This window comes from Pseudomonas sp. CFBP 13710 (assembly GCF_014842235.1).
Classification (GTDB): Bacteria; Pseudomonadota; Gammaproteobacteria; order Pseudomonadales; family Pseudomonadaceae; genus Aquipseudomonas; species Aquipseudomonas baltica.
On sequence record NZ_JACYVJ010000002.1, the window covers coordinates 632,062 to 688,230 of the forward strand.

Here is a 56,169-nt window from a genome sequence, read left to right on the forward strand (position 1 = left end):
GATCGCAAGGTCGCCGAAGCCATGCGTGGCGAGGGTTACCCGACCGAGAACTTCGGTGTGCCACTGGCTGGCAGCCTGATCCCCTACATCGACAAGGAACTGCCGAATGGGCAGAGCCGTGAAGAGTGGAAAGCCCAGGCCGAGACGAACAAGATTCTGGGACGGTTCAAGAGCCCGATCCCGGTGGATGGTATCTGTGTGCGTATCGGTGCGATGCGCTGCCACAGCCAGGCGTTGACCATCAAGTTGAACAAGGACGTGCCGATGGCGGACATCGAAGGGCTGATCAGCCAGCACAACCCATGGGTCAAGCTGGTGCAGAACAGCCGCGAAGCGAGCATGCAGGAACTCACGCCTACACAGGTTACCGGCACGCTGAACATCCCGGTCGGGCGCCTGCGCAAGTTGAACATGGGCTCGCAGTACCTGGGCGCGTTCACCGTCGGCGACCAACTGCTGTGGGGCGCCGCCGAGCCGCTGCGTCGCATGCTGCGGATCCTGCTGGAGCGCTGATTCCTCTAGCGTGACCGCATCCACCGCCGACGCGGCTTGCGCCGCTGCTACAGGGGGTTAGATCTCTGTAGCAGCGGCGCGAGCCGCGTCCGGGTCCAACGGCGTTCGTCCAGGATCACCGCATCCACCGCCGACGCGGCTTGCGCCGCTGCTACGGGGGGTTAGATCTCTGTCGCAGCGGCGCGAGCCGCGTCCGGGTCCAACGCGTTCGTCCAGGATTACCGCATCCACCGCCGACGCGGCTTGCGCCGCTGCTACGGGGGGTTGGATCTCTGTAGCAGCGGCGCGAGCCGCGTCCGGATCCAACGCGTTCGTCCAGGATTGCCGCATCCACCGCCGACGCGGCTTGCGCCGCTGCTACGGGGTTGCGGTGGGGTGGTGTGCTTATTGGGCTGGGAAGGTTTCCAGCGCATGCTGCAGGCTGGCTTTCGACAATTCGCCGAGATGGCTGCCGAGCAGCTTTCCTTCGCTGCTGTAGAACAGCGTGGTCGGCAGCGCGACCGAACCCAGCGCGCGGCCCAGTTCGCCTTGGCGGTCGAATAGCACCTGAGTCAAATCCAGCCCCGTCGTCCCGGCGAAGCTCGCCACGATCTGCGCGGTTTCGCCATGGTTCACGAACAGAAAACGCACCTCAGGGTGAAGTTTCTGCATTTCCAGCAGCACAGGCATTTCTCGTCTGCAGGGTGGGCACCAGCTTGCCCAGAGGTTGATTATCATAGGTTTGCCACCGTAGCTGCGCAGCGCTACGGGTTGGCCTGTGGCGGTGTTCAAGGTGACCTCGGGCAACTGCGAGTGCCGCGCCTGCTGATACCCGTGGCTGCCGACGCTGGCGAGCGTCCAGAACAACAGGCCGCTGGCCAGGCTCCAGCCCAGCGTGCGGCGTATTAACGGGCGCCGCCAGGCACACACCAACGCCACCAGAGCACTCACCAGCAAGCCCGGCCACAGCAGGAAACCGCCATCGCGGATGTCTGGAATCTGCCAGAGATCCTGCCGATACTGCGCCCAATAGCGCAGCACGAAAGCCCCGCGCGCGACCACCAGGCACAGCAGGAACAGGCGAAATATCAGCGCTTCTGGATTGCTGCCAAACCCCTTGCGCGCCAGCTGCCAGCCCACGAGGCTGGCCAAGCCCAGCGCCAGCAATATCAGCAGGTGATGCAGGGAAAGGGCGAAAGGCCCTACGGCAAGGCTCAACATGACAACAGATCCTGATGAAGTGATCCGACAAGTATGGCTGCATCAAGGTTAACCGATGGTTAACCAGCTCCAGACCATTGTCACTGTGTGCACTCGATATCTCCCTGTAGGAGCGGTCCGTGGCCGCGAAAGGGCGGCACGGTATATCAGACAGACCGCAGCGCCAGCTTCGCGGCCGATGGCCGCTCCTACAGGGGGCGCTGTTCAGCGCATTGTAGGAGCGGTCCGTGGCCGCGAAGGGCCAGTGCAGTTCGCACAGATGCACCGCGGTGCGTTTTTCGCGGCCAATGACCGCTCCTACCCTGTATCAGGGGCATAATGTTGTGTTAATCACGGCCCGTCACTGTGCGGCCTTTATTCTTCGAGCGCTGTCATGCACGTATTGCTTTGCGAAGACGACGACCTGATCGCCAGCGGCATCGTCGCCGGGCTCAATGCCCAGGGGCTGAACGTCGACCGGGTGGCCACCGCCTCGGCCGCGCAGGCCATGCTGCAGGCAGCCAGCTTCGATGTGCTGGTGCTGGATCTGGGTCTGCCCGACGAAGACGGTATCAAACTGCTCCACCGCCTGCGCCAGCGTGGGGTGGCTCTGCCGGTGCTGGTATTGACCGCCCGCGACAGCGTCAGCGACCGGGTCGCCGGGTTGCAGGCAGGCGCCGACGACTACCTGCTCAAACCCTTCGACCTGCGCGAACTGTGCGCGCGGCTGCACACCCTGCAGCGCCGCGTGGCTGGCCGCACCTTGAACATGATCGAACATGGCCCGCTGCAGCATGATCCCAGCACCCGGCAGACCTGGCTGGCCGGCCAGGCCATTGACCTGTCCCGCCGCGAACAGGCGCTGTTGTACGCCCTGCTGCAGAACCGCGGCCGCGTCCTCTCCGGCGAACAGCTCAAGGACAGCGTCTACGGCTTCAGTGACGAAGTGGAAAGCAATGCATTGAACGTGCACATTCACCACCTGCGCCGAAAGCTGGGTAACGGCATCGTCGAAACCGTCCGCGGGCTGGGCTACCGCCTGGGCCCGGCCCACACCGAACCAAAAGAGGCCCCATGAGCCTGCGTCTGCGTTTGAGCCTGATCCTCGGCGCGGCCTTCGTGGTCATCTGGGCACTCGCCGCCACCTGGATGTTCCGCGATCTGCGCAGCCAGATGATGTTCTCTCTGGACCAGCGTCTGGTGGCCTCGGCACGCATGGTCGCCGGCATGGTAGACCGTTTGCCGCAACCGCTTGCGGCACAGGGCGAAGGCACCCGCTTCAGTGCCGACCAATGGAGCATTCCTGATGGCATCGCCTGCCAGATCAGCTCGTTGCGCGGCGAAATCCTTGCCCGCAGCCACAGCAATGCCGACCAGGTGCTGGACGATCAGCGCACCGGTTTTCACGATCAGGCCATCGATGGCGAGCACTGGCGCAGTTTTACCCTGGCCCGTGACGATGTGCGAATCACCACCGCCGACCGCGAACTGGAACGCGAAGCCTTGAACCGTTCGGTCATGCTGGCTGCCTCCGCGCCGGTGCTCATGGCCCTGCTCGGCAGCATCGCGATGCTCTGGCTGGGTATCGGCAAGGGCCTGGCGCCTCTCAACCGGATGTGCGAGGCGCTGCGCAAGCGCGATGTCGATGCCCTCGACCCGCTGGTGCTGAAGTCGCTGCCCAGCGAACTGCAGCCGTTGCTGGACACCCAGAACCAGCTGTTTCTGCGCATCGGACGCACCCTCGAGCGCGAGCGACAACTGACAGGCGATGCGGCGCATGAGTTGCGCAGCCCGCTGACCGCGATCAAGACCCACTTGCAGGTGGCCCGCATGACCACCGGCCTTGCCCATGAGCAGGCTCTGGCGCACGCCGAGGAAGGCGCCGACCGGCTGCAGCGCACGCTCGAGCAGTTGCTGCTGCTGGCGCGAGTCGAGGGCAGTCTGTCGTTCGATGATGGGGCACCGTGCAGTGCCGAACACGTGGCGCGCCTGGCCATCGGCGATGCCAGTCAGACGGATCGTTGGCGGGTCGAGTTGCACATGCCGCCGCAGTTGCCGTCGATTGCGTTGGGCATGCCGTCGACCCTCGCGGTACAGGCGCTGCGCAACTTGATCGACAATGCCCTGCGGCACAGCCCCGACCGGGCGCCGGTCTGGCTGACACTGGCCACCGAGCCTGGCTGGGTCTGCTTCACGGTGCGCGACTTCGGCCCTGGCATCGGTGCCGAAGATTTGCAACACCTTACCCAGCGTTTCTGGCGCAGCCGCGCCAGTGCCGGTTGCGGGCTGGGCCTGGCGATCGTTCAGGCCATCGCCCAACGTTGCGGGTGTAGCCTGGACTTCGACAGTGGCGAAGACGGCCTGCGCGCCAGTTTCAGGATTCCGGTCCGGCCGGTGTGAGCGGCAGTGGCTCAGCGCGCCGAGAGCGCGCTGGCCAGTTGCTGCGGGTCATTGAAGGTCTTGATGTCAACCACTACGCCATCCTTGAGTTCCAGCCACTGCACGGTTTCCCGATCACCGTTGTAGCGCGGCGCCACCCGGCCCTCTTCGTCCAGCAGGATGCGGTAGTTGAGTTTCTTCATGCCCGGGATGGCGATCCACTTGGCCACCGAAGGCATGTGCTCGATATCCGCGATGTAGGCCGCATGCCGTGATTCGAGAAATTCCTTGGGCCGCTTCTCCATTGCAGTCCCCATCAACTGGGCGGCGTCCATGCTGCGTGCGACGATGATCAACTGGGTCTGGTCGCTGAGCGAGTAGGGTTGTTCGAATTGGTCGAGCAGGGTCCACGGACCCAGGCGTTCACCGATCTCCGTGGCCTGGGCAGTAAGAGACAGCAAGCTGAGAAGTAATGCGCAGCAGTATTTCATTGCGGCAAGGTCCTGGGACAGTGGGGTTTACATTAGAGCGGATCGGCCACGTGGGTACAAAGGTTTAGCGGCACCATGGGTGACTTTTTCCGTGCTGATCGATCGAGCAAGGTGTTGCCTGTTCGCCGCGCCGTGGCACAATTGCGCATGTCCAGACCCCAATGCCCGCGCTGCCACCGCCCCCTGGCCCACTGCCTGTGCGCCCTGATCCCGAACCTGCCCAGCCATACGCGGGTGCTGATCCTGCAGCACCCCAGCGAGGTCGATCACGCCCTCAACACCGCGCGCCTGGCTGCGTTGGGCCTGCAGCAGTGCGAAATCAAAGTCGGCGAAATCTTCGAAGACCTGCCCCAGTGGCTGGCCCAGCCGGGATATCAGCCCTGCCTGCTGTTTCCCGGGGAACACAGCGAAGCATTGAGCGCCTACGAGCCCGCCGCCCAGCGCAGGCTGCTGGTGGTACCGGATGGTACCTGGCGCAAGGCACGCAAACTGCTGCACCTCAATCCGTTACTGGCCGCCTTGCCCGGGGTTCAGTTGGCAACCGCCGAGCCTTCGCGCTATCGCTTGCGCAAGGCACCCGGCCCCGGCGCATTATCGACCCTCGAAGCCATCACCCAGGCGCTGGAAGTGCTCGAATCACCGGCATCCTTTCAGGCTTTGCTCAAGCCCTTCGACGCGCTCATCGAAGGTCAGATCGCTGCCATGGGCGAAGAGGTCTATCGGCGCAACCATCAGCGCCATTGATGGATCGGCCAGCCGGCCTTTTCGGCATGCTCGCGCAGCACCGGGTCGGGGTTGACCGCATGAGGCGCCGGTACTTCCAGCAGCAGCGGCAGGTCGTTGCGTGAGTCCGAATAGAAGCTTGCGCCTTGCAGGGTTTCACCCTCGTCGTGCATCCATTCGCGCAGGCGCTTGATCTTGCCCTCGCGGTAGGTCAGTACGCCCACCGTATTGCCACTGTAGGTGCCGTGCTTGAGCTCGAGCTCGATGGCCAGCACATCGTCGACGCCCAGGCGCGCCGCGATGGGCCCGACCAGGTGAATGCCCGAGGCGGAAATGATCAGGATGCGGTCACCGGCCGCGCGGTGGGCGGCGATGGTGCGGGTGGCGTCGCTGAAAATGATCGGCTCGATGAAATCTTCCACCCACGGCTCGACCAGGTGTTCGACCTCTTCCGGCGTGCGCCCGAGCATGGGCTCCAGGCTGAACGCCATGTAGTCTTCCATGGCCAGCCGACCCTCGTTGTAGGCCTGCATCAGCTCGTGGTCGCGGCGCATGAAGGACTCGGGATCGACCCAGCCGAGGCGACCCATCTGTTCGCTCCAGAGCGAAGCACAGTCGCCGTGGATCAGGGTTTCGTCGAGATCGAAAATCGCTAGAGCCATGTGGAACCTCCCGTGGAAAGACGCTCAGGCTACCTCACAAAGTGCGTCTGGCCCAATCGTCAGGGACACCCTTTGGCCGTCGGGCAGCAGGTCGGCGGCGGTACGGTTGAGCACGTCCACCAGCAACTGCACGCCGTGGGCCTGCACCCGGTAGCGGATTACGTTGCCCAGCAGGCTATGGCTGCGGATCTCGCCGTCCAGGGCACCGTCAATCCCCAGTTCGATGGCTTCCGGGCGAATCGCCACGCGGGTGTGGATCGGCCGCTGCAGCAGGGCGCTGGCTTGGGCGGCATCGAGCAGGTTGTAATTGCCGATGAAACCGGCAGCGAACGCATCGACCGGCGCCGTGTACAGACTTTGCGCATCGCCGCTCTGGACGATGCGGCCCTTGTTCATCAGGAAGATGCGGTCGCTCATGGTCAACGCCTCTTCCTGGTCGTGGGTGACGAAAATCGTGGTCAGACCCAGTTCCCGCTGGATCTGCCGGATCTGCTCGCGCAGGTGCTTGCGGATACGTGCATCCAGGGCCGACAGGGGCTCGTCGAGCAGCAACAGGCGCGGGCGGGTGACCAGCGAGCGGGCCAGGGCGACCCGTTGGCACTGGCCGCCGGACAACTGATGGGGATAGCGCCCGGCAAACTCACCCAGCTCCACCAGCGCCAGGACCTCGGCCACGCGGCGTGAGCTTTCGGCGCCCTTGACCTTTTGCATGCGCAAGCCGAAGGCGACGTTCTGTTCCACGTTCATGTTGGGAAACAAGGCATAGCTCTGGAAGACCATGCCGATATCGCGCTTCTGCGGGCCAAGCGGAGCAAGGTTTTGGCCATCGAGCAGGATTGTGCCGGCATTGATCGGGGTCAGCCCGGCAATGGCGCGCAACAGGGTCGACTTGCCGCAGCCGGAGGGCCCGAGCAGGGTGATGAATTCGCCTCGCTCGACGGTGAAGCTGATATCGCTGAATACCTCGGTAGTGCCGTAGCGCTTATCCAGTCTTTCGACGCTGACGAAGCTCATATCAGTCTTTGTCCTTGTTCAAGCGATTGGCACCCCAGGTGAGCAGCAACACGAAAAGAAAATAGGAGATCACCAGCGCACTGTTGAAGTGGCCGCTGCTGTTGCGCATGTTGTTCAGGTAGACCTGCAGGGTTTCGTAGCGGGTGCCCACCAGCAGGTTGGCGAACACGAACTCGCCGAACAGGAACGAGAACGAGAGCAGCAGGGCGATCATCAGGCCTTTGCGCAGGTTGGGCAGCACCACCAGAACAGCCGCCTGGAACGTGCTGGCGCCCAACAGCTGCGCTGCGTCCATCAGGTCGCGCAGGTTGATCGCCTGCAGGTTGTTGGTGATGGCGCGGTACATGAACGGCAGGGCCACGGTGAAATAGCAGCCGATCAGGATCCAGGGTGTGCCGACCATGGCCAGCGGTCCCGAGCCGTACAGGTTCAACAGGCCTACCGAAGACACCACCGGGGGCACGGCAAAGGGCAGCAGGATGAGAATGTTCATCAGCGCATCCAGCCGCGGAAAGTGGTAGTGCACCACGAACAGCAGCGGCAGGATCACCAGCACCGACAGCACCAGCGCACCGACGCAGACCACCAGCGACTGGCCAAAGGCCTGGAGGAATCGCGGGTCGCCCCACAGCTGCAGGTACCACTTGAAGGTCAGCCCGCTGGGCAGGATCGATGCCGACCAGCTGGTGGCGACCGAGTACAGCAGGGTACCGGCCAACGGCAGCAGCAGAATCAGGAACAGCAGCCAGACCACGGCCCGGTGGTAGAGGCCGGGTGCGTCGAGTTCAGCGCGCGACATGGTAGCTCCTGCGCAACAGCCATTGATGGACAAGGGTGACCAGGGTCATCAGCCCCACCAGAATCATGGCCAGGGCGCTGGCCAGGTTGGGGTCCAGACTGATGTCGCCGGCCACCATGGCGGCGATGCGGATCGGCAGCACGTTGAAATTGCCGGTGGTCAGCGCGTACACCGTGGCGTAGGCACCCAGGGCATTGGCCAGCAGGATGACGAAGGTGCCCAGCAGCGCAGGGGTCAGCACCGGCAGGCCGATGTGGCGCCAGTAGGCCCAGCCGTTGGCCCCGAGCAGGGCAGCGGACTCGCGCCAGTCTTCGCGCAACGCGTCGAAAGCGGGGTAGAGCAGCAGTACGCCCAGCGGGATCTGGAAATAGGTGTAGGTGATGATCAGGCCAGTCTTGGAGTACAGGTTGAAATCGTCGATCAGGCCGCTTTGCTTGAGCATCATGGTAATCGCGCCATTGAAACCCAGCAGGATGATGAAGGCGAACGCCAGCGGTACGCCGGAAAAGTTGCTGGTCATGTTGGCGAAGGCGCTGACGAAATCCCGTAGCCGTGAGTCGACCCGTCGCAGTGAACTGGCGCCGATGACGGCGATGACGATGCCGAACAGGCTCGACCAGAAACTGATTTCCAGGCTGAACTGGATGGCCTGGCGATAGAACCGCGAGCCGAAGGCCTTGCTGAAGTTGTCCAGGCTCCAACCGGCGTCGGTCTGCACGCTGTGGATCGCCACCCAGGCCAGTGGAGCGATCTGGAAGACGAAAAAGAACAGGGCGAAGGGCACCAGCAGTAGCAGGGCCAGGGTTCTGCCGCGGGTGGGGGTGGTCACTGTTGCATGGCTCCGGGGTGTCAGGGATGTCGGCGTTGGCGGCTTCGCGGCCGCTGACCGCTCCTACAGATGTTGCGGGGTATCGGAGGTGATCGGTGTTGGCCTCTTCGCGGGCAGAGCCCCGCTCCCACAGGGATCGACGCTCCTGCTCATGTGGGAGCGGGCTCTGCCCGCGAAGAGGCCCTACCTGATGCACCGCGATCACTGCATTTCGAAGATCACCTGTTCCTGCCACTGCTGTGGCAGGGCCTTGGAGCTTGCTTCCCAGACGTCCGGATTCTTGATTGGCGTGACATGGCGATACTGCTCGGCTGGCAGCAGCTTGGCCGCGACATCATCCGGCAGCTTGATGTGGTCCGCACGGATCGGTCGGGCGTAGCCGCGTGCCAGGTTGATCTGCCCGGCATCGCTGAGGATGTACTCGCGGGCCAGCTTCGCGGCATTCGGGTGCTTGGCGTACTTGTTGATGATGGTGGTGTAGCCGGAAATCACCGACCCGTCCGAAGGGATCAGCACATCGAAGCGTTTCGGATCGATCTGGTCGCGATAGCTCAGGCCATTGAAGTCCCAGACCACACCCACTTCGATCTCGCCTTTTTCCAGGGTCTGGATGGTCGGGTTGGCCAGGGACAGGCGTTTCTGCTTGGCCAGTTCGGTGAACAGTTGCAGGCCCGGCGCCAGGTTGCTTTCATCGCCCTTGAAGGCGATCGCTGCCGCCAGCACGCCGTTGGCTGCCTGGGCTGCGGTGCTGACATCCCCAATGGCCACCTTGTACTTGCCGTTCTTCAGGTCCGCCCAGCTCTTTGGGGCATCTTCGGGTTTGACCAGCTGCTTGTTGACGATGAAAGCGATGGTGCCGGTGTAGGCCAGCATCCAGTGGCCATCGGCATCCTTGGCCCAATCGGGGATCTGCGCCCAGGTGGACGGCTTGTAGGCCTGGGTCACGCCCTGTTTGGTGGCGATGGGGCCGAACGCTGCACCGACATCGCCGATATCGGCACTGGCGTTGTCTTTCTCGGCGGCGAACTTGGCCACTTCTTGCGCCGAGCTCATGTCGGTGTCCATGTGCTTGAGGCCGTACTTGTTGGCCAGGTCGTCCCAGGTGCCCTTCCAGTTGGCCCAGGCGTCGGGCATGCCGACGCTGTTGACCATGCCTTCGGTCTTGGCCGCGGCTTCAAGGGTTTGCAGATCGGTATCTGCGGCCGAAGCCAGATTGCACAACGCGATGCTCGAACCTAACAGTGTGGCCAGGAAAAGCTTTTTCATCCGGTGCTCCTATGGGCGCCTATCGAAACGAGGGGACTGTCGACGACTGGATTGATCTGGATTCAGCAATACCCGAGCCAACGTAGGTGACGCTCATGACATTTTGACGTCGAGCACGTCGGCCACAGGCATGCCCAGGGCAGTCGTGCCCTTGGAGGCTAAGCGTAGACGAGATTTGCCGCTTCGATCGGTGCTCAGGAAAGGCAGTTGCAAGCGGACATGTACACAAGGGTATGCACGGACACGCTGTCGCGGGACAGCAGCAGAGCAGGACCGCGAGCCGGGCCCTGCAACCAAACGGATGCATCAGTGCATCAGTGGTTCACGGTAAAGGCGAGCATCGCCGAGAGCTGGCACATCGGTCGACCGCTTTCGGCATGCCACTGATTGAATGCCGCCTGGACCGCCGCCTGATCGCGTTTGGAACTGGGCACCTTGTCGACGATCTCCTGGGCGCTCAGCGCCGCTACCACGTCCCAACTGGGAATGAAGGTGTCCTTGCCCACCATGCGCAGGAAGCGTGGCGCCGACAACCCGCCCATCTGATTGCCATGCTTGGCGATGTACTGCCACAGCCCGGTGATGTCCTCTACCGGCCAATCGGCGATGAAGTCACCGAAACTGCCGTGTTCCATGGCCACGTCGAGAATCATCTGGGCGTTGCGCGGCACGCTCTTGAGTTTGCCGAAATGGCGGATGATGCGCGTGTCCTGCATCAGCCGTTCCAGGCGCTCGGCGCCCATCAGCACGATTTTCTCCGGATCGAAGCCGAAGAACACCTCTTCGAAGGCAGGCCATTTCGAGTCGACCAGGCTGTGCTTCAAGCCTGCGCGGAAGACCCTCAGGGCCATGGTGGACAGGTAGCGGTCGGCGCTGATCTTGCGCAGCTGCGCCGCAGACTTGGCCGTCGGCAAACGCGCTTCCAGCGCCTTCTGCGAGCCGAAGCGATTCAGGCAGTACTCGTTCAGCCACTTGTAGTCATGCATGGAACCGGTGTCCTCAACTGCTGGATGAATGCACGGGCAGGTCGCCTTCGCGCAGCCAGACCTCGTCGATGCGGTGGTCCGGTGCCTTGTGCAGAATCATCTGCGCCCGATCGCGGGTCACCAGGATGTTTTCCGTGAGGTTCTTCAGGTTGACCTCTTCCCACAAATAGTCGGCGCGCGCCTGTGCAGCGTCGCCCGATAGAGTGGTCAGGCTCATGAAGCGTTCCATGTACCAGTGACGAATGTCCGCAGTAGGCGCATCCAGGTAGATGGAAAAGTCGTGGGCGTGGTCCAGCTGCAGGATGTTCAGGCCTTCCAGAATGAGAATGTCGGGCTGGTCGATCAGGTGGAAGTGGGTGTCGATGTCCTTGAGCGCCTGTGAATAGACCGGCACCTGCAAACCGCGCACACCTTGCCTGAGGTCATGCAGAAACGCCTTCAGGTCGTCGGTGCGATAGCTTTCCGGGAAGCCCTTGCGGGGCATCAACTGGCGTTGTTCCAGAATCCGGTTGGGATACAGAAAACCATCGGTGCTGACCACCTCGACCCGCGGTGCTTGCGGCCAGCGCTCGAACCGCTCCTTGAGCAGCGTGGACAGGGTGCTCTTGCCCACGGCGACGCTGCCGGCGATGGCCACCACGAAGGTGTGCCGATGGCCCAGATAGTGCTGGTGGATGTGTTCACTGATCCAGGCCAGCGGCGACTCGTCGCCGAGGGCCGTGGCGGGGTACTTGGTGTAGGTGTGGATACTCAAGCGTGACCCGCCATCGTGCGATTCAACCTGCGATTCAACCCGAGATTCAACTTAGCCACGCGGTGTGCTCAACAGTTGTGCGGTCTGGCCCAGACGCTTGCCCAGCGCCCGGCAAAGGGTCTTTTCGTGCTCGTCGAGCAGGCGCTTGCCGTCGGCGCCGGCGTGGTGGCTGGCGCCATACGGGGTGCCGCCGCCCTGGGTTTCCACCAGTGCCGACTCGCTATAGGGCAGCCCGGTGACGAGCATGCCGTGGTGCAGCAAGGGCAGCAGCATGGACAGCAGGGTGGTTTCCTGGCCGCCGTGCAGGCTGGCAGTGGAGGTGAACACGCCGGCCGGCTTGCCGACCAGGTCGCCACTGAGCCACAGGCTGCTGGTACCGTCGAGGAAGTACTTGAGCGGCGCGGCCATGTTGCCGAAGCGCGTGGGGCTGCCGAGTGCCAGACCGGCGCAGTTCTTCAGGTCGTCGAGGCTGGCGTATACCGCGCCTTGCTCGGGAATTGACGGTGCGACGGCCTCGCACTCGGTGGAGATCGCCGGCACGCAGCGCAGACGTGCCTCAAGACCGCTGGCCTCGACGCCGCGGGCGATCTGTCGGGCCATCTCGGCGGTCGCGCCGTGGCGGCTGTAATAGAGCACCAGGATGTAAGGTGTGTTCACGCAAGAATCTCCAGGACGTTTTCCGGTGGCCGGCCAATCACCGCGCGCTCACCGTTGACCAGAATCGGACGCTCGATGAGTTTCGGGTGGCTGGCCATGGCTTGCACCAGTTGTTCTTCGCCCAGCGTCGCGTCGGCCAGGTCCAGGGTCTTGTATTCCTCTTCGCCGGTGCGCAGCAAGGCTCGGGCGCTGACGCCCAGCTTGCCCAGCAGGGCGTGCAAGGTGGCCGCATCGGGAGGCGTTTCCAGATAGAGCACCACGACGGGCGCAAGCCCGCGGGCGTGCAGCAGCTCCAGCGCCGCGCGTGATTTGGAGCAGCGCGGATTGTGGTAAAGGGTCAGTTGGGTCATGGGAAAAGTCGCCTCCGGCATCCAGTGGCGGGTATTCTAACCACGTGGCGGTATTCGGTCGCCTTTTTCGCATGGCCTCAGGAATAAGGAAGGATAGACCCATGAACTGGCGTATCAAGACCCACATCGCGCCGCTGGCTGGCCTGTTGCTGGGCGCCCTGCTGCTGAGCGGTTGCGGCGGCGACTACGGGCCCGATCAGCATGGCACGCAGGTCGGCGCCAAGACGCTGGACAAGCAGTGGCTGGTGATCAACTACTGGGCCGTATGGTGCGGGCCGTGCCGCCGCGAGATCCCCGAACTCAATGCGCTGTCGCAGAGCCTGGAAGGGCAGGGCGTGCGCGTGCTCGGGGTGAATTTCGACAACCTGCAGGGCGCCGAATTGAGCGCCGCCGCGAAGACCCTGGGAATCGACTTCACGGTGCTGGCCCAGGATCCAGCACCGCGCTTCGAGCTGCCCCGCAGCCAGGCCTTGCCGGTCACCTATATCATCGACGCCCAAGGCAAGGTGCGCGACCAGTTGCTCGGTGAGCAGACCGCCGCCGGCATCAAGGCGCGCCTGACAGCCCTGCAGCGCGGCGAAAGCTGAGAAGCCGCAGGTAGGGGGTTTGCCTGATGTTGCACTCCGGCTCTAAGGGGCTGGCTGACTCATACGCGGCTTCGCACAGCTGATGGATGCTGCCTGCGTGCGTTGAGCCCAGGCATGCGGGTGCTAGTATTCACAGATGCCGCCGCGAGGGGGAAATCGATCACGAAGATCGAGTCCGTCCATGGATGTAATGACCGGATTAAGGATGATTATTTTGAAGGATCGAAGCATAGAAGTTACTTATGAGAAAATGTATGCCTATGAAGAGGAGATAAAGAACAGTATTTCCATCAAGACCCAATTGATATTCACTGCCATCTTCGCGCTCTTGTCCGTATCTGCGTATTTGGCTAGATTTCTGGACTTCACTGAACGTCATGGTATTGCTTATGTGATCGCTTCTTTGATTCTATTGGTGATTGTCATTATTTCGGTTTCTGTTTATTTCAACTGCAGGGCATTCAGTGGGTCTGAGTTCAATCGAATGCCATATGCCGCTGAGGTAAAGAAATACCATGACGACCAACTAAACTATAACAGTGAGGTCAAGAAATATAATTTCCAGGTCAGCCATGCCGAACAACTTGATCTCGTAGACCCCATACATGAAACCGAGTCTTATATTTCCCAAACCTACGTGCGGTGCGCAACTCATAACGCATTGGTCAACGAGCAACGTTCAAGATGGGTCTTCAAATCGGTTGCAGCCTTCCTGATCGCGTGCATACCTCTCGTGTTGGCAAGCGTCCTGTTCGTTGTCTTTGATATGGATACATCGTCTCCGAGAAAAAACCTGTCTATCAGGGACAGCTATGTAGGAGATGAGATCTCGTCGTTAAAGAATCAGCTCCTTGCTGGTCCTGGACGTAATCAGATAGCAGATTTGGAAAAAAGGACTATAATTCTGGAAAATGCTTTGCTTGCAATGAGGTCGAGAACATTGAGTGACTCTGAAAAAGCCACTGCTGAACAGCAGTCAAAGCCTCCAGCTCCAGTCAAACCTGCAGCCCCCCCTCGTCGAATGACATTGGATGAGGCGCCACCAGGAGAAAGAAAATGAAACCCGACAACGAGAAATCCAAGCCGAATGGCTATATCAAGCCGATTCCGCCGAAGAAACCTTCTGTCCCGGTAGTAAGGCGCGTGGTCAATGAAAAGGTGATCAACAGAAGCGAAATTGCTTTAGGTGGCTGAAGCGCTGATCAATGATCATTGATTGGCCGCAGACTCACTGCACCAGATAGATGATGCCTGGGTGCGCTCATGATCAACTGTAAGGCTTGGCGCCTTTTTTTACGTTGTCCATCTTGCTGAGTCGCTGAGCACCCACGGTGCATAGCGCGCCTCAACGGTGCGCCGCACCTGAAAATTCCTGACCCACTCAACCGCGCTGACCCTCGTTTAACGTGATCCGCTCGATCCGATGGGGTTGGCGCATGTATTGCAAGCACCCTCGCACACAATGCAATCGATGCCGATTGCCCCCACACGACAACGGTGCCGTGCTGCCCGCTCTGATGAGCGAAGGCAGCCGGCGCCGTTTTTGTTTTGTAGCCAGCAGCGAGGAACGCCGATGACCCGCACTTCTGTCCGTAGCGTGTGCCCGTACTGCGGGGTGGGCTGCGGTATCGTCATGACCGTCGAGAACGATCGGGTGGTCAAGGTCAGCGGTGACAAGCAGCATCCGGCCAACGCCGGGCGCCTGTGCACCAAGGGCAGCAGCTGTGCCCAGCCGCTGACTGATCCGGGCCGGATGCAGCATGCCTACGTGCGCCACGGGCGCGACCACGAGCCGGTGCAATCGAGCATGGACGCGGCCATTGCGGACGCCGGTGGCCGTTTGCGGCAGATCCTCGATGAACATGGCCCGGATGCAGTGGCTTTCTATGTTTCCGGGCAGATGTCGCTGGAAGCCCAGTACCTGGTCAACAAGCTTGCCAAGGGCTACGTTCGCACTCGGCACATCGAGTCCAACTCGCGGCTGTGCATGGCCAGTGCGGGGAGCGGCTACAAGCTGTCGTTGGGTGCCGATGGCCCGCCCGGTTCCTATGATGATTTCGATCACGCCGACGTGTTCCTGGTGATCGGCGCGAACATGGCCGACTGTCATCCAATTCTGTTCCTGCGCCTGCTGGACCGGCTCAAGGCGGGCGCCAGGCTGATCGTCGTCGACCCGCGACGTACTGCCACTGCCGACAAGGCCGACCTCTTTCTGCAGATCGAGCCGGGCACCGATCTGGCCTTGCTCAACGGCTTGCTGCACCTGTTGCATGCCGATGGCGCTACCGACCCTGCGTTCATCGCGGCACACACCGAAGGCTGGGAGGAATTGCCAGCGTTTCTGGCCGACTACACGCCGGCGCGGGTCGCCGAGATCACCGGCCTCGATGAAGGAGCGATCCGTCAGGCCGCGCAGTGGATCGGCGGCGCGGCGAACTGGATGAGTTGCTGGACCATGGGGCTGAACCAGAGTATCCAGGGCACCTGGAACACCAATGCGCTGTGCAACCTGCACTTGGCCACGGGCGCCATCTGCCGTCCGGGCAGTGGGCCGTTTTCCCTGACCGGCCAGCCCAATGCCATGGGCGGACGCGAAATGGGCTACATGGGGCCTGGTCTGCCCGGCCAGCGCTCATTGCTGGTGGACGCGGACCGGGCCCATGTCGAGCGGCTCTGGAACATCCCTTCCGGCAGCCTGCGCAAGGAAGGCAACGCCGGTACCATCGACCTGTTCCGGCGAATGGGCGAGGGCGCGATCAAGGCCTGCTGGATCATCTGCACCAACCCGGTGGCCAGTGTCGCCAACCGCCGGCAAGTGATCGAGGGCTTGCAGGCCGCCGAACTGGTGATCACCCAGGATGCGTTTCTCGATACCGAAACCAACCGCTACGCCGACGTCCTGCTGCCGGCTGCGCTGTGGGCCGAAGCGCAAGGAGTGATGATCAACTCCGAGCGCAACATGACCTTGATGCCCAAGGCCGTGAACGCACCGGGACAGGCCTTGGCCGACTGGCAGATCATCGCCCGGGTGGCCTGCGCCATGGGCTTCGCCGAAGGCTTCGACTACGCCAGCGCCGAGCAGGTCTATGAAGAGCTGCAACGGTTCGACAATCCGCAGAGCGGCTATGACATCCGTGGCGCAGGCTATGCGCAACTGCGCCAGCAGCCACGGCAATGGCCCGCTGCCCCTGGCCAAGACGATCCGCGCAGCCCGATTCGCTACCTGACCGACGCCGGGCCGCGTTTTCCGACCGCCAGCGGCCGCGGACGTTTCTTCGCCCGTCCGCATCTGCCGCCCGCCGACCTGCCCGACGGCCAGTTCGCGATGGTGCTCAATACCGGCCGTCTGCAGCACCAGTGGCATACCCTGACCAAGACCGGCAAGGTCGCTACGCTGAACAAGCTCGACCCTGGCCCGTTCATTGAAATCCACCCCGACGATGCCGAGCGCCTGAGCATCGGCGAGGCCGATCAAGTGCAGGTCCGCTCGCGGCGCGGCCAGGCGGTATTGCCGGCACGCATCAGCGACCGAGTGCGGCCAGGCAATTGCTTCGCGCCGTTTCACTGGAGCGATGTCTACGGCAGCGACCTGGCCATCAATGCGTTGACCAGCGACGCCAGCGATCCGCTGTCGCAACAGCCCGCGTTCAAATTCGCGGCCGTGGCCCTGCAACGGGTCGGCTCGCCGAAGATCACCCTGCACGACCTCGATCCAGCGCTGGCCGAGGCTGTTGCGCCGCTTGCCGGGCAAGGGGGGACCCTGGTGCTCTGGGCCTCGCAGACCGGCAACGCGCAGGCCATCGCCGAGCGCTGCGCGCAGACCTTGCGCGAACGCGGTGCCCTGGTACTGCTGCGCGGCATGGACGCGATCACCCCCGCCGACCTGTTGGCCGAGCGCGACGTATTGCTGGTGACCAGTACCTTCGGCGACGGCGACGCACCGGACAACGCCGTGGGCCTGTGGGCGCAGCTGCAGGCCGAGCGGATCGAGCGCTGCTCGGGCCTGCGCTACGCTGTGCTGGCTCTGGGCGATTCAAGTTATGGACAGTTCTGTGGCTTCGCCCGCAAGCTGGACGAACGCCTGCACCAACTGGGCGGGCAGCGCCTGCTTGCCCGTGTCGAGTGCGAACCCGACGATCAGGAACTCGCCGAGCAGTGGACGCAGGACGTCGGCCTTTTGCTTGCTGGCGCAGCAACGGGCAGCACGCCTGCGTTGGCGACCCAGGACCCGCCGCTGTACACCCGCAAGCGGCCATGGCTCGCGCGGGTCCTGCACAATCAAGTGCTCAATGCGGCAGGTACCGAGAAGGAAGTTCGCCATGTGGTGTTCGACCTCAAGGACAGCGGGCTGGTGTACGAGGCCGGCGATGCGCTTGGGGTGTGGCCGAGCAACTGCATGAGCCTGGTCGAGGAACTGCTGGCGTGCCTGGGCCTGGACAGCAGCGAGCGGGTGATGCTCAAGGGGCAGGGTGAACAGCCGCTGGCGGTGGCGTTGCACAAGCATCTGGACATTACCCGCATCACCCCGCAGTGGCTGGCGTTCATTGGCCAGCGCTGCGCCGACCCGCTGCTGGCCACGCTGCTCACGCCCGACCGCGCCGGTGAGCTCCAGCAATGGCTGTGGGGTCGGCAACTGATCGACCTGCTCGACGCCTTTCCCGTCACACTCACCACGCAGGAACTGCTTGGCCTGCTCAAGCCGCTGCAGCCGCGGCTGTATTCCATCAGCTCGAGTGCCCGCACCGACCCGCAGCAGGTGCACATCACCCTCTCGACGGTGCGCTATCACTGCAACGAGCGTGTGCGCAGCGGGGTGTGTTCGGGCTTTCTGGCGGATCGCTCGGCGGCGGCGCTGGTACCGATCTTCGTGCACAAGGCCACCGGGTTTCGCGTGCCCAGCCAACCCGAGACACCGATGATCATGGTCGGACCGGGTACCGGCATAGCGCCGTTTCGCGCCTTCCTCCACGAGCGGCAGGCGCTCGGCCACAGCGGACGCAATTGGCTGCTGTTCGGCGAGCAGCGCGAGCTCAGCGACTTCTACTACCGCGACGAGCTGCACGCCTGGTTGCGCAGCGGCCATCTGCATCGGCTCGATACAGCGTTCTCCAGGGATCAGGCGGAAAAGATCTACGTCCAGGACCGCTTGCGCCAGCAGGGTGCCCAGGTCTGGCAATGGTTGCAGCAAGGTGGCCATTTCTATGTCTGCGGGGATGCCAGCCGGATGGCCAAGGATGTCGATGCGGTGCTGCGGCAGGTAGTGGCCGAGCACGGCGGCATGAGCGAGGTACAGACCGAGGCTTATATGGCGCAGCTCAGTCGCGACAAGCGCTACGTGCGGGATGTGTACTGAAACGGTGCGTGGTGCACTGGGATGGGTCTTGTTGTCAGTGAGGGCTTCTTCGCGGCGAGCCCTCTGCCCGCGGAAAGGCCCTACCTGACACACACCAAACCACCCTGGCACGCAATCTGCTTTCACCTTGGCCAAGTCCCGGTGATCAACGACGATCACCCTACCGGACAACCTCAATCCGACCATCAGGCAAAGGCGCCTGGAGCATTCGCTCCAGGCGTTTTTTTTTGCCCGATGGTCAGGACACCGTGACCCGCTTGGAGATACCTATGAATGCGCTCGTGAACCTCAGGCCCCGGCAGAAGCTCATCGTTATCGGCAACGGCATGGTCGGTCATCATTGTGTCGAGCAGCTGATCGAGCGCAGCGCGGTCGATCGCTACGAGATCCATGTCTTCGGCGAAGAACGCCAGCGCGCCTACGATCGAGTGCACTTGTCCGAATACTTCGGCGGCTCGTGTGCCGAAACCCTGGCCTTGGGCGATGCCCAGCTGTATGGCCTGCACGGCGTCACCCTGCACCTGGGGCAGCCGGTACTCGAGATCGATCGCCAGGCCCGCGAAGTCGTCACCGCCACTGGGCGGCATGGCTACGATGTGCTGGTACTGGCCACCGGCTCGTTCCCCTTCGTGCCACCGATTCCAGGTTGCGAAGGCAACGCACGGCTGGTCTATCGCACCCTGGACGATCTGGACGCCATTCGTGCAGCCGCGTGCGGTGCGCGCCGTGGTGTGGTGGTCGGCGGCGGTCTGCTTGGCCTCGAAGCGGCGAATGCCTTGAAGTCGCTCGGGCTGGAAGCTCACGTGGTCGAATTCGCCTCGCGTCTGATGCCCGTGCAATTGGACGTCGACGGCGGCGCTGCCTTGCGTGCGCGCATCGAGGCATTGGGGGTGGGCGTGCACACCTCCCGTGCCACGCAGAACGTCGAGGCCGGCGAGACCCATCGCTACCGGATGAACTTCGACGGCGGCGAGTTCCTGGAAACCGACCTGATCGTATTCTCCGCCGGCATTCGTCCACAGGATGCGCTGGGCCGCGCCTGCGGCCTGGAGATCGCCGCCCGCGGCGGCATCGTCATCGACCCGCACTGCCGCAGCAGCGACCCGGCGGTGTATGCGATCGGCGAATGCGCTTCGTGGAACGGCAGCGTCTTCGGCCTGGTGGCCCCGGGCTACAGCATGGCCCGCAACGTCGCCTGTGAGCTGGCCGGGGAGGCGCCGGTCGCGTTCAGCGGCGCCGACATGTCGACCAAGCTCAAGCTGTTGGGCGTCGACGTCGGCTCCATCGGCGATGCCCATGCCACCACGCCGGGCGCCAAGAGCTACCGTTTCATCGACGAAGCCAACGCCAGCTACCGGCGCCTGGTGGTGGACGCCAGCGGCAAACACGTTCTGGGCGCTGTGCTGGTCGGCGACAACAGTTACTACGACACCCTGCTGCAATATGCTCAGAACGGCATCGCCCTGCCGGCCGATCCTTCGACGCTGATCCTGCCGTTGTCCGACGGTGCACCGACCCTGGGCGCCGATGCGTTGCCGGACACCGCCATGATCTGCTCTTGCCACAACGTCAGCAAAGGGGCGATCTGTTCTGCCATCGATGGAGGCTGTGGCGACCTGTCGGCGCTCAAGTCGCAGACCAAGGCCTGCACCGGTTGCGGCGGCTGCGCCGCGCTGCTCAAGCAAGTGTTCGAACATGAGCTGATTGCCCGCGGCGTCAGCGTCGACAAGAGCCTGTGCGAGCATTTCGCCTACACCCGCGCCGAGCTTTATGCCCTGGCCCGTGTCGAGGGCATCGCCAGCTTCGAGGACATGCTCGCCCGCCATGGCCGCGGCGCAGTAGGTTGCGACGTGTGCAAGCCCACTGTCGGCAACATCCTCGCCTCCTGCTGGAACCAGCCGATCATGGACCCCTCGCTGGTGCCGCTGCAGGACACCAACGACACGTTCATGGCCAACATGCAGAAGAATGGTACCTACTCGGTGGTGCCACGCATTCCGGGTGGTGAGATAACCCCGGACAAGCTGATCGCCATCGGTGTGGTGGCGAAGAAATACGACCTCTACACCAAGATCACCGGCGGCCAGCGCATCGACCTGTTCGGTGCCCAGTTGCACGAGTTGCCGGAGATCTGGAGCGAGCTGATCGAAGCCGGCTTCGAGACCGGTCATGCCTACGGCAAGTCGACCCGTACCGTGAAATCCTGTGTGGGCAGCACGTGGTGCCGCTACGGCGTGCAGGACAGCGTGGCCATGGCCTTGCGCATCGAGGATCGCTACAAGGGCCTGCGCTCGCCGCACAAGCTCAAGTTCGCCGTCTCCGGCTGCACCCGCGAATGTGCCGAGGCGCAGAGCAAGGATATCGGCGTGATTGCCACCGAGAAGGGCTGGAACCTCTACGTGTGCGGCAACGGCGGCATGCGTCCGCGGCACGCCGAACTGTTCGCCACCGATCTAGACGATGAACAGCTGATTCGCTACATCGACCGCGTCCTCATGTTCTACATCCGTACCGCCGACAAGCTGCAGCGCACCTCGGTTTGGCGCGAAAGCCTGGAGGGCGGGCTGGAATTCCTCAAGCAGGTCGTGCTGGAGGACAGCCTGGCCCTGGGCGCCGAACTCGAAGCGCAGATGCAGCGGGTGGTCGATCACTATGAATGCGAATGGGCCAATGCCCTGAAGGATCCGGAAAAGCTCAAGCGCTTCCGCACCTTCGTCAACGACAAGCGTGCGGACCCGGGTGTGCAGTTCGTCAAGGAACGTGGCCAGCGTCGCCCGGCGCAGGTGGGCGATGTGGTCACGTTGATCCCGGTGATGGAGGAGGTGTTGTGATGCAGGCGGCCAAGGCGGTGCAAGCGATGGACTGGCAAGCAGTGTGCGATCGAGCGGACTTGATCGCCAATTCTGGTGTAGTGGTATGGCTGCACGGCGACCAGGTGGCAGTGTTCTATCTCCCCGACGCGGGCGAGGGCCGGGTGCTGCACGCCATCGACAACCACGACCCGCGCTCGGGCGCCAATGTGCTGGGGCGTGGCATCGTCGGGTATCTGCAGGGCGAGCTGGTGGTGGCTGCGCCGCTGTACAAGCAGCATTACTGTTTCAGCGACGGGCGCTGCCTGGAGGCGCCGGAGCAGGGCATCAGGGTGTGGCCGGTGCGCTTCAATGGTGATCGGGTGGAGATTGGCAGGGTCTAGGGTGGTCTTGCTGGCCTCTGCCCGCGAAGAGGCCCTGACTACCAAAGCAAACCCCATGGCCCAATGCTACGATTGGCGCCATGAACCTCCACAGCCGCATCAAATTCCGCCACCTGCTGTGCTTTCTCGAAATTGCCCGCCAGGGCAGCTTCGCCAAGGCTGCCGATGGCCTGTCCATCAGCCAGCCGGCGATTTCCAAGACGCTCAAGGAACTCGAAGACCTGTTGCAGACCCGTCTGTTCGACCGCGACAAGAGCGGCGTCGAACTGACCGCCGCCGGCGTGCGCTTCATGCGTTATGCCGGGCCCTGCGTGCAGGCCTTGCGCGACGGCGTCAGCAGCTTGCGCGGCGAGCCCCACGAAGCCCCCCAGGTGCGCATCGGCGTGCTGTCGACCGTGGAAAGCCAGCTGTTGCCCGAAGTACTCTGCCGCCTGCACGAACGCCACGCCGCCCTGGTGGTCAGCGTGGCGACCGGCCCGGGTGCCTACCTGCTGGCGCAACTGCACGTCGGCGAACTGGACCTGGTGATCGGCCGCATGACCGACAGCCCGCAGATCCAGGGTCTGTCGTTCGAACACCTGTACAGCGAATCCATGACGCTGGTGGTGCGCCCGGCGCATCCGCTGCTGCAGATGCGCCCGCTGAGCGCCGAACAGGTCGGCAGCTATCCCTGGGTGCTGCCGCTGGCCGGTACGACTATTCGCAAGCATGCCGACAGTTTGTTCGTGCAATGCGCCATCACGCCCTCGGCGCAACGTCTGGAAACGCTTTCACCGACCCTCAGTCGACGCTACGTCGCAAGCAGTGACGCCATCTGGGTGGCCCCGCGCGATGCGGTGCAGCGCGATATCGCCACCGGCCAGCTGTGCGAACTGGATCTGGGCGTGCACGAGCCGGGTGGTTCGGTGGGTATCTGCCGCAACGCCGCGCTGCCGCTGGCCTTGCCGGCTCAGTGGCTGTGCGAGGTGGTGCGTGAAGTGGCTGCGCACTACGGCCAGGCACCCAGCCCTGCGTGACACATGTTTCATCCAGCCGCTGCCGCACCACTTTCCTTTTGCTGGCCTGAACTTATCGTCTTTTTGCCTCTCTCATGCCGGTAGCCATTGGTCGTGGCCGCCTGATAAGCTCGCGGCCTCATTCGATTGCCCTTATGGCGCATGAACAAGGAAATAGCATGAAACAGCATCGGTTGGCGGCGGCAGTTGCCTTGGTCACCCTGGTCCTCGCAGGTTGCGATTCCCAGACCAGCGTCGAGCTCAAAACCCCGGCGCAGAAAGCTTCCTACGGTATCGGCCTGAACATGGGCAAGAGCCTGGCTCAGGAAGGCATGGACGATCTCGACTCCAAGGCCGTTGCCCTGGGTATCGAAGACGCCGTCGGCAAGAAAGAGCAGAAGATCAAGGACGACGACCTGGTCGCAGCCTTTGCCGATCTGCAGAAGCGCGCCGAAGAACGCATGACCAAGATGAACGCCGAGGCGCAGACCGCCGGCAAGAAGTTCCTCGAGGACAATGCCAAGAAAGACGGCGTGGTCACTACCGCCTCCGGCCTGCAGTACCAGGTCATCAAGAAGGCCGAAGGCGCCCAGCCCAAGCCGACCGATGTGGTTACCGTTCATTACGAAGGCAAGCTGATCGACGGCAAGGTCTTCGACAGCTCCATCGAGCGCGGCGCGCCGATCGATCTGCCGGTCAGCGGCGTGATCCCGGGCTGGGTCGAAGGCCTGCAACTGATGCACGTGGGCGAGAAGGTCAAGTTGTTCATTCCGGCTGATCTGGCCTACGGCGCGCAGAGCCCGAGCCCGACCATCCCAGCCAACTCGGTGCTGGTGTTCGACCTCGAGCTGATCGCCATCAAGGACGCAGCCAAGGCTGCCGCTGACGCTGAAGCTGCAACCGACGACGCTGAAGTCGAAGAAGCAGCACCCGCCAAGTAAGCTGCTTCGTTTCCCGGAACGCCCCGTCTCGACGGGGCGTTTTCGTTTGAACCGGGTCTGTGCCAATGGGTCTTAAAGGAAGCGGCAGTAACTGTTTTCAGAACGCTGCGTCAAGGATTTTCGTGGGTTTTTTGTGTGAGTAAAAAACGCCCGATTTGACCTCAGCCCTTGGAAACCGGGCAGGTCAGGCGCGAAAAGCGGCTCTGTTCACAAGGTTATCCACAAATACTGTGGATAACCTCAAACCATCATTCGGCATCGGAGGGCTCATGAAAGCACCTTGGAATTTCACTCGTTTCCTGCCCATTGCCGAACGTGTCCTGAGTCGAGGCCGTCTGCCGGCCCTGATCTTCGCCGTGGCACGCAAGGGCAAGGGCTACCGGTTGGGCGCTTTGAAAGAGGACGTGCAACTGCTGCAGGCCCTGTGCCTGGCGTACTGGCGCGGCGAGTACCGCAGCATCAGCCCCAAGGCACTGGTGTCCATCGTTGCCGGACTGGTCTATTTCGTCAGCCCCATCGATGCGATCCCCGACTTTTTGATCGGTGTCGGCATGCTCGATGACATTGCCGTGTTGGCCTGGGTGATGAAGACCCTGTCCGGGGAACTCGATGCGTTCCGTGCCTGGCGTCAGCGTCAGTCGCCGGAGAAACTGCGAGTGCTCGAACGCCTGCCAGCCTCGGAGAAGGATCTGGAACTGGAAAAGTCCCACCGCTGAAGCCGCCCCGCTGGCTTTGGCGCGCAGTTAACGCCCCGGAGTCGGCAATCCCCTGTTAACATTCCGCCATTACGCTCGCATCGTCCGATGTGCGCGCTCATCGGGCGGGAGGATGCAATGGGGGTTCAAGTGATCAGCCGCGACGGCCAGCCGGAGTATGCGGTCGTGCCATGGGACGAGTATCAGCGGTTGATTGCTGCAGCTGCGGTCAACCCGGTTGGCGCCTCTGCCGACGTCGCAGCCTCGCAGCCTGCTGCCGGCCCTGTCGGCGCTGCGCCGCTCGCCCCCCCGCCAGGCTTCGAGCGTCTGCGCGAACTGCGCGAGGCGCAGGGCCTGCCGCTTGAAAGCCTGGCGCGCGCCGTGGGCATCAGTCCCTCCTACCTGTCGATGATCGAAACCGGCGAGCGGGAGCCGGATGCCGCCATTCGCCGCAGCCTCGCCTGGGAGTTGGGGGTGCCGGGCTGGAGCACCCGCTCGTGAGCGTGCGCATCAGTCGGCAGCAATGGGACGGCCTGCTCGGCGAGCTGGACCACGCTCGCCGCCAGCGTCACCTGCTCACCTACCGCGCGCTGCTCGAACGCCTGGAATTGCCCACGCCCGCTATGCAGACACTGACGGCGGCACTCGAATACCTGGCCATGATCGACGCCCGCGCCGATCAGCCACTGCGCAGCTCTCTGGTGATCAGCCAGGGCGCCAGCCGCCTGCCGCGTACCGGTTTTTTCGAGTGTGCGGAAAAACTCGGACGTTTCTGCGGCCCGTCGGATGGCGTTGCCGCCGCCTCGTGGCATGCCTCGGAAGTGGCGCGGGTGTTCGAATACATCTACCCGCCCACTACGACGGCCTGAGTCGTCAGGCCGACTCGGCGAGCTGCGTGTCGATCACGTGCACACTGGACCCCTGGACCTCTTTGGCCAGGTGCTTGGCCTGCGAAGCCATTTCCGCCAGTTGACTGCCATCCATGAGGCTACAGGCCTCGGCCCGCAAATGAACCACGCCGATGGACAGCGACAGCAGGGCAAATCGTTGCTGCTCGCCGCGACGATCCGTGGCCAGAAAACAGCCTGCTTGCAGATGCTCGGGGCGATAGAAGCGCCGGCACTGGTGCTGGAAGTCTTCCTGTAACTGACTCAGGCGCCGGCACCAGTCGGCCGGACTGATGACCAGGATGAAATCGTCGCCACCGATGTGGCCGACGAAGTCTCGGCTCGGATCCACGCGCTCGCTCAGGCACTGGGCCAGGCACAGCAGCACCTCATCGCCACGTGCGTAGCCATAGATGTCGTTGAAGGGCTTGAAGTTGTCGATGTCCACATAGCAGATGATCGCCTCGCGGCCCTGTTCCAGCACACGGGTCAGGCACTGCTGGATCGGCACGTTGCCAGGCAACAGGGTCAAGGGGTTGGCATGCCTGGCCTGCTGGATTTTCAGCTCGGTGATCAGCTTGAGCACGTCGATGACCCGGCCCAGCCCCAGGTAGCACCCACCCTGGATGACGATGAAGTCTTCCTCGATGCGCTGCCGCGCACGCCCGGTGAGCAAACGGCTGACCTGTTGCAGCGATTGTTTGCAGTCCACTGCCAGAAAATCATTGCTCATCAATCGGCTGATCGGCTTGCGCGCGAACAGCTCGGTGGCGAATGGCTTGAGCAATGCATCGGACAGCGAGTGCCGATGAACGATGCCGCAGGGGCGCCGCTCGCCGTCGACGACGGCGAGGGTGTTCAGGTTGGCCTGCAGCCGGAAGGCTTCCAGGACCTGCTGAGTCGGCGTATCGCGATGCACCGCAGCCTGCTCGATGATCAACGGTGCGAGGTCGCTGCCGTTGTCGCCAAGCGGCGGATTGCCGTCCTCGAGCCGCGGGACCAGCCCACGTGCGTCCCGTGGCGGCTGTTCCTGAGGGCGGCAGAGCAGATAACCCTGGACCAGGTCGACACCCATTTCGATCAATACCAGCAACTCCTCGACCAGCTCGATGCCTTCGGCGATCACCTGGGCCCGGGAAGCCTTGGCGATCTGCAGAATGGAACCGACGAATTCGCGCTTGAGCGCATCCTGGTGAATGCCGTCGATGAAGTGTCGGTCGATCTTTACGTAGTCCGGACGCAACTCGGACCACAGGCGCAGGCTTGAATAGCCTGCACCCAGATCGTCCAGGGCAATCGAAAAGCCCATGGCGCGGTAGTGATGCAGGGCGTTGAACAGCAGTTGGAAATCGTCGGTAGGAGTCTGCTCGGTGAGTTCGATGACCACCTGGCTCGGGCTGATGCCGTAGCGCTGCAACAGCTGCAACGTGCGGCCGTCCTCGTGCAGCGGTTCGAGCAGCGACTCGGGCGAGACGTTGAGAAACAGCTTGCCGTCCAGGCGCTGTTCGCTGAAACGGCGGCAGGCGGTTTCCCGACACATCACTTCCAGCTCGTTGAGCCGACCGGCCTGGCGTGCCACCCCGAACAGATTGATGGGCGAATGCAACGGGCTGTTCGACGGCCCCCGGCTCAATGCCTCGAAGCCCAGTATCTGCCGTTGCGACAGTGACACGATCGGCTGGAACAAGCAGTGCACACCGCTTTGGGCAAGAATGGTGTCCAGGGCGCTGAGCTGTTCAATGACGGTCATCGGTTCCTACCTTGCTGAATGTCGTGCTGGCCGGTCGCGCGAACGGGTCGAAAGCCGCGGGCCAGACGAAAAAAAGACCCGCTGCAGGCGCAGCGGGTCCCTATTTCACGACAGCTTCATGTCGGTTTGATGACCGTCCTGTCACCTATCCGTCAATGCAGGGCCATGCTCCGGTCAATGCTTGGCCACCGACGTGTTGAGCTTGAGGTAGTCGAGCAGAATGCGCCCGGTTTCCGCGAGGTAGGCGTCATCTTCCGGCTTGGTCTTGTCCGGATCGGCACCCAAGGCATCCTCGTCTTCCTTCTTCAGCTCTTTCAGCGGTTCTTCGCCTTTGGCCTTGCGTCGGGTGTTCTCCAAAGCCAGCTGCTTGGCTTCGATATCGCTGTGCTGCGCGCGACGGTCGGCTTCGTTCAGGCTGACGGTCTTCTCTTTCATCAACTGCTCGGCCAGGGCCAGGCGATCGCGGATGTAGATGAATTCCGGGTCCTTGACGGTGCGGGCGTCGTGGTCGGCGGTCAGCTTGGCCAGGTAGGGCTTGAACGGATCGCTGGCCGGCTTGATGGCCGGGCGGATGGTGTCCCAGGGCATGGCTTCGGGCAGGGCACTTTCACCGATTTCCTTGGTGTCGATGATCGACGGGTAGGCGATGTCCGGCAGTACACCCTGGTGCTGGGTACTCTGCCCGGAGACGCGGTAGAACTTGGCCAGGGTCAGCTTGAGCTCGCCATGGTTGAGCGGCTGGATGGTCTGCACCGTGCCCTTGCCGAAGGTCTGGCCGCCGACGATCAACGCGCGGTGATAGTCCTGCATGGCGCCGGCGAAAATCTCCGAGGCCGAAGCCGACAGGCGATTCACCAGCAGCGCCAGCGGGCCCTTGTAGAACGCACCGGGGTTTTCATCTTCAAGTACGTCGACGCGGCCATCGGCGTTGCGCACCAGCACGGTCGGACCTTTCTCGATGAACAGGCTGGTCAGCTCGGTAGCTTCCTGCAGGGAGCCGCCGCCGTTGTTGCGCAGGTCGATGACCACGCCGTCGACTTTCTCTTTCTGCAATTCGGTAAGCAGCTTGCGTACATCGCGGGTGGTCGACTTGTAGTCCGGGTCACCGGCGCGGAACGCCTTGAAGTCCAGGTAGAACGCAGGGATCTCGATCACGCCCAGCTTGTAGTCGCGGCCGTTTTCCTTGAGGTTGAGGATCGACTTTTTCGCCGCCTGCTCTTCGAGCTTGACCGCTTCGCGGGTGATCGAAACGATCTTGCTGGTCTGGTCGTTGGGCGCATTGGTGTGCGGAATGACTTCCAGGCGCACGGTGGAGCCTTTCGGGCCGCGAATCAGCTTGACCACCTCATCCAGGCGCCAGCCGACCACGTCGACCATTTCCTTGTCGCCCTGGGCGACACCGATGATCTTGTCGGCAGGGGCGACCTGCTTGGTCTTGTCGGCCGGGCCCGCGGGTACCAGGCGGACGATCTTGACCTGGTCGTTGTCGCTCTGCAGGACCGCACCGATACCTTCGAGCGACAGGCTCATGTTGATGTCGAAGTTTTCCGCGTTGTCCGGAGACAGGTAGTTGGTGTGCGGATCGTAGGACTGGGCGAAGGTATTGATGTAGGCCTGGAAGATGTCCTCGGCGCGGGTCTGGTCCAAACGCGCGAGCTGGTTCTTGTAGCGCTTGGACAAGGTGTCCTGGATCTGCGCTGCGTCCTTACCGGCGATCTTCTGGCGCAGCACTTCATCTTTCACGCGCTTGCGCCACAAGTCGTCGAGTTCGGCCTCGTTTTTCAGCCAAGGGGCATCCTTGCGGTCTACCAGCAGGGTTTCCTTGGTGGTGAAGTCGAACTTGTCGACGCCCTTGTTCAGTTCGGCCAGGGCGAAGTCCAGGCGTGCCTTGACCCGGTCCAGATAGCGCTTGTAGATGACGAAACCGGGATCCAGGTTGCCGTTCTTCAGGAAGTCGTCGAACTGGGTCTTCCACTTGTCGAATTCGGCGATGTCGGCCGCAGTGAAATAACTGCGCGAGGGATCGAGCAGCTTGATGTAGCTGTCGTAGATGATGACCGAGCGCGCATCGTTGAGCGGCGGCTTGCTGTAATGATGACGCTTGAGCAGCTCGACGACATTGAGGCTGGCCACCACTTCGTCGCGATCCGGCTGAAGTTTGTCCCAGCTGTTGGCAGCGAAGGTATTGGCGGACATCGACAGGGTGCCGAGGCCGATACACAGCGCCAGGGCACTGCCGGGAATGAAATGCTTCATGCTGATTCGACGTGGGGGCAATTGATCACGCATATTAGGCCGTCTTTGAATTCGCCGGTTCCGTTGAAGCCGGACGCATAATGCGAAAAGCCCGACGCCAAGGCGTCGGGCTCAGTCATGACTCAACTATGGAGGCACCGTGAAGGCATTGCAAGGCGTGGAAGGACATGTGGAGTGGCTCGAACAACCGAGCCCGACGTGTGACGTGGGTCAAGTGAAGATTCGGGTAGCCGCGGCCGGCCTCAATCGGGCCGACCTGATGCAGCGCGCAGGCTTGTACCCGCCGCCGCCGGGTGCCAGCGATATCCTTGGCCTGGAATGTGCGGGCGTCATCAGCGAAGTCGGCGTGGGATCGTCCTGGCAGGTCGGCGACCGTGTCTGTACCTTGCTGGCTGGTGGCGGCATGGCTGAAGAAGTGGTGGTCGATGGCCGCCATGTGCTGCCTGTGCCCGAGGGGCTGAGCCTGCACGAAGCCGCGGGCATCGTCGAGGTCTACGCGACGGTGTGGCTGAACCTGTTCCAGCTGGCCGACCTGCAGCCGGGCGAGAAGGTCCTGCTGCATGCCGGTGCCAGTGGCATTGGCTCGGCGGCGATCCAGCTGTGCAAGGCGTTCGGCAACCCGACCTGGGTCAGCGTCGGTTCCGCCGAGCGCCTGGCCTATTGCGAAGCGCTGGGCGCCCAGGGCGGTGTGGTACGCGGCGACGGGCTTGAAGCGCTGAAGGACCTGGGGCCCTTCAATGTGATCCTCGACCCGGTCGGCGCCAACTACAGCGAGCTGAACCTCGACGTGGTGGCACTGGACGGGCGCTGGGTGATGATCGGCCTGATGGGCGGTCGCGAGGCGCAGTTCGACCTGGCCAAGGTGCTGGGCAAACGGGTGCGCCTGCAGGGTTCCACCTTGCGCAGCCGTGACGATCAGTTCAAGGCCGACCTGCTCAGTGACCTGGGCCAGCATGTATGGCCATTGTTCACCGAAGGGCGTTTGAAGTCGCAGTTGGCCAAGACGTTTCCGATCGCCGACGCCGAAGCGGCGTTCGAAGCGCTGGCGAGCAATCAGATTTCCGGGAAGGTGGTGCTGGTGATCGACGAAACCCTGAGCTGAGCCCAGGGCTTTCGTCATGCGAACCCCGTGACCGGCTGCGAACGAGCGGTCACGGGGTTCGGCGTAGCGGCAATCAGCGCATGTCTGGCAGGCGCGCTTCGCTCTTCACTTCGCTCAGGGCAACGGCTTCGGCTGGCAGCACGACGCGGGTCTTGGCCAGCAGCTCACCCATGCTCGAGAGCACGCGGTACATCGAGTATTCCTCGGTGTAGCGCACTTCGGCGTAGCGGGTGTTGGCGGTGTACAGCTCGTTCTCGCTGTCGAGTACGTCGAGCAGGGTACGCTGGCCCAGGCCGAACTGGTCCTGGTAGGCCGCTCGCACGCGGGTGGTGGTTTCGGCGTATTCACGGGCGTACGGAATCTGCGTGCTGGCGTTTTTCATCGCGTTCCACGACAGCGCCATGTTCTCGTTCAACTGACGCAGGGCATTGTTGCGGATGTCCATGGCCTGGTTGATGCGATGTGCATCGCCCTGCAAGCGAGCCTTGTCACTGCCGCCACGGTACAGGTTGTAGCTCATGCTCACACCGGCACGCCAGTCGGTGTTGTTGTGGCCGCGCTCGCCCGAGAGGTTGTTGTTGGCACCGGTGGCCAGTTCAGCGTCGATCCGTGGGTAGAACGCCGACTTGGCGCCTGCGTACTGGCTTTCGGCAGCCTGTACGTCGGCCTGGGCCGATTTGAGGTACGGATTGTTTTCCATCATCGACTGCCGGGCGGCGTTCAGGTCGGCCGGCAGTTCGCCACGCATCGAAGGCAGCGGTTCCAGTTCGTCGGGCATGCGGCCCACGGCGCTGAAGAAGGCCGCTTCGGCATCGGCCAGGTTGACCTGAGCGGTGTTGTAGTTGTTCTCGGCGAGGGCGCGACGAGCACGCGACTGGTCGACGTCGGCGGTGCTGCCCACGCCGCGCTCGCTGCGCAGGCCGATCTGGTCGTTGACGCGCAGGTGCGCCTGCAGGTTGTTCTTGGCCAGGGTTACCAGTTCACGGTTGCGCAGTACGTCGAGGTAGACCTGAACGGCGCGCAGGGCGAGGTCCTGGGCGGTAGCCTGCACATAGTAGGCACGCGACGTGGCGGTCGAGCGGGTCCGGCTGACTTCGCTGGAGGCGCTGGAGCCGTCGAACAGCATCTGGCGCAGGCGCAACTCGGACTGGGTGTAGTTCAGCGTTTCCTTGTTGTGATTGCCGCGTGCGCGGGTGTTCAGGTTGTCCGAACGCTCGCGACCGTAGCCTGCAACGAAATCGACGCTGGGGCGGTAGGCACCCTGGGCAATCTTCGTGTCCTCATCCGCGGCAAGGCGACTGTTGATGTTGGATGCCAACTCAGGGTGGTTATCCACGGTGCTCTGGATCGCCTCGGTGAGCGACATGGCTTGCGCGTGCGAGCACGCCATGGCCAACAAAATCGCGCTGCAGATGGGGGTGAAAACGCGCATTCGGGTGCTTCTCCGTGATGTGTGAAGTCGTGCAGACGCCAGAATGTTGGCGAATAACTCGTTTAAAAGTCCGTTTCGGGTTTGTAACAAGCGCAACCGAGGCGCCGAAAGCAGCGCGTTCAACGGAATTTTCACATGATATAGAGCAAAAAACACTTATGCCATCATTCGTTTCGATGATGGCAAATAGATTTCACTGCTCCTGAGGCGCGCGGTGTGAGCGGGGTTCGGCGATAAAGAAGGCGCAACGCCAGCGTTTTCGGGGGTCGCGGGGCATAGGCGAGAGAAGACGGAAAATTGCAGTCGGTTAGTGACGGAAAATTGTCACAGTGAATATAGGGTGTATCACCGTTGATTCATTCCGAGAGATGAGATTAGTCAGTTGATTTCATTCGGTTTTTGTCGAGTATCGACCGTTCGTCGACATCATTGCCCAACGGATGCTGACCCTTTACGGCACTTGTCTTCAGACGAGCAATATAGACGGTCACTGCCATCGCGATGCCCACGAGCAGTACACCCAGCCACGGCCAGGGCACCAGCCAGCAGGACACCGCGATGCTGACCCACGTGGAACCAATGGCCAGCACCTTGGCTTTGCGCGGAATGCCTTCGCCGCCCAGGTAGGCCTTGAGCAAAGGGCCGAGTTGCGGATGGCCGAGGAGCCACGCATGGAAGCGCGGCGAGCTTCGCGCGAAGCACGCTGCGGCGAGGAGCAGAAAGGGGGTAGTGGGCATCACCGGCAGGAAGATGCCGATGACACCGAGTGCAACGCTGATGCAGCCGATGCCCAACAGCAGGTAACGCAGCCAGGCGGACCGAGCCGGCCGCATGGCGCAGGACTTAGTGATGACGGGGCTTGAGGATGGCCGGTTTCTCGTCCGGAGCGTTGCACAGCAGGTAGAGGGCGGTGAGCGCTTCGGGGATCTGCACGATCATGTCGTCCATGAGATTGGCATCGGCGGCAATGTCGGAAAACTCCGGCTGCTCGTCGAACAGGCCGGAACCGACCATGATCGGCAGGAGCATCTCGCTGACTTCGTCTTCGGCGGTCTCGAACCAGGCGGCCTCGCGCAGGAATACCCCTTCCATGAACCCGATGCACCAGCCGCGCAGGTCGGAATCATCCGGCTCGTCGCCCAGGTCGAGCTCGCAGGGCAGCTCGAACTCCTCGTCGCTGGCCAGCTGGCGCGCGATATGCGCCTTGAGCTGGATGAGGGTGCCTTCGATCTCTTCGCGCTGGGCATCGTCGCTGTAGTGCGGCGGCTCGGCGAACAAGGCGTCGATCCACTCGCGCTCGGGCACCTCTTCGGAACAGATGGAGAGGGCGGTCAGGTAGCCATGGGCGGCGACGTAGTCCAGCGCCTCGTCATGCAGCTCATCGGCGTCGAGGAAGGCTTGCAGGCGGGTCAGTTGCTCGGCGAAGGACATTAACAGGTTACCTTGGAAGACTATGCGGATACTGAATTCTAGGCCTTGTTAGGCCCTGTGCGCCACCCAAGGGGTGAAATGGCAGGATGGGCGGGTGCTGCGCCGCGGTGCTGGCACTGGGGTATACTGCCGCGGTCTTTCGCTCAGGCCCCGAGTTCACGGGGCGGTAACCCCCGCTTACGCAAAGGCGGATGCGGCAAAAGCGCTTTTCATCCAGCCTGTGCGGCCCGGGTGGTTTTACGATTTCTGGAGTGACCCATGCTCGAACAGGCTCAACGCGTTCTTAAGGACATCTTCGGCTATGACAGCTTCCGCGGTCGCCAGGGTGCCATTATCGAGCGTGTGGCCCGCGGTGGCGATGCCTTGGTATTGATGCCCACCGGCGGTGGCAAATCGCTGTGTTTTCAAGTCCCGGCCTTGCTGCGCGACGGCCTGGCAGTGGTGGTTTCGCCGCTGATCGCCTTGATGGACGACCAGGTCGCCACCCTCGAGGAACTGGGCGTGGCGGCAGCGGCGCTGAACTCCACGCTCAGCTCCGATGAGCAGCGCGAGTTGGCCGCGCGCATCCGCCGGGGCGAAATCAAGATGCTGTACCTGGCGCCGGAGCGCCTGGTGCAGCCGCGCATGCTGGATTTCCTCCGCGGCCTGGACATCGCCCTGTTCGCCATCGACGAGGCCCACTGCGTTTCCCAATGGGGGCATGACTTCCGTCCCGAATACCTGCAGCTGGGCCAGTTGGCCGAACAGTTTCCCCAGGTGCCGCGAATCGCCCTGACCGCCACTGCCGACAAGCGCACGCGCGAGGAGATCGTCACCCGTCTGCACCTGCAGGACGCCGAGCGATTCCTGTCCAGCTTCGACCGGCCCAACATCTTCTACCGCATCGTACCCAAGGAAAGCCCGCGCAAACAGTTGCTGGCGTTCCTCACCGAGCGGCGCAGCGATGCCGGTATCGTTTACTGCCTGTCGCGCAAGAAAGTCGACGAAGTCGCCGCGTTCCTGTGCGAAAACAACTTTCCGGCGTTGCCGTACCACGCCGGTCTGCCTGCTGCGACGCGGGCCGCCAACCAGAAGCGCTTCCTCAACGAGGAAGGCCTGATCATGGTGGCCACCATCGCCTTCGGCATGGGCATCGACAAGCCCAACGTGCGTTTCGTCGCGCACCTGGACCTGCCCAAGTCGCTGGAAGCCTACTACCAGGAAACCGGCCGCGCCGGCCGCGATGGTCTGCCGGCAGACGCCTGGATGGCCTACGGGCTGCAGGATGTGCTGATGCTCAAGCAGATGCTGCAGAATTCCGAAGGTGACGAGCGCCACAAGCGCCTTGAACAGCACAAGCTCGACGCCATGCTGGCGCTGTGCGAAGAAACCCGCTGCCGCCGTCAATCGCTGCTGGCCTATTTCGATGAAGAGATGCCCAACCCCTGCGGTCACTGCGACAACTGCGTCGACGGCGTGCAGACCTGGGATGCCACCGAGCCGGCGCGCCAGGCGCTGTCGGCCATCTACCGCACCGGGCAACGCTACGGCGTCGGCCATCTGGTGGACGTGCTGCTGGGCAAGGACACCGAAAAGGTGCGCAGTTTCGGCCACGACAAACTCGCAGTGTTCGGTGTCGGCAAGGGCCGCTCGGAAGGCGAGTGGCGGTCGCTGTATCGCCAGGTGGTCGCGCGCGGTCTGGCCGATATCGACCTGGAGGGCTACGGCGGCCTGCGTTTGAGCGACAGCTGCCGACCGCTGCTGCGCGGCGAGGTGACGCTTGCGCTGCGCAAGGAAATCAAGCCGCAGACCTCTGCCCGCGGCAGCGGCTCGGCAAGCCCCGCCAGCCAGTTGGTGCGCGACGAGGAACGTGAACAGTGGGAAGCACTGCGCACTCTGCGGCGCAACCTGGCGCAGGAACATGCGGTACCGCCCTACGTCATCTTCCCGGACTCGACCCTGCTCGAAATGCTCCGCAGCCAGCCGACCAGCATGGCCGATATGGGGCGGGTCAGTGGCGTCGGCGCTCGCAAGCTCGAGCGTTACGGTGAAGCGTTCCTGCAGGTACTGGCTGGGTCGGGCGGGGCAGAGGCGCCACGCGAGGTGGCCGATATCCGCCACGAGCTCATCAGCCTTGCCCGCGCAGGCATGACGCCGCTGCAGATCGCTGGCCAGTTACAGTGCAGTGAGAAGAATGTCTACAGCCTGCTGGCCGAAGCCATCGGCCAGCAGCAGCTGTCGCTGGAGCAGGCGCTGGATCTTCCCGAGGAACTGCTCAGTGAAATCCAGGACGCCTTTCTCGACGGCGAAGGGGAATTGCCCGGCGTCGCCGAGATTGCGGGGCAGTTCACCGGCCGTGTGCCCGAAGGCGTCCTGTATTGCATACGTGCGGCGTTGCAGTCCGAATTCGAGGTGTGAACGAGGCTGCCACTCGGCATGAGTCTTGCCTGTGGGCTAAGGTCATGATTAGCTGACTAATCATCAGCTCCGACCTTCACGCATGCGCTGCTTGTGCAAGGCTGTTTTTTCAAGAGAGATCTATGCCGTTAACTGATCAACATCGCTTCGGAATGCAGCTGGCGCACATGTCCCGTGGCTGGCGGGCCGAACTGGACCGTCGGCTGGCGGGCCTGGGATTGTCGCAGGCGCGCTGGCTGGTCCTGCTGCACCTGGCGCGGTTCGGCGAAGCGCCGACCCAGCGCGAGCTGGCGCAGAGCGTGGGCGTCGAGGGGCCGACCCTGGCACGCTTGCTGGACAGTCTCGAAGCCCAGGGCCTGGTCGAGCGCCAGGCCGTGGTCGAAGACCGTCGGGCCAAGAAGATCACGCTGTGCGCGCCCGCCCGGCCGCTCATCGAGCAGATCGAAACCATCGCCAACGCCTTGCGTGCCGAGCTGTTCATGGGGGTCGACGAAGAAGAACTGAGCACCGCCATGCGGGTACACAGCCGCATCCTGGCGAATCTGGAAAAGAAATCCTGAAGTCAACGGGCCGTCACCCGCTTGGAGCAAGTGGGCCGTACGGGCTATAAAGTTATTGGATGTCGGTCTTCAAGGGATTCCCATGCAAGTGCGTATACCGTCGCGTACCAGGTTTGCTTCACGTCGTCTGCTGGCATCGGTGTGGGCCATGGCGCTGTGCTATTCCACGGCCGCCTCCGCGCTGGGCCTTGGCGAGCTGACCCTGCGCTCATCGCTCAACCAGCCGTTTCGCGCCGATATCGCCTTGCTCGACACCGCAGGGCTGGAGCAGGACGACATCCGTGCCAGCCTGGCGACGGCCGAAGAGTTCGCCAGGGCAGGGGTGGAACGCAGTTTCTTCCTCAACGACCTCAAGTTCTCGCCCGATTTCAGCGGCGGGCGCAAGGTCATTCATGTCAGCTCCAGCAAAGTGGTCACCGAGCCCTTCATGAGTTTCGTGATTCAGGTCGGCCGGCCGAATGGGCAGCTGCTGCGTGCCTTCACGGTATTGCTCGACCCGCCGGGGATGGGGCCGGGCCTCGCCGACCGCGCGCCGCAGCGCATACAGCCGGCGCAGGCCAGCGCGCAGCCTGCAGCAGCGCCCACTAGGCCCAAAGCCGCGAGTGCACCCACGCCGAGCGCCAGTGAGCCTGCGAAACAGGCGCCGGCCAAGGCCGCTGCGCAGGACGCTGCGCAACTGGCTGCCGCCGCCCTGGAGAACCAGCAACTGCAGAAGAGCTTCGACGAGGTGCAGGCGCGCCTGCAGAGCCTGGAGGCGCAGGTAGCCGACAAGGACAAGCAGGTTGCCCAGCTGCAGGCACGCATGGCCGAAACCCCTGCGGCCGAGGCCGATTCGTCCGCCGCTCCCGCAGCGGCACCCGCTGCGGCAACGCCTGCGCCTTCGCCTGTATCTGCCCCACCCGCAGCGGTTGCCACGCCAGCACCGGCTCCGGCTCCGGCTCCGGCTCCGGTGGAGGATGGCAGTGGCTGGTTGAACATCCTGGCCCTGGTTGCGGCACTGCTGCTGATCATCGCCTTGTTGCTGCTGTTGCGCCGCCAGCGACAGCGCAAGTCGGCCGAGCTGCAGGACGCCTTCGAGCCGGTCGCTACCCAGCCGGTCCGCGCGGCGCCGGTCGCCACTGTGCCGGCCGCCGCAGTGGCGGCCGCCACCGCGCCGCTGCGTGCGGAGCCGGCGCCGGTGGTACGCCGTGAAACACCGACAGCCACCGACGCCCTCGATGGTGCAAGCATCTATATCGCCTACGGCCGCTTCAACGAAGCGCTGGGTATTCTGCGCGACGGGCTGGCCAAGCAGCCGGAACGTACCGACCTGCGTGTGCGCATGCTCGAAGTGCTGGGCCAGCAAGGCAATGCGAAGGGCTTCGCCGAGCAGGAAAGCCTGTTGCTGGCTGCAGGATTCAGCGCAGCGACGCTGGCCGAGATACGCAGCCGCTTTCCCAGCCTCGAGCCTGCGCAGGCGCCGTCAACGGCAACCAATGGTCTGCCACCGGCAGCAGCTGCAGTTGCACTGGCAACCACTGCGGCCGTTGCGGCATCGGTGCAGCCCGCTCCGAAGCCTGAGCCCGAGCCGGAATTCGAGCTGCCCGATCTCGACCTGGCAGCGCCTGAGCCATCAGCTCGGTCAACCCCGCGGCGCGAGCAGGAAGACGAATTCCAGCTCAACCTCGATGACCTGTCCATGGACGCCGATTGGGCGTTGGTCAGCCCATTCGATGATGCGCCGTCGCCCAAAGGCAAGCCGGTGGTCGTCGAGACACCGCCCGAGGTCGAGATGGACCCGGCGTTCACCAGCAATCTGAACGAACTGCCGGAAGTCTTCGAGATGCCCGACGAGCAGTTCCTCAGCGACTTCGCCGATGTCGAGGACGAGCCGTTCCTCCAGCAGGACGAGGCCCCGGCCGGGAAGACTCAGGACGACATCGACAACGATTTCCTCGACAGCTTCATCGCCGACAGCGACCTGCCCGAGCTGGATGCCCTGACCGTGGATTTCGACGACCTGGAACTGCAGCACGCTTCGGCGGAGAAACTCGATCAGGCCCAGCAGTTGCTCGACGACGGCGATACCAGCGAAGCCAGCGTGCTCTTGCACGAACTGCTGCGCGAAGGCGATGACTCCTGCAAGCAGGCGGCCCGGCAGTTGCTGAATCGGATGGACGAAGCATGAGCGAAGCCATCGCATCCAAGCCTCAGGTGGTGATCACCTATTGCACACAGTGCCAATGGCTGCTGCGCGCCGCGTGGCTGGCCCAGGAGCTGCTCAGCACTTTTGGCGAGGACCTGGGGCAGGTGGCGTTGGCGCCCGCCAGTGGCGGTCGCTTTCTCATCACCTGCGACGGCGTGCAGGTTTGGGAGCGCAAGGCCGACGGTGGTTTTCCCGAGGCCAAGGTGCTCAAGCAGCGCATCCGTGACCTGATCGATCCCGAGCGCGACCTGGGCCATAACGAATCCAGAAGTCCGGCAGCCGAGTAAGCCTCTGCCGGCTCATGCTCAGTGTCGCCAGAACGCCGGCATGCACAGGATCAGCACGGTGATGATTTCCAGTCGGCCCAGCAGCATGCCCAGGGCCAGGATCCACTTCGCCGCATCGGGCAGCGTGGCGAAATTGCCGGCCGGCCCTATCACCTCGCCCAGCCCCGGCCCTACACCGGAAACCGTGCTGGCGGCACCGGTCAGGGCGGTCATCCAGTCCAGCCCCAGCAGTGACAATGCCAGGGCAATGATGCCGACGGTGAAGCCGAAGAAGAACGAGAACGTCAGGATCGACCGGACGATTTCCTCATCGAGGCGATGGCCGTTGTATTTCTGTTTGATCACCGCGCGCGGATGAATCAGCTGGTTGAGGTTGGACTTGAGCAGGATATAGGCCACTTGGAAGCGGAATATCTTGATCCCGCCTGCGGTCGAGCCCGAGCAGCCGCCGATGAAGCCCAGGTAGAAAAACAGCATCAGCGAGAAATTGCCCCACAGGCTGTAGTCGCCCAGGGCGAAGCCCGTGGTAGTCACCACCGAGGTGACGTTCAGGGCTACGTGACGAAAGGCCGTCCACCACGGCAGCTCGGTGGTGGCCCAGTACCAGGTACCCAGCACCAGCCAGGTGGCGATCAACAGAATCAGCATGCCTTGCACCTGCTGGTCGCGCAGCAGCGCCTGGCGGTTGCCGCGCAGGGTCGAGACGTAGAGCGCGAACGGCAGGCTGCCCAGAATCATCACCACGATGGCCACCCAGTGCACGGCCGGTTGCTGCCATTTGCCCAGAGACAGGTCGGACGTCGAGAAACCACCGGTGGAAATGGCTGACATCGCATGATTGACCGCGTCGAACGGGCTCATCCCTGCCAACCAGAACCCCAGGGTGCCCAGGGCGGTGAAGCCGACATACACCAGCACGATGTACTTGGCGACCATGTGCGAGCGCGGCATGACTTTTTCGGAGCGATCGCTGGATTCGGTCTGGAACAGCCGCATGCCACCAATGCGCAACAGCGGCAGAATGGCCACGGCCATGCCGATGAAGCCGATGCCGCCCAGCCAGTGCAGCATCGAGCGCCACATGAGGATGCCCGGTGACATCTCGTCCAGATGACTGAGCACCGTGGAACCGGTGGCGGTAATGCCCGACATGCTTTCGAAAAAGGCATCGGTGTAGCTGATGTGCTGAGTCAGCAGGAAGGGCAGGGCGGCGAACACGCACACCACCACCCAGCTGCTGACCGTGAGCAGGTACATGTCGCGCGGCCGCAGGTTGACGTTGTCGGGGCGGCCGGGCAGCACCAGCAGCAGGCCGGCGACGAAGGTGATCAGGCTGGCCCAGAGGAACGACTGGATGTCCTCGGTGCGTTCGAACACCACCAGCGTGCCCATGGGCACGACCATGCTCACGGCCAGGGTGATCAGGAAGATGCCGATAATGAAACCGATGATGCGCAGGGTCGGCAACGCCATGGGGTCAGCTCTGGCCATGAAGGAAAGGGCCGCCATTCTACCTGCGGGCCACAGCATGTAAACCCGGCAGGCGAAGGCCGCTTGGGTCTAGAATAGCGGCTTATCGTTCGACAGGAGGTTGCCCATGGAGGCGCTCGAGGTTTTGCTCAATCGTGTTTCAGCTCCCCGGCTCATGGCGCCCGCGCCGACGGCCGCGCAGCGTGAAGTGCTGTTCCAGGCCGCGCTGCGCGCGCCCGACCACGGCCAGCTGCGGCCATGGCGTTTTCTCACCGTCGAAGGGGAAGGCTTGCAGCAGCTCGGCGAAGTCCTGGCCGAGGCCACTGCGCTCAACCCCGAGGCTGGCGAAGCGGCGTTGGAAAAAGCCCGCAACATGCCGTTGCGCGCGCCCCTGGTGGTGGTAGTGATCGCCCGCTTGCAGGAGCATCGAAAAGTGCCGCAGAGCGAGCAACTGCTGGCGGCTGGCTGCGCCGCCCATGGCATCCTGCTTGCGGCGAATGCTCAAGGGCTGGGTGGGGTATGGCGCACCGGCGAGCTGTCCTATGCGCCTTATGTGGCCGGCAAGCTGGGCCTGATCGAAGGCGAACAGATCATCGGCTTCCTGTACCTGGGCACGCCGGCGCGAGAGTTGCGCGAAGCGCCGACGCTGGCTACCGCCGATTTCGTTCAAGCCTGGGGCGTCGAGGCCTGAAGCGTTCAGGTGCGAGCCAACCGATCGCGGCGGTCTAGGCCACCACCACCGGTACCGGCGGCAGGTCCAGGGTCGCGATCAAGCCGCCTTCAGGGTGGTTTTCCAGCTGCAGGCTGCCGCCGTGTCGCTCGGCGGCGCGGCGGGCGATGGCCAGGCCCAGGCCATGGCCAGCAGCGCTCTGGCCCGGTGCGCGGAAGAATGGCTCGCTCAGGCGCGCCAGGTGTTCCTCCGCCACGCCCTGGCCGTGATCGCGCACGCTGATGCGCACCCGCCCTTGCACCTGTTGCGCCGACAGCACGACCGGTGCGGGCCCAGGGTTGAAGCGCAGGGCGTTGCGCAGCAGGTTGTCCACGGCCCGTTCGATCATGGTCGGCCAGCCCTGCAGCGCAAGGTGCGCGGCAACGTCCAGCTCGATGGCCTGCTCCGGCACGGCGATCAAGGCGTCCTTGCGCACCGCCTGCAGGAGTGCCGGCAGGTCCACGTCTTCGGCCGTGGCTTGTTCCGCATCGACCCGCGCCAGCACCAGGATCTCGCTGATCAAGGCTTCAAGACGATCGCATTCGCGCGTCAGGCGCGGCCATAACAGGTCGCGCTGGGCAGGCTCGGCCCGTTCCGCCAGGGCCAGGGCGATGCGCAGCCGCGCCAGGGGCGAGCGCAACTCGTGGGACACGTCACGCAACAGTTGTCGCTGGCTGCCGATCAGGCTCTGCAGGCGCGCACCCATGCGGTTGAAGTCGTGCGCCAGCACGCCGAATTCGTCGCGACGACTGGCCAGCTGCGCCAGGCTGTTCTGCTGATAGGTGGTCTGCCCCAACTCGTGCACGGCACCGCGCAGCCGGCTCAATGGGCGCGTGATGGACAACGTCACCATCAGGCTGAACAGCGTCAGTACGACCAATGCGATCACCAGTGCGCTGATCGGCATGAGCAGGGAGTCGCGGTGCCACGAGTCGAGTTCGGGGTGCGGGATGCGGTAGATCAGCAGGTAGGTGTCGCCCGTGGTGGGGCTGGTGTAGTCCGCCGTCAGTCGGCGCCACGGCAGGTCGCGATCGGCTTCGTTGTGGCGCGCCTCGAAGGCTTCGGCGCGACGCGGGAAGGTCCCCGGTACCACGGCCTCGCCGGCTTCGTTGAGCACTTGAGTGTCGATGCGATAGCGGCGCTTGCGCTGTTCGAGCAGTTCCTGGGCCGCCTCGGCGCCTTTGCTTTCGTACCGCTCCACCCAGTCCTGGGCGAAATGCTTCACCGCCGGGTGCCGACTGAGGATCCAGGTGTCCTGGTTCAACATGTGGCCCAGCAGCACCGACAGGCCGGCTACCAGGGCGATGGCCAGCCAGAAGCTGGCCAGGATGCGCCAGAACAGTGAACGCAAGGCAAATTCCTCAATGAAAGAAGCCCGGTACGCATGCGCGGACCGGGCTGGGGGCTTGCGCCGATATTACTGGGTTTTCTTGCCTTGCTGGGCTTTCCAGGCCTGGAATTCGGCCCATTCGGCGCGGCGCTCGTCCTGCTTCTTTTTCATTTCGTCGAACTGCTTCTGCTGTTCGGGTTTGAGCACTGCACGTACGTCGGCCTGGGCCTTGTCGTGGTTGGCCTTGATTTCATCTTCCATGGCCTTGCGATCGGCCGCCGGCAGCTTGTCCAGGTACTTCTTGGTGATGTCGCGCTGCTGATGGCGTTCTTCGCCCATCAGTTTGCCCACCTGGGTGCGTTGCTCGTGGGTCAGGTCGAGCTGGGCGAACGGCTCGCCGCCACGGGGGCCTGGGCCGCCCTTGCCTGGGCCTGGGCCGAAACCGTCAGGGCCGCCCTGCGGCATGGCCATGGCCAGGGTTGGCAGGGTAGCGGCGAACAGCATTGCGAGTGTGGTCTTGCGCATGGTGAATCTCCTGTCTGGTTCCCGGTGTTTACCGGATGTGCCCAGTTTATGGAGATCAAGGTCAGGCGCGGTCAATGCCGCGTAAGGCTTGTGTAAAGACATGACGCGGGTGGCATTTACAAACCAGGCCGTTCGCGCCGTACGCGGCGGCAGCTATTGCGCATAGAAATAGCCGCGGCTGCGCAGGGCCATGATCCGCGGGCGGCCGTCGGCGTGCGGGCCGATCTTCTTGCGCAGATTGCTGACGTGCATGTCGAGGCTGCGGTCGTAGAGGGTGAGCTTGCGGCCCAGTGCGATCTGCGCCAGCTCCTGTTTCTCCAGTGGCTCGCCCGGCTGGCGCATGAGTGCCTCGAGCAGGCGGCTTTCGGACACCGTCAGGTTGATGTCGTGTTGATCGATGCTGACCACGCCGCGCGCCGGACTGAAGCACAGGTCGCCCAGCTCCATCTGCCCCGCCACGGCAACCGGGTGGCTGCGGCGCAGTACCGCGCGCAGGCGGGCGGTCAGTTCGCGCGGATCACAGGGTTTGGCCAGATAGTCGTCGGCGCCCAGTTCCAGGCCCAGGATGCGATCCAGCGGTTCGCCCCGCGCCGAGAGCATCAGCACTGGCAACTCGGCGTGTTCGCTGCGCAGCTGCTTGAGCAGTTCCAGGCCGCTGCCGTCGGGCAGCATCACGTCGAGCACCACGGCCGCCGGTGCCAGCTCGGCCAGGGCCTTGCGTGCGCTGCTGCCATCGTGGCAGGCGCGGACCTGGAAACCTTCCTGGCTCAACCAGCTGTTCAGCAGTTCACACAGCTCGACGTCATCGTCGATCAGTAGCAGATCGCTCATCTAGACCTTCATTCGGGCGCAGGCAAAGTCTGCTTGAAGGGTTTGACCAGCACGTCCTTGTACACCCCGGCGGCAACGAACGGGTCGGCGCCGGCCCAGGCCTGGGCTTCGTCCAGGGACTCGAAGCGGGCCACGATGAGGCTGCCGCTGAAGCCGCTTTCGCCTGGGTCGTTGCTGTCGATGGCCGGGTGTGGCCCGGCCAGTACCAGTTGCCCGGCGGCTTCCAGCTGTTTCAGCCGTTCCAGGTGCTCGGGCCGTGCGGCCAGGCGCTTTTCCAGGGAGTTGGGCGTGTCGGTGGCAATGATGGCGTAGAGCATGTCAATCCTCGGTTTTAGGTGTTGTACGATCGGAATCATGCAGGTGACGGGACAGGTAGATACCTTGGCCCACCAGGAACAGCAAGGTCATGGCCAGGCTGCCGAACACTTTGAAGTCGACCCAGAACTGCTCGAAAGTGAAAGCCACGAACAGGTTGGCGGCGCCGCAGAACAGGAAGAAGACCACCCACGCAACGTTGAGTTTCGCCCAGATCGGGTCCGGCAGGGTCAGCGCATGGCCCATCATGCGCTTGATCAGCAGTTGCTTGCCGATGAAATGACTGCCGGCGAACGCCAGGGCGAACAGCCAGTTGACCACCGGCGCCTTCCACTTGAGGAAGGTTTCGCTGTGGAAGGCCAGAGTCAGGCTGCCGAACACCAGGCAGGCGATCAGGGTCAGCCACTGGCCCTTTTCCAGCTTGCGCTGCTTGAGGAACAGCAGGCCATAGACGATCACCGAACTGGCGATGAGCACCTTGGTAGCGCTGAAAATGCCGCCCAGTTCGAAGCTGTACCCCGCCAGGTCGACCATGTGCGGGTCGGTCTTGTAGACGATGAGGAACAGGAGCAGCGGGATGAAATCGATCAATTGTTTCACAATGGCAGCCAGAAGCAGGATGTGACGGCATAATAACAAACATCAATGACTGCGAAAGCGCCACTATGAATGTTGACCTGCACTGCCACAGCACCGCCTCCGATGGCGCCCTCGCGCCTGCCGTTCTGGTGCAGCGAGCGTTCGATCATGGCGTGCAGACCCTGGCCCTGACCGACCACGACACCCTGGAAGGCCTGCCAGAGGCCCGTGCGGCGGCCACAGCACTGAACATGCAGTGGGTCAGTGGTGTCGAAATGTCGTGCACCTGGGGCGGTGCGACTATCCACGTGCTCGGTTACAATTTCGCTCTGGATGCACCGCCGCTGGTGGCCGCGCTCGACAGCCTGCACCACGGTCGCTGGCTGCGTGCCGAGGAAATCGACCGACGCCTGGCGCTCAAGGGCATGCCGGGTGCGCTGGACGGTGCTCGGGCCATCCAGAAGGGTCTGGGCGACAGCGGCAATGCGCCGGCGCGCCCGCACTTCGCCGATTTCCTCGTGCAGCAGGGCCACGTCAAGGATCGCCAGGAAGCGTTCCGCAAGTGGCTGGGGGCGGGCAAGCTGGGTGACGTCAAGCAACACTGGCCCACCCTCGAGGACACCGTGCGCACATTGCGCGAGGCGAAGGCCTGGATCAGCCTGGCTCATCCGCTGCACTACGATTTCACGCGCAGCAAGCGGCGCAAGCTGATCGGCGACTACATCCAGGCCGGTGGCCATGCGATCGAGGTGGTCAACGGCATGCAGGCCGCCGAACAGGTCGGCACGCTGTCCATCCTGGCCCGCGAATTCGGCTTGATGGTCAGTGGCGGCAGCGACTTCCACGGCCCGGGCACGTGGGGTGAAATCGGTGTCTATCGGCCATTGCCCGTCGACCTGCCGCCGTTGTCCGCGCGGTTCAAGCACGACCCGTCAACCTCCGCCTGAACAGGATGCCAACGTGAGTCAATTCTTTCAGATCCATCCGCAGAACCCGCAGCCGCGGCTGATCAAGCAAGCGGTCGAGATCATTCGCGGCGGTGGCATCGTGATCTACCCCACCGATTCTTCCTACGCCATCGGTTGCCAGATCGGCGACAAGAACGCCGTGGAACGGGTGCGTCGCCTGCGTCAGCTGGACGACAAGCACAATTTCGCGATCATCTGCTGCGACCTCTCGCAACTGGGGCTGTTCGCCAAGGTCGACACCGCGGCGTTTCGTCTGCTCAAGGCGCACACGCCGGGGCCCTACACCTTCATTCTGAGCGCCACCCGTGAAGTGCCGCGCCTGCTGCTGCATCCCAAGCGCCGCACCATCGGTTTGCGCGTGCCCAGCCATCCGATCGCCCTGGCCTTGCTGGAAGAGCTGGGTGAGCCGTTGATGAGCGTGAGCCTGATCATGCCCGGCGCCAAGGAGCCGCTCAGCGACCCTTACGAAATGCGCCAGTTGCTGGAAAAGCAGGTCGACCTGATCATCGACGGCGGTTTCGGCGGCACCGAGGCGTCCACCGTCATCAACCTCGCCGATGGCGATCCGCAAGTGGTGCGCGTGGGCTGTGGCGATCCGGCACCGTTCGCGGCCATGGCGTGAGTGATCTGAGCGCGGTCGACAATCCGCCGGCGAATCTCGCCCAGGGCTCGCCCGAGCAGCTGCAACTGGCGCTGGTCTACGGCCAGGCGTTCACCCAGATGCCGCAGGACCTGTACATCCCGCCGGATGCGCTGGAGGTGTTCCTCGAAGCGTTCGAAGGCCCGCTCGACCTGCTGCTGTACCTGATCCGCAAGCAGAACATCGACATACTCGACATCCCCGTGGCGGAGATCACCCGTCAGTACATGGGCTACGTCGAGCTGATGAAAACCGTACGCCTGGAGTTGGCCGCCGAATATCTGGTGATGGCCGCCATGCTTGCGGAGATCAAATCGCGCATGCTGTTGCCGCGCAGCGCCGTGGTCGAGGATGACGAGCACGACCCGCGGGCCGAGCTGATTCGCCGCCTGCAGGAATACGAGCGCTTCAAGGCCGCCGCCGAAGGTATCGATACCCTCAAGCGGGTAGGCCGCGACCTCTACGTGCCCAAGCTCGATGCACCTCAGGCCAAGGTACGCAAGCTGCTGCCCGAAGTCAGCCTGGACGAGCTGCTGATGTCGATGGCCGACGTGTTACGGCGCAGCGACATGTTCGAAAGCCATCAGGTCAGCCGCGAGGCCCTGTCGACCCGCGAACGCATGAGCCAGGTGCTCGAACGCCTGCGCGGCGGTGGCTTCGTGCCTTTCGTCGAGCTGTTCGGTGCCGAGGAGGGCAAGTTGGGCGTGGTGGTAACCTTCATGGCCATTCTTGAACTGGTCAAGGAGCAGTTGATCGAACTGGTGCAGAATGACGCCTTTGCCGCTATCCATGTGCGCGCCCGAGCCGAACAATGAATCTGACTGACCCGCGCGATCTGGCGCCACTGCTCGAAGCCTTTCTGCTGGCCTCCGGAAAGCCGCAGTCCCTGGAACGCCTCCATGAGCTGTTCGAGGAAGCCGAGCGGCCCGAGCCGGCGGTGTTCAAGAAGGCCCTGGAGGTGCTGGGCAAGTCCTGCGAAAAGCGCGCTTTCGAGTTGGTGGAGGTCGCCTCGGGCTACCGCTTGCAGATCCGCGAAAGATACGCGCCCTGGGTGGGTCGATTGTGGGAAGAACGCCCGCAGCGCTACTCCCGCGCGTTGCTGGAAACCATGGCGTTGATCGCCTATCGCCAGCCCATCACCCGTGGCGAGATCGAAGACGTGCGTGGCGTGGCGGTCAACAGCAATATCGTCAAGACGCTGGTGGAACGCGAGTGGATCCGCGTGGTGGGCTATCGCGACGTGCCGGGCCGGCCGGCGATGTTCGCCACCACCAAGGCCTTTCTCGACCATTTCAACCTCAAGAGCCTCGATGAACTGCCGCCATTGGCAGTGCTGCGCGAGATGGAACCCGAAACCATCCTCGAAGACCACGACGACGATGCGCCAGTGCCTGCTCATCTGCAGGCGCTGGCCGATGCCAGCGCCGAGGGCGAGGCTCCGGCCAAGGACGAGACCAGCTTTCGATCGTTGCTGGTGGAGCTCGATTCCATGGAACAGGGCCTCAAGATCGACTTCGACGACCTGCTCCAGAACCCCGCGCCGACCGACGACGACCGCTGATTGCAAGGTAGACCTGTGGGAGCGGCCATCGGCCGCGAAAAGGGCGGCGCGGTGGGTCGGGTGGACCGCATCGAGGCTTTCGCGGCCACTGGCCGCTCCTACGGGGGAGGCATGGTCTTTCTGTGGGAGCGGGCTCTGCCCGCGAAAAGGGCGGCGCGGTGGGGCAGGTGGACCGCGTTGAAGCTTTCGCGGCCACTGACCGCTCCTACGAGGAGGGGGTGAACATGCTCTGCCAAGGTGCGCCCTTGGCCTGTGTGCTGCGTCCGGCAGCCGCCATACCGTACGCTTCCTGCGTTTGCCAGATGCACCAATGCGGGCACGTACTGCCCTCCTGTGGAGCATTTAATTCATTAAAATTAGTTCTTGAAGTATTTGATCCTTGGCCCTAGTCTCGTTCTCGACAGGCCTGCGCAAGCACCCAGGCCGCCATTGGCACTGACGTGAATCGGGGAGCTGGACATGAGCGTGAAATTACTTTTGAGCATGGCTGTGGCCACTGCGTTTTCGGCCTCGGCACTGGCTGCCGATTGGACCGTCGGTGCCAACGTGGGCAATGTGCCCTGGGAGTTCCAGGACGCCAAGGGCGACATCGTCGGCTTTGAAGTCGATGTGGTGAAGGAAGTCGCCAAGCGCGCCGGCAAGACCGTGGAGTTCGTCAACATCCCGTTCAATGGCCTGTTCAGCGCCGTGCAGTCCAAGCGCGCCGACATCGCCATTTCTTCCATCACCATCACGCCCAAGCGTCTGGAATCGGTAGGGTTCGCGCAGCCGTACTACGACAGCGACCAGTCGCTGTCGGTGCTGACCAAGTCCGGCATCAAGGGCCTGGATGACATGAGCGGCAAAGTGGTCGGCGTCGACACCGGTTCGACCGGGGACATGTGGGCCGCCAAGCATCAGGGTGAGTACAAGTTCAAGGACATCTCGCGCTACGAAGGTCTGTCGCCGGCCATGCTCGACCTGGCGTCCGGGCGCATGGATGGCTACATCAGCGACATTCCGGCCGTGCTCTATTACATCAAGGACAAGCCACAGTATGCCGTGGTCGCGCGCATTCCCACCGGCGAGAAATACTCGCTGATGCACGCCAAGGGCTGGGCCGAAGGCGCGCGAGTGAACACGATCATCAGCGAGATGAAAAAAGACGGGGTGATCGCCGACCTGCACAAGAAGTGGTTCGGTGCGGCCGCCGCAGACGACTCCAGCACCGTGAAAGTCGTCGACGTTCCGCAATAAGCACCGCGCTTCGGCCCGCCCGCTACCGGCCCACGACCAAGGTAACCGTTCATGGAGTTGCTACAGACTTTCTTCAACTGGGACGTGTTCGTCGACGCGCTGCCTTTGATGCTGCGCGGCCTTGGCGTGACCATATTGCTCGGCGTGGTGAGTATCGTGCTGGGCCTGGCCGGCGGTCTGCTGCTGGCCATGCTCAGATTGTACGGCTACACCCCCGTGCGCTGGCTGGCACGGGTGTACATCGACGTGCTGCGGTCTATCCCGCTACTGGTCCTGCTGGTGTTGATCTACTACGCCTTGCCCTTCGTCGGCATCCGCCTGTCGTCCTTCGCTGCTGCCACGGCCGCGCTGTCCCTGGTGTCGTGCGCCTATTCGGCGGAGATCTTCCGTTCCGGCATCGAGGCTATCCCCAAGGGTCAGTTCGAGGCGGCGGCTTCCCAGGGCATGAGCTTCTTCAACACCATGCGCGACGTGATCCTGCCCCAGGCCATGCGCATCGTCTTGCCGCCCATGACCAGCAACTGCATCAACGTCATGAAGGACACGGCACTGGCGTCAGTGGTCGCCATGCCTGACCTGCTCAAGCAGGCCACCCAGGCCCAGGCGCTGTCGGCCAATCCAACGCCGCTGGTGGGGGCGGCGATCATGTACCTGCTGTTGCTGCTGCCACTGGTGCAGTTGGTCAGCTGGGTAGAGCGTCGCAACGGCAGTGGAGGCAAGCGCGCATGAACAGCGTCATTGAAATCGAACGACTGGACAAGTTCTACGGGCCATTCCAGGCCCTCAGCGACATCAATCTGACCGTCGCCCAAGGCGAAGTGGTGGTGATCCTGGGGCCTTCGGGGTCGGGCAAGTCCACCCTGATTCGCTGCATCAACCTGCTCGAGCCCTACCAGGGTGGCGACATCCGGGTGTCCGGGCAGCGCGTGGAAAACGGCCCCAAGCTTGCCGGCATCCGCTGCGAAGTGGGCATGGTATTTCAGAACTTCAATCTCTACCCCCACCTCACCGTGCTCGCCAACGTGGCCCTGGCGCCGGTGCGCGTGCGCGGCATGAACCGACGTGATGCCCAGGAGCGCGCGCGGCTGTTGCTGGAAAAGGTCGGCATGTCCGCGCATGCCGACAAGTACCCCAGCCAGTTGTCCGGGGGCCAGCAGCAACGGGTCGCGATCGCCCGGACCATGGCCATGGAGCCACGGGTGATCCTGTTCGACGAGCCGACCTCGGCGCTGGACCCGGAAATGGTCGGCGAAGTGCTCGACGTGATGCAGAACCTTGCCCGTTCCGGGGTGACCATGATCGTGGTCACCCACGAGATGGGCTTCGCGCGCAAGGTCGCCGACCGGGTGATCTTCATGGAAACCGGTCGCATCATCGAACAGAACCATCCGCAGGCCTTCTTCACCGCGCCCCAGGAACCCCGTACCCAGGCATTCCTGCAGGCCATCCTGCACCACTGACAGGCTCTACCCCTAACAAGCAAACGGGAGACTCACTTTGACTGCCCTCGATATCGACTACGTCCGTCGCCAATTTCCCGCACTCGCCGACGGCTACGGCTACCTGGACAACGCCGGCGGCTCGGCGGTGCTCAAGCCGGTGGCCGAGCGCATCACCGAGTACCTGCTCAACCACGCGGTGCAGCTTGGCGCTTCGTACGAACCGTCGGTGAAAGCCGGTGCCAAGGTGCTGGAAGCACGCGCCTCGGTGGCCCAGCTGATCAACGCTCGCCACTCTGAAGAGTGTGTGATGGCCGGTTCGACCACCTTGTTGCTGCAGCTGCTGGCTCGGGCGATTGCGCCGTCGATCGGCGCGGGCGACGAGATCATCGTCACGCACAGCGACCACGAAGCCAACATCGGCCCCTGGCAGCGCCTGTGCCAAGAGCGCGGGGCCACCCTGCGCGTATGGTCGGTTGATCCGTCGAGCCTGGAGCTGGAGCTGCGCGACCTGGAGCAACTTCTCGGGCCGCGCACGCGTTACGTGGCGATGACCCACGCGTCGAACATTCTGGGCAGCGTCAACCCGGTCGCGCAGGTTGCCGAGCGCGTGCACGCCTGCGGTGCCAAGCTGGTGGTGGACGCTGTGGCGTACGCACCGCACCGTCTGGTCGATGTGCAGGCCAGCGGCGCCGACTATTACGTGTTCAGCTTCTACAAGGTGTTCGGCCCGCATTTCGCGGTGCTGTGGGGCAAGCGCGAACTGCTGCTGGAACTGCCCAGCCTCAACCATTTCTTCATCGGCCAGGACGTGCTGCCGTACAAGCTGCAGCCGGGCAACGTCAACTACGAACTGTCCTACGGTTGCATGGGCATCAGTGACTACCTGCTGGACATCGGCCGGCGCCTGGGCACCGCAGGCAGCGAGCGGCAGATCATGCAGGCGGCCTTCGATGCGTTCGAGGTGCAGGAAAACCTCTTGGCCGAGATTCTGCTGGGCTATCTGCGCGAGGCCGACGGCGTGCGCATCATCGGCAAACCACGGGTGACCGCGGGCGACCGGGTACCGACCATCAGCTTCGTCGTCGAGGGCGTGCAGTCCGAGGCCATCGTGCGACAGGTGGACGCGGCACGCATCGGCATTCGTTTTGGTGACTTCTATGCCCGTCACTTGATCGAAGAACTGGGCCTGGCACCTCAGGGAGGGGTGGTACGCGTTTCCATTGCGCACTACAACACCGTCGATGAAATGACGCGGCTGGTGGAATGCCTGGCCCGAGCCATCGCAGACCTGCGTCCCAGCTGACCGCCATCGAGCCACTGAACCATGCCATTACCGCACACCCTTGAAGAACTGCGCAGCGCCATTGCGGTGGGGCAGGACAAACTCACTGCGCGCATGCGCGATGCCGCCCAGTACGTGATCGAGCACCCCCACGATGTGGCGCTCAACACGGTCGCGGCCCTGGCCGCGCGTTCGCAGATTCCCGCTTCAGCGTTCATTCGTCTGGCCCAGGCCTTGGGCTTTGGCGGTTTCAGCGACCTGCAGCGGGTGTGCAAGGCGCCGCTGGAGAAAGCCGGGCAGGGCAGCTTCAAGGAACGTATTCGCCATTATCGCGGCGAACAGTTGCTCGACGACCCGACCGATGTGGGCGCCATGCTCGGCGCCTTCAGTCGGGCCAACATCGTCTCCCTCGAACACCTTGCCGAAGGGCAGCAGGTGCAGGCGCTGGAACAGGCCATCGGCTTGCTGCAACAGGCGCGCACCACGTTCGTGGTGGGCATGCGCCGTTCGTTTCCGATGGCTGCCTACCTCAGCTATGCCCTGAGCCGTGTCGGCCGGCGCGCCGTGCACATCAGCGGCCTGGGCGGCAGCCTGCGCGAGCAGGTCGGCGCGCTGCACGGTGACGACGTGCTGGTGGCGGTGAGCTTCCCCCCGTATGCCCAGGAAACCATCGACGCCTGCAACCAGGCGGTGGCGGCCGGTACGCCTATCGTTGCCATCACCGACAGCCTGCTCAGCCCCATCGGCCAATGCGCCTCGGTGATGATCGAAGTCGACGACGCCGAACTGCTTGGCTTTCGCTCGTTGACCGCCGCGTTCTGCGTGGCCCAGACACTGGCCATGGGCCTGGCCTTCGCCGCAGGTGAAACCTTTGGCGGCATCGACCACGACGCTTTGAAAGATATCGACTGCTGAGGCCCCAGGCCCGGCATTTTGCCCAACCTGCTGGAGAGCCGTACCGTGACATCACCCCTAAGAGATCTGGTCGGCTATGGCCAGCAACGTCCCCAGGGTACCTGGCCCAATGGCGCCCGGCTGGCGATCAGCCTGGTCATCAACTACGAGGAAGGCTCCGAACGGTCCCTGGCCATGGGCGATCCCGATCAGGAAAGCATGACCGAGTGGGGCAGCTATCAGTTTCCCGATGGCGTACGCAACCTGGCCATGGAATCGATGTACGAATACGGCTCGCGGGTCGGTATCTGGCGCATCCTGCAGATTCTGCAGAAGGCCAACGTGCTGGCCACGTTTCATGCCTGCGCGGTGGCCTTCGAGCAGAACCCCGACGTGGCGCGGGCGGCGGTAGAGCTGGGCCATGAAGTATGCAGCCATGGCTACCGTTGGGAGGAAGTGTTCCGCCTCACCGAGGAGCAGGAGCGCGAGCACATTCGCCTGGCCATCGAGTCCTTCCAGCGCACCTGCGGCAAGCGCCCGGTAGGCTGGTACTGCCGCTATGGCGCCAGCGTGCGCACCCGTCGCCTGGTGGCCGAGGAGGGCGGTTTCCTCTATGACTCCGATGCCTACAACGATGACGTGCCGTACTTCGTCGACGTCGAAGGCAAACGCCGCCTGGTGGTGCCGTACACCAGTGACGTCAATGATTTCCGCTACTGGAATTCGCCGGGCCTGTCCCAGGCTTCCGACTTTCTCGAGTACATGAAGGAAAGCTTCGAGGTGCTGCACGAAGAATCTGCAGACGGCCTGCGCATGATGTCCGTCGGCCTGCACCCGCGCATGGTCGGACGCCCGGGCCGGATACGCGCCTTGCAGAAGTTCATCGAGTACGCACAGGGCCACGAAGGCGTGTGGTTCGCCACTCGCGAGCAGATCGCCCAGGCGTGGCTGGAGCGTGACGCTGCCGCAGTGTGAAAGCGGCTCTCTTTACCCGAAGACACTCTCCCACCTGATCGCGCTGTGCTGTTCCTGGCTCAGGTCCAGCACGCTTTCCACGTGGGCGAGGTGATGCAGCATCAGGGCAATGGCACGTTTTTCGTCCTGGGCTTCGATGGCGGCGACGATCGCGCTGTGTTCGTCCTCGGGGCAGGCATGCATTTGCGGACCGTCGTAGAGCGCGTGCATCAGCGACGTCACCGGACACAGCTGGCGCATGATGCGAGTGATGAAGCTGTTGCCACCGATCTCGGCCAGCAGGCTGTGGAAATTCCCGGACAGCTTGATCAAGGCGCGCCGATCCTGGTTCTTGCGCGCCAGCGCCTCCTTTTTCAGGTGGGCATGTAAAGGCTTGCGCTGGGCCTTGGTCGAGCGGTGGATGACGTTGCGAATGATCTCCGGTTCCAGCAGCCGGCGGGTGGCGAACAGGTCACGGGTTTCCTGCACCGTGGGGCTGGTGACGAACGCGCCGCGGTTGGGGTGCAGCTTGACCAAGCCTTCCTTGGCCAGCGCCATGAGCGCCTGGCGAATCTTGTTGCGGCCCACGCCAAACGCGATCGCAAGTTTCTCCTCGGCCAGCTTGATACCCGGCGGCAGGCGGTGCTCCATGATGGCGATGGTGATGTGTTCGGCGATGCCATCGGCATCCTGTGGTGTGTTCAGATCCATATCCGTTTCCTGACGTACCCTTGCCCGCGGTCAGCCGCGGATGCGCCGACTGATGCCGGTCAATTTTTCCATCACTACCATCATCACCAGGGTGACGATCACCAGCACGCTGGACAGAGCGGCAATGGTGACGTCCAGTTTGCTCTCCAGGTCCTGCCACATGCGGATCGGCAGCATGTCGGTGCGTGCGTCGCGCAGGAACAGCGAGACGGCAGTGTTATCGAACGAAGACATGAACGCAATGAATGCCCCGGCCGCGATGCCTGGCGCAATCAGCGGCAGGGTGATGCGCCGCAACGCGTGCGCTCTCGAAGCACCCAGGCTGGCAGCGCTTTCCAGCAGCGCCGGCGGCAACTGCATCAGCGCCGAAGAGGTGGTACGGATGACGTAGGGTACGCAGACCACGGTGTGACCGATCACTAGCGTCGTCATCGATACCGGCACGCCCAGCTCGCTGAAAAAGATCAATGCCGACAGGCCGAACGCCAGCCCCGGCAGAATCAACGGTGACATGAACAGCGCATCGAGGCAGCGCGCTGTCTTGCTCGTGGAACGGGCGATGGCCAGCGAGGCGGCAGTGCCCATGACCACACACAGAAGCGTGGTCATCGACGCCACCAGAAAGCTGTTCCACGCCGCGAAATGCAGGGTGAACGCCTTGAGCAGGGCGACATACCAGCGTGTCGAGAAGCCCTGAGGCGGAAAGCGCAGCGAGTAGCTGTCGGTGAACGAGACGATCAGCACGATCAGCGTCGGTGCCAGCAACAGGATAAGGGCGGCCCAGGCCACCAGATAGAGGGTGCCCTTGAGGGCGATGTCCGACAGGTCGTTTCGACGTCCCATGCTCATGTGGTCGCGTACCCCTTGCTGAGGCGGCCCAAATAGCTCAACAGCGTCACGCAGCCGATCACGGCCACCAGGAACACCAGTGAGATGGCTGCAGCGTATGGCCAGTTCTGCAGGGCCGACGCCTGCTGGTAGATGTACATCGGCATGAACAGCATCTGCCCGCCACCTACCAGAGACTGGGTAATGAAGGCGGTGATGGTCGCCGAGAAGGTCAGCAGACTGCCGGCGATGATGCCCGGCAGCGACAGCGGCACGGTGATCCGCCGGAAGGTGCGCCAGGCATTGGCGCCCAAGGCGGCGGAGGCATCCTCAAGATTGCTTTCCAGGCGTTGCAAGGTAGTGATCAAGGGCAGGGTCATCAGCGGCAACTGCACATTGGCCAGCGCCCAGATCAACCCTTCTCGGGAGTAGAGCAGACGCAGCGGCTTATCGATCCATGCCCAGCCCAGCAGCAGTTCGTTGACGATGCCCTGGCGCCCGAGGATCACCACCCAGGCGAAGGTGCGCACCACCACGCTGGTCAGCAGAGGCATGACGATGATCATCATCAGCACCTTCTGGGTGGTCGGCGAGCTGCGCACGTAGGCCCAGGCCAGAGCGTAGCCCAGGCCCAGGCACAGCACGGTAACCTGCACGCCGAGCCACAAGGTATCGCCAAGCACGCGCAGCGCCAGGCCTTCGCCGAAGATCTTCGCGTACTGCGCTACGCCCCAGACGCTGACGGCGGTGTCGTCGTGCAGGCTGACCAGCACCAGCAACAACAGCGGCGTGATGAAGAACAGCACGAAGAATGCTGCCAACGGCAGGCCGTAGCGCAGGCTGTACACGGTGACGTCATGGTTTCGGGCGCTCACGTGCCGCACTCCTCACAGCGGGAAGGGATGGCTCCAGGCATGGCTCAGACCTGGATGTCCTTGTTGAAGCGCTCGATCCAGGCCGCCCGGTTCGGATTGATCACCTTCCAGTCCTGAAAGCGAAACCGGGATTTCATTTCTGCCTGGTCCTTGGCCAGTGATTCGGCTATCTCGCCAGACATTTTTACCTGCATGTTGGTCGGCACTACCAGGTAGGGCGCTTCCATCAGCTGCGATTGCACCTGGGGCGACATCGACGCCTCGATCAAGGCGAACGCCAGATCGCGATTCGGTGAGTTCTTGACGATATGGATACTGGTCTTGAACGCGATCGCGCCTTCCTTGGGCGCCACCCATTCGACCGGT

General features: G+C 63.3%; 56 protein-coding genes and 1 pseudogene (2 of these 57 cut by a window edge). 31 read left to right on the plus strand and 26 right to left on the minus strand.

The window, feature by feature from the left end; genetic code table 11:
* Positions 1-513 carry the 3' portion of an aspartate-semialdehyde dehydrogenase gene (asd, locus tag IFT44_RS07490; RefSeq protein WP_122479209.1) on the plus strand. Its footprint begins 600 nt before the window's first position, so only the last 513 of its 1,113 coding nucleotides appear in the window; the start codon falls outside the window, past its left edge; the stop codon is at positions 511-513.
* A 384-nt stretch (positions 514-897) separates the two neighbouring features.
* Here the strand turns inward: asd and IFT44_RS07495 are convergent, their stop codons facing one another.
* Positions 898-1,713, minus strand: a complete 816-nt coding sequence (locus tag IFT44_RS07495) for a TlpA disulfide reductase family protein (RefSeq protein WP_192175685.1) — start codon at positions 1,711-1,713, stop codon at positions 898-900.
* Between the two features lie 373 nt (positions 1,714-2,086).
* Here IFT44_RS07495 and IFT44_RS07500 point away from each other — a divergent pair, with 373 nt between their 5' ends.
* Together IFT44_RS07500 and IFT44_RS07505 are read left to right on the plus strand one after the other, a co-directional pair.
* Positions 2,087-2,770, plus strand: a complete 684-nt coding sequence (locus IFT44_RS07500) for a response regulator (RefSeq protein WP_122479207.1) — start codon at positions 2,087-2,089, stop codon at positions 2,768-2,770.
* A complete protein-coding gene (locus tag IFT44_RS07505) occupies positions 2,767-4,092 on the plus strand; it encodes an ATP-binding protein (protein ID WP_192175686.1) in 1,326 nt (441 codons plus the stop codon). The genes IFT44_RS07500 and IFT44_RS07505 overlap by 4 nt, the downstream gene beginning before the upstream one ends.
* Before the next feature lie 11 nt (positions 4,093-4,103).
* On the opposite strand, the gene IFT44_RS07510 is transcribed toward IFT44_RS07505, so the two are convergent.
* Positions 4,104-4,562 carry an FAD/FMN-containing dehydrogenase gene (locus IFT44_RS07510; protein WP_192136896.1) on the minus strand — a complete coding sequence of 153 codons (459 nt, stop codon included), beginning with the start codon at positions 4,560-4,562 and terminating at the stop codon, positions 4,104-4,106.
* A 147-nt stretch (positions 4,563-4,709) separates the two neighbouring features.
* Here IFT44_RS07510 and IFT44_RS07515 point away from each other — a divergent pair, with 147 nt between their 5' ends.
* On the plus strand, positions 4,710-5,306 hold the full coding sequence (locus tag IFT44_RS07515; RefSeq protein WP_192175687.1) for a tRNA-uridine aminocarboxypropyltransferase: 597 nt from the start codon (positions 4,710-4,712) through the stop codon (positions 5,304-5,306).
* On the opposite strand, the gene IFT44_RS07520 is transcribed toward IFT44_RS07515, so the two are convergent.
* The 9 genes from IFT44_RS07520 to arsC form a co-directional block, all read right to left on the minus strand.
* On the minus strand, positions 5,294-5,947 hold the full coding sequence (locus IFT44_RS07520) for an HAD family hydrolase (protein WP_192175688.1): 654 nt from the start codon (positions 5,945-5,947) through the stop codon (positions 5,294-5,296). The genes IFT44_RS07515 and IFT44_RS07520 overlap by 13 nt on opposite strands.
* 24 nt (positions 5,948-5,971) lie before the next feature.
* On the minus strand, positions 5,972-6,961 hold the full coding sequence (locus IFT44_RS07525) for an ABC transporter ATP-binding protein (RefSeq protein WP_192104207.1): 990 nt from the start codon (positions 6,959-6,961) through the stop codon (positions 5,972-5,974).
* 1 nt (position 6,962) lies between these two features.
* Complete coding sequence (locus IFT44_RS07530) at positions 6,963-7,760, minus strand: ABC transporter permease (RefSeq protein ID WP_122479202.1); 798 nt, start codon at positions 7,758-7,760, stop codon at positions 6,963-6,965.
* A complete protein-coding gene (locus IFT44_RS07535; protein WP_122479201.1) occupies positions 7,747-8,589 on the minus strand; it encodes an ABC transporter permease subunit in 843 nt (280 codons plus the stop codon). Before IFT44_RS07535 ends, IFT44_RS07530 begins: the two co-directional genes overlap by 14 nt.
* A gap of 201 nt (positions 8,590-8,790) precedes the next feature.
* Positions 8,791-9,855: an ABC transporter substrate-binding protein gene (locus tag IFT44_RS07540; protein WP_192175689.1), complete on the minus strand. Its 1,065-nt coding sequence runs from the start codon at positions 9,853-9,855 to the stop codon at positions 8,791-8,793.
* A 314-nt stretch (positions 9,856-10,169) separates the two neighbouring features.
* Positions 10,170-10,841, minus strand: coding sequence for a DNA-3-methyladenine glycosylase I (locus IFT44_RS07545; RefSeq protein ID WP_122479199.1), 672 nt, complete (start codon positions 10,839-10,841; stop codon positions 10,170-10,172).
* A 13-nt stretch (positions 10,842-10,854) separates the two neighbouring features.
* Positions 10,855-11,595: a type I pantothenate kinase gene (locus IFT44_RS07550; protein ID WP_122479198.1), complete on the minus strand. Its 741-nt coding sequence runs from the start codon at positions 11,593-11,595 to the stop codon at positions 10,855-10,857.
* 51 nt (positions 11,596-11,646) lie between these two features.
* A complete protein-coding gene (gene wrbA, locus IFT44_RS07555) occupies positions 11,647-12,252 on the minus strand; it encodes an NAD(P)H:quinone oxidoreductase (RefSeq protein ID WP_185793874.1) in 606 nt (201 codons plus the stop codon).
* Positions 12,249-12,602 carry an arsenate reductase (glutaredoxin) gene (arsC, locus tag IFT44_RS07560; RefSeq protein WP_122479196.1) on the minus strand — a complete coding sequence of 118 codons (354 nt, stop codon included), beginning with the start codon at positions 12,600-12,602 and terminating at the stop codon, positions 12,249-12,251. Before arsC ends, wrbA begins: the two co-directional genes overlap by 4 nt.
* Before the next feature lie 101 nt (positions 12,603-12,703).
* Between arsC and IFT44_RS07565 the strand changes: the two genes are divergently transcribed.
* From IFT44_RS07565 to IFT44_RS07615, 11 genes are all read left to right on the plus strand, one after another.
* Positions 12,704-13,189 (plus strand): TlpA disulfide reductase family protein, encoded by a 486-nt coding sequence (locus IFT44_RS07565; RefSeq protein WP_192057532.1) that lies wholly within the window; start codon positions 12,704-12,706, stop codon positions 13,187-13,189.
* A 181-nt stretch (positions 13,190-13,370) separates the two neighbouring features.
* Positions 13,371-14,249 carry a hypothetical protein gene (locus IFT44_RS07570; protein ID WP_122479194.1) on the plus strand — a complete coding sequence of 293 codons (879 nt, stop codon included), beginning with the start codon at positions 13,371-13,373 and terminating at the stop codon, positions 14,247-14,249.
* Entirely contained in the window at positions 14,246-14,383 is a 138-nt protein-coding gene (locus IFT44_RS07575) for a hypothetical protein (protein WP_163007603.1), read from the plus strand. Before IFT44_RS07570 ends, IFT44_RS07575 begins: the two co-directional genes overlap by 4 nt.
* Positions 14,384-14,762: 379 nt before the next feature.
* Positions 14,763-18,542, plus strand: coding sequence for a bifunctional nitrate reductase/sulfite reductase flavoprotein subunit alpha (locus IFT44_RS07580; RefSeq protein ID WP_192057531.1), 3,780 nt, complete (start codon positions 14,763-14,765; stop codon positions 18,540-18,542).
* Between the two features lie 269 nt (positions 18,543-18,811).
* Positions 18,812-21,373, plus strand: coding sequence for a nitrite reductase large subunit NirB (gene nirB / locus IFT44_RS07585; protein ID WP_192057530.1), 2,562 nt, complete (start codon positions 18,812-18,814; stop codon positions 21,371-21,373).
* A complete protein-coding gene (gene nirD, locus IFT44_RS07590; protein ID WP_192104220.1) occupies positions 21,373-21,735 on the plus strand; it encodes a nitrite reductase small subunit NirD in 363 nt (120 codons plus the stop codon). Before nirB ends, nirD begins: the two co-directional genes overlap by 1 nt.
* Positions 21,736-21,815: 80 nt before the next feature.
* Entirely contained in the window at positions 21,816-22,751 is a 936-nt protein-coding gene (gene pcaQ, locus IFT44_RS07595) for a pca operon transcription factor PcaQ (RefSeq protein ID WP_192175690.1), read from the plus strand.
* A 158-nt stretch (positions 22,752-22,909) separates the two neighbouring features.
* Positions 22,910-23,671, plus strand: a complete 762-nt coding sequence (locus tag IFT44_RS07600; RefSeq protein WP_122479189.1) for an FKBP-type peptidyl-prolyl cis-trans isomerase — start codon at positions 22,910-22,912, stop codon at positions 23,669-23,671.
* A 269-nt stretch (positions 23,672-23,940) separates the two neighbouring features.
* A complete protein-coding gene (locus tag IFT44_RS07605; protein ID WP_122479188.1) occupies positions 23,941-24,387 on the plus strand; it encodes a YkvA family protein in 447 nt (148 codons plus the stop codon).
* 117 nt (positions 24,388-24,504) lie between these two features.
* The gene (locus tag IFT44_RS07610; RefSeq protein ID WP_192057528.1) at positions 24,505-24,867 is read left to right on the plus strand and encodes a helix-turn-helix domain-containing protein; all 363 of its coding nucleotides are present in this window, start codon (positions 24,505-24,507) and stop codon (positions 24,865-24,867) included.
* A complete protein-coding gene (locus IFT44_RS07615) occupies positions 24,864-25,235 on the plus strand; it encodes a hypothetical protein (protein WP_192053898.1) in 372 nt (123 codons plus the stop codon). The genes IFT44_RS07610 and IFT44_RS07615 overlap by 4 nt, the downstream gene beginning before the upstream one ends.
* Before the next feature lie 4 nt (positions 25,236-25,239).
* Here IFT44_RS07615 and IFT44_RS07620 read toward each other — a convergent pair whose 3' ends face one another.
* Together IFT44_RS07620 and IFT44_RS07625 are read right to left on the minus strand one after the other, a co-directional pair.
* Entirely contained in the window at positions 25,240-27,003 is a 1,764-nt protein-coding gene (locus IFT44_RS07620; RefSeq protein WP_192175691.1) for a bifunctional diguanylate cyclase/phosphodiesterase, read from the minus strand.
* Positions 27,004-27,177: 174 nt separating this feature from the next.
* Positions 27,178-29,259 carry a carboxy terminal-processing peptidase gene (locus tag IFT44_RS07625; RefSeq protein ID WP_192053901.1) on the minus strand — a complete coding sequence of 694 codons (2,082 nt, stop codon included), beginning with the start codon at positions 29,257-29,259 and terminating at the stop codon, positions 27,178-27,180.
* A gap of 139 nt (positions 29,260-29,398) precedes the next feature.
* Between IFT44_RS07625 and IFT44_RS07630 the strand changes: the two genes are divergently transcribed.
* Positions 29,399-30,361: a zinc-binding dehydrogenase gene (locus IFT44_RS07630; RefSeq protein WP_192175692.1), complete on the plus strand. Its 963-nt coding sequence runs from the start codon at positions 29,399-29,401 to the stop codon at positions 30,359-30,361.
* Between the two features lie 73 nt (positions 30,362-30,434).
* Here the strand turns inward: IFT44_RS07630 and IFT44_RS07635 are convergent, their stop codons facing one another.
* The 3 genes from IFT44_RS07635 to IFT44_RS07645 form a co-directional block, all read right to left on the minus strand.
* Entirely contained in the window at positions 30,435-31,793 is a 1,359-nt protein-coding gene (locus IFT44_RS07635; RefSeq protein ID WP_192057525.1) for a TolC family outer membrane protein, read from the minus strand.
* Positions 31,794-32,167: 374 nt separating this feature from the next.
* The gene (locus IFT44_RS07640; protein WP_192057524.1) at positions 32,168-32,626 is read right to left on the minus strand and encodes a YbaN family protein; all 459 of its coding nucleotides are present in this window, start codon (positions 32,624-32,626) and stop codon (positions 32,168-32,170) included.
* A 10-nt stretch (positions 32,627-32,636) separates the two neighbouring features.
* Positions 32,637-33,224 carry a UPF0149 family protein gene (locus IFT44_RS07645; RefSeq protein WP_192057523.1) on the minus strand — a complete coding sequence of 196 codons (588 nt, stop codon included), beginning with the start codon at positions 33,222-33,224 and terminating at the stop codon, positions 32,637-32,639.
* A gap of 258 nt (positions 33,225-33,482) precedes the next feature.
* Between IFT44_RS07645 and recQ the strand changes: the two genes are divergently transcribed.
* The 4 genes from recQ to IFT44_RS07665 all read left to right on the plus strand — a co-directional run bounded on the left by recQ (position 33,483) and on the right by IFT44_RS07665 (position 38,653).
* Entirely contained in the window at positions 33,483-35,621 is a 2,139-nt protein-coding gene (recQ, locus tag IFT44_RS07650) for a DNA helicase RecQ (protein WP_192057522.1), read from the plus strand.
* Between the two features lie 122 nt (positions 35,622-35,743).
* Positions 35,744-36,181, plus strand: coding sequence for a MarR family transcriptional regulator (locus IFT44_RS07655; RefSeq protein WP_185793860.1), 438 nt, complete (start codon positions 35,744-35,746; stop codon positions 36,179-36,181).
* A gap of 82 nt (positions 36,182-36,263) precedes the next feature.
* Complete coding sequence (locus IFT44_RS07660) at positions 36,264-38,348, plus strand: FimV/HubP family polar landmark protein (protein ID WP_192175693.1); 2,085 nt, start codon at positions 36,264-36,266, stop codon at positions 38,346-38,348.
* Complete coding sequence (locus tag IFT44_RS07665) at positions 38,345-38,653, plus strand: SelT/SelW/SelH family protein (protein ID WP_185793858.1); 309 nt, start codon at positions 38,345-38,347, stop codon at positions 38,651-38,653. The genes IFT44_RS07660 and IFT44_RS07665 overlap by 4 nt, the downstream gene beginning before the upstream one ends.
* An 18-nt stretch (positions 38,654-38,671) precedes the next feature.
* On the opposite strand, the gene IFT44_RS07670 is transcribed toward IFT44_RS07665, so the two are convergent.
* Positions 38,672-40,126 carry a TrkH family potassium uptake protein gene (locus tag IFT44_RS07670; RefSeq protein WP_185793857.1) on the minus strand — a complete coding sequence of 485 codons (1,455 nt, stop codon included), beginning with the start codon at positions 40,124-40,126 and terminating at the stop codon, positions 38,672-38,674.
* Between the two features lie 124 nt (positions 40,127-40,250).
* Between IFT44_RS07670 and IFT44_RS07675 the strand changes: the two genes are divergently transcribed.
* On the plus strand, positions 40,251-40,814 hold the full coding sequence (locus IFT44_RS07675) for an NAD(P)H nitroreductase (RefSeq protein WP_192053911.1): 564 nt from the start codon (positions 40,251-40,253) through the stop codon (positions 40,812-40,814).
* Positions 40,815-40,848: 34 nt separating this feature from the next.
* On the opposite strand, the gene IFT44_RS07680 is transcribed toward IFT44_RS07675, so the two are convergent.
* From IFT44_RS07680 to IFT44_RS07700, 5 genes are all read right to left on the minus strand, one after another.
* The gene (locus tag IFT44_RS07680; RefSeq protein ID WP_192175694.1) at positions 40,849-42,183 is read right to left on the minus strand and encodes a sensor histidine kinase; all 1,335 of its coding nucleotides are present in this window, start codon (positions 42,181-42,183) and stop codon (positions 40,849-40,851) included.
* Positions 42,184-42,249: 66 nt separating this feature from the next.
* The gene (locus IFT44_RS07685; protein WP_122479172.1) at positions 42,250-42,687 is read right to left on the minus strand and encodes a Spy/CpxP family protein refolding chaperone; all 438 of its coding nucleotides are present in this window, start codon (positions 42,685-42,687) and stop codon (positions 42,250-42,252) included.
* A gap of 153 nt (positions 42,688-42,840) precedes the next feature.
* Positions 42,841-43,518: a response regulator transcription factor gene (locus IFT44_RS07690; protein WP_122479171.1), complete on the minus strand. Its 678-nt coding sequence runs from the start codon at positions 43,516-43,518 to the stop codon at positions 42,841-42,843.
* 8 nt (positions 43,519-43,526) lie between these two features.
* Positions 43,527-43,835: a YciI family protein gene (locus tag IFT44_RS07695; protein ID WP_122479170.1), complete on the minus strand. Its 309-nt coding sequence runs from the start codon at positions 43,833-43,835 to the stop codon at positions 43,527-43,529.
* 1 nt (position 43,836) lies between these two features.
* Positions 43,837-44,433, minus strand: coding sequence for a septation protein A (locus IFT44_RS07700; RefSeq protein ID WP_122479169.1), 597 nt, complete (start codon positions 44,431-44,433; stop codon positions 43,837-43,839).
* A gap of 65 nt (positions 44,434-44,498) precedes the next feature.
* On the opposite strand from IFT44_RS07700, the gene IFT44_RS07705 reads away from it, so the two are divergent.
* The 10 genes and pseudogenes from IFT44_RS07705 to IFT44_RS07750 all read left to right on the plus strand — a co-directional run bounded on the left by IFT44_RS07705 (position 44,499) and on the right by IFT44_RS07750 (position 53,410).
* Positions 44,499-45,359: a PHP domain-containing protein gene (locus tag IFT44_RS07705; RefSeq protein WP_122479168.1), complete on the plus strand. Its 861-nt coding sequence runs from the start codon at positions 44,499-44,501 to the stop codon at positions 45,357-45,359.
* Between the two features lie 13 nt (positions 45,360-45,372).
* The gene (locus tag IFT44_RS07710) at positions 45,373-46,002 is read left to right on the plus strand and encodes an L-threonylcarbamoyladenylate synthase (RefSeq protein WP_122479167.1); all 630 of its coding nucleotides are present in this window, start codon (positions 45,373-45,375) and stop codon (positions 46,000-46,002) included.
* Positions 46,003-46,133: 131 nt separating this feature from the next.
* Positions 46,134-46,835, plus strand: a complete 702-nt coding sequence (locus IFT44_RS07715; RefSeq protein ID WP_192175749.1) for a segregation and condensation protein A — start codon at positions 46,134-46,136, stop codon at positions 46,833-46,835.
* A pseudogene (gene scpB, locus IFT44_RS07720) lies at positions 46,832-47,569 on the plus strand (SMC-Scp complex subunit ScpB); the annotation flags it as partial. The gene IFT44_RS07715 and the pseudogene scpB, both read left to right, overlap by 4 nt.
* A 471-nt stretch (positions 47,570-48,040) precedes the next feature.
* Complete coding sequence (locus IFT44_RS07725; protein WP_185793854.1) at positions 48,041-48,817, plus strand: transporter substrate-binding domain-containing protein; 777 nt, start codon at positions 48,041-48,043, stop codon at positions 48,815-48,817.
* 51 nt (positions 48,818-48,868) lie between these two features.
* Positions 48,869-49,546, plus strand: coding sequence for an amino acid ABC transporter permease (locus IFT44_RS07730; RefSeq protein WP_122479164.1), 678 nt, complete (start codon positions 48,869-48,871; stop codon positions 49,544-49,546).
* A complete protein-coding gene (locus IFT44_RS07735; RefSeq protein ID WP_192175695.1) occupies positions 49,543-50,277 on the plus strand; it encodes an amino acid ABC transporter ATP-binding protein in 735 nt (244 codons plus the stop codon). The genes IFT44_RS07730 and IFT44_RS07735 overlap by 4 nt, the downstream gene beginning before the upstream one ends.
* Positions 50,278-50,314: 37 nt before the next feature.
* Positions 50,315-51,562, plus strand: coding sequence for a cysteine desulfurase-like protein (locus IFT44_RS07740; protein WP_192103846.1), 1,248 nt, complete (start codon positions 50,315-50,317; stop codon positions 51,560-51,562).
* 21 nt (positions 51,563-51,583) lie between these two features.
* The gene (locus IFT44_RS07745; RefSeq protein ID WP_122479161.1) at positions 51,584-52,456 is read left to right on the plus strand and encodes a MurR/RpiR family transcriptional regulator; all 873 of its coding nucleotides are present in this window, start codon (positions 51,584-51,586) and stop codon (positions 52,454-52,456) included.
* A 45-nt stretch (positions 52,457-52,501) separates the two neighbouring features.
* Entirely contained in the window at positions 52,502-53,410 is a 909-nt protein-coding gene (locus tag IFT44_RS07750) for a polysaccharide deacetylase family protein (RefSeq protein WP_192136883.1), read from the plus strand.
* Between the two features lie 12 nt (positions 53,411-53,422).
* Here the strand turns inward: IFT44_RS07750 and IFT44_RS07755 are convergent, their stop codons facing one another.
* The 4 genes in view from IFT44_RS07755 to IFT44_RS07770 are tightly spaced (at most 44 nt apart) and all read right to left on the minus strand, a layout consistent with a single transcriptional unit that may run on beyond the window.
* On the minus strand, positions 53,423-54,100 hold the full coding sequence (locus IFT44_RS07755; RefSeq protein ID WP_192136882.1) for a GntR family transcriptional regulator: 678 nt from the start codon (positions 54,098-54,100) through the stop codon (positions 53,423-53,425).
* A gap of 30 nt (positions 54,101-54,130) precedes the next feature.
* Complete coding sequence (locus tag IFT44_RS07760; RefSeq protein ID WP_197975745.1) at positions 54,131-54,943, minus strand: ABC transporter permease; 813 nt, start codon at positions 54,941-54,943, stop codon at positions 54,131-54,133.
* A gap of 2 nt (positions 54,944-54,945) precedes the next feature.
* On the minus strand, positions 54,946-55,803 hold the full coding sequence (locus IFT44_RS07765) for an ABC transporter permease subunit (protein ID WP_122713158.1): 858 nt from the start codon (positions 55,801-55,803) through the stop codon (positions 54,946-54,948).
* A gap of 44 nt (positions 55,804-55,847) precedes the next feature.
* Positions 55,848-56,169, minus strand: partial view of an ABC transporter substrate-binding protein gene (locus IFT44_RS07770; protein ID WP_192049657.1) — the final stretch only. It continues 725 nt past the right edge of the window; 322 of the gene's 1,047 nt are visible here — the last part of the coding sequence; its start codon lies beyond the right edge, outside the window; it ends in the stop codon at positions 55,848-55,850.

Excerpts from the sequence above, each read along its gene's own strand:
- IFT44_RS07495 (WP_192175685.1), bottom strand. The coding sequence starts at position 1,713 with ATGTTGAGCCTTGCCGTAGGGCCTTTCGCCCTTTCCCTGCATCACCTG.
- IFT44_RS07500 (WP_122479207.1), top strand. The coding sequence starts at position 2,087 with ATGCACGTATTGCTTTGCGAAGACGACGACCTGATCGCCAGCGGCATC.
- IFT44_RS07505 (WP_192175686.1), top strand. The coding sequence starts at position 2,767 with ATGAGCCTGCGTCTGCGTTTGAGCCTGATCCTCGGCGCGGCCTTCGTG.
- IFT44_RS07510 (WP_192136896.1), bottom strand. The coding sequence starts at position 4,562 with ATGAAATACTGCTGCGCATTACTTCTCAGCTTGCTGTCTCTTACTGCC.
- IFT44_RS07515 (WP_192175687.1), top strand. The coding sequence starts at position 4,710 with ATGTCCAGACCCCAATGCCCGCGCTGCCACCGCCCCCTGGCCCACTGC.
- IFT44_RS07520 (WP_192175688.1), bottom strand. The coding sequence starts at position 5,947 with ATGGCTCTAGCGATTTTCGATCTCGACGAAACCCTGATCCACGGCGAC.
- IFT44_RS07525 (WP_192104207.1), bottom strand. The coding sequence starts at position 6,961 with ATGAGCTTCGTCAGCGTCGAAAGACTGGATAAGCGCTACGGCACTACC.
- IFT44_RS07530 (WP_122479202.1), bottom strand. The coding sequence starts at position 7,760 with ATGTCGCGCGCTGAACTCGACGCACCCGGCCTCTACCACCGGGCCGTG.
- IFT44_RS07540 (WP_192175689.1), bottom strand. The coding sequence starts at position 9,855 with ATGAAAAAGCTTTTCCTGGCCACACTGTTAGGTTCGAGCATCGCGTTG.
- IFT44_RS07545 (WP_122479199.1), bottom strand. The coding sequence starts at position 10,841 with ATGCATGACTACAAGTGGCTGAACGAGTACTGCCTGAATCGCTTCGGC.
- arsC (WP_122479196.1), bottom strand. The coding sequence starts at position 12,602 with ATGACCCAACTGACCCTTTACCACAATCCGCGCTGCTCCAAATCACGC.
- IFT44_RS07565 (WP_192057532.1), top strand. The coding sequence starts at position 12,704 with ATGAACTGGCGTATCAAGACCCACATCGCGCCGCTGGCTGGCCTGTTG.
- IFT44_RS07570 (WP_122479194.1), top strand. The coding sequence starts at position 13,371 with ATGGATGTAATGACCGGATTAAGGATGATTATTTTGAAGGATCGAAGC.
- IFT44_RS07575 (WP_163007603.1), top strand. The coding sequence starts at position 14,246 with ATGAAACCCGACAACGAGAAATCCAAGCCGAATGGCTATATCAAGCCG.
- IFT44_RS07580 (WP_192057531.1), top strand. The coding sequence starts at position 14,763 with ATGACCCGCACTTCTGTCCGTAGCGTGTGCCCGTACTGCGGGGTGGGC.
- nirB (WP_192057530.1), top strand. The coding sequence starts at position 18,812 with ATGAATGCGCTCGTGAACCTCAGGCCCCGGCAGAAGCTCATCGTTATC.
- nirD (WP_192104220.1), top strand. The coding sequence starts at position 21,373 with ATGCAGGCGGCCAAGGCGGTGCAAGCGATGGACTGGCAAGCAGTGTGC.
- pcaQ (WP_192175690.1), top strand. The coding sequence starts at position 21,816 with ATGAACCTCCACAGCCGCATCAAATTCCGCCACCTGCTGTGCTTTCTC.
- IFT44_RS07600 (WP_122479189.1), top strand. The coding sequence starts at position 22,910 with ATGAAACAGCATCGGTTGGCGGCGGCAGTTGCCTTGGTCACCCTGGTC.
- IFT44_RS07605 (WP_122479188.1), top strand. The coding sequence starts at position 23,941 with ATGAAAGCACCTTGGAATTTCACTCGTTTCCTGCCCATTGCCGAACGT.
- IFT44_RS07610 (WP_192057528.1), top strand. The coding sequence starts at position 24,505 with ATGGGGGTTCAAGTGATCAGCCGCGACGGCCAGCCGGAGTATGCGGTC.
- IFT44_RS07620 (WP_192175691.1), bottom strand. The coding sequence starts at position 27,003 with ATGACCGTCATTGAACAGCTCAGCGCCCTGGACACCATTCTTGCCCAA.
- IFT44_RS07625 (WP_192053901.1), bottom strand. The coding sequence starts at position 29,259 with ATGAAGCATTTCATTCCCGGCAGTGCCCTGGCGCTGTGTATCGGCCTC.
- IFT44_RS07635 (WP_192057525.1), bottom strand. The coding sequence starts at position 31,793 with ATGCGCGTTTTCACCCCCATCTGCAGCGCGATTTTGTTGGCCATGGCG.
- IFT44_RS07640 (WP_192057524.1), bottom strand. The coding sequence starts at position 32,626 with ATGCGGCCGGCTCGGTCCGCCTGGCTGCGTTACCTGCTGTTGGGCATC.
- IFT44_RS07645 (WP_192057523.1), bottom strand. The coding sequence starts at position 33,224 with ATGTCCTTCGCCGAGCAACTGACCCGCCTGCAAGCCTTCCTCGACGCC.
- recQ (WP_192057522.1), top strand. The coding sequence starts at position 33,483 with ATGCTCGAACAGGCTCAACGCGTTCTTAAGGACATCTTCGGCTATGAC.
- IFT44_RS07655 (WP_185793860.1), top strand. The coding sequence starts at position 35,744 with ATGCCGTTAACTGATCAACATCGCTTCGGAATGCAGCTGGCGCACATG.
- IFT44_RS07660 (WP_192175693.1), top strand. The coding sequence starts at position 36,264 with ATGCAAGTGCGTATACCGTCGCGTACCAGGTTTGCTTCACGTCGTCTG.
- IFT44_RS07665 (WP_185793858.1), top strand. The coding sequence starts at position 38,345 with ATGAGCGAAGCCATCGCATCCAAGCCTCAGGTGGTGATCACCTATTGC.
- IFT44_RS07670 (WP_185793857.1), bottom strand. The coding sequence starts at position 40,126 with ATGGCGTTGCCGACCCTGCGCATCATCGGTTTCATTATCGGCATCTTC.
- IFT44_RS07675 (WP_192053911.1), top strand. The coding sequence starts at position 40,251 with ATGGAGGCGCTCGAGGTTTTGCTCAATCGTGTTTCAGCTCCCCGGCTC.
- IFT44_RS07685 (WP_122479172.1), bottom strand. The coding sequence starts at position 42,687 with ATGCGCAAGACCACACTCGCAATGCTGTTCGCCGCTACCCTGCCAACC.
- IFT44_RS07690 (WP_122479171.1), bottom strand. The coding sequence starts at position 43,518 with ATGAGCGATCTGCTACTGATCGACGATGACGTCGAGCTGTGTGAACTG.
- IFT44_RS07695 (WP_122479170.1), bottom strand. The coding sequence starts at position 43,835 with ATGCTCTACGCCATCATTGCCACCGACACGCCCAACTCCCTGGAAAAG.
- IFT44_RS07705 (WP_122479168.1), top strand. The coding sequence starts at position 44,499 with ATGAATGTTGACCTGCACTGCCACAGCACCGCCTCCGATGGCGCCCTC.
- IFT44_RS07725 (WP_185793854.1), top strand. The coding sequence starts at position 48,041 with ATGAGCGTGAAATTACTTTTGAGCATGGCTGTGGCCACTGCGTTTTCG.
- IFT44_RS07730 (WP_122479164.1), top strand. The coding sequence starts at position 48,869 with ATGGAGTTGCTACAGACTTTCTTCAACTGGGACGTGTTCGTCGACGCG.
- IFT44_RS07735 (WP_192175695.1), top strand. The coding sequence starts at position 49,543 with ATGAACAGCGTCATTGAAATCGAACGACTGGACAAGTTCTACGGGCCA.
- IFT44_RS07745 (WP_122479161.1), top strand. The coding sequence starts at position 51,584 with ATGCCATTACCGCACACCCTTGAAGAACTGCGCAGCGCCATTGCGGTG.
- IFT44_RS07755 (WP_192136882.1), bottom strand. The coding sequence starts at position 54,100 with ATGGATCTGAACACACCACAGGATGCCGATGGCATCGCCGAACACATC.
- IFT44_RS07760 (WP_197975745.1), bottom strand. The coding sequence starts at position 54,943 with ATGGGACGTCGAAACGACCTGTCGGACATCGCCCTCAAGGGCACCCTC.